This window comes from Lactiplantibacillus mudanjiangensis, from assembly GCF_005405385.1.
Taxonomy (GTDB): Bacteria; Bacillota; Bacilli; order Lactobacillales; family Lactobacillaceae; genus Lactiplantibacillus; species Lactiplantibacillus mudanjiangensis.
This window is the reverse complement of sequence record NZ_BJDY01000002.1, coordinates 688,418-746,088: the sequence shown is the minus strand read 5'-3', so window position 1 is coordinate 746,088 and position 57,671 is coordinate 688,418. Positions and strand designations below refer to the sequence as shown.

Sequence of the window (57,671 nt, the reverse complement as noted above, 5' to 3'; positions counted from 1 at the left end):
CGCCGATGCATCGAGTGATACGAGTGGTAAAGCTGATGATCATGGTATTGTAACAATTACTGGGACCGTTAATGGGATCAGTGATCATGTCGATATTATGGTTGGCTCATTACAAGATGAGACTGTGATGGAAGGCACACCGGCGACATTTCAGTTACCGACTTTACCGGCCGATGTCACTGTAAGTAATTGGTATCGAGTTAAAGATGGTAAAAGTACGGCGCTGAATTCGCAAGCAACGAGTTATACGATTAAATCGCCAACTAATGCCGATGATGATGGCACGGGGTATTATGCGACTTTGACGTATACAGTCAATGGCAAACCACAAACCGTGACGACTAATGCAGCGTTGTTGACCGTGACTAAAGGTGGCAGCTTGACCTTAAGGGCGGTGCCAAATTTTAATTTTGGCAGCGTGTCACTAAAAGCGCTTGCCAGCGGGACACAGCTAAAGACAACGTCCGCAACGACTGATGGCACAGCCGTTGATGGTAACGATCAGTATCAATTGGCTGTGAGCGATCAACGGACGGTTGGAAATGCCTGGACGTTGTCGGCGAGCCTGGCCCCGTTTGGTACCTCAGCCTATGGTGGTGCGTCAATAACTAATGCACAATTAACTTTAGTAGATACAAGTCAAAATCTGTCAGTAACGTTACCGGCTGATAACCAACAACAGACGATAGCGAGTCAAAATGGTTATCACAGTCAAAGTTACGATGTGACGGCTAGCTATTTAACAGTGGGCCATAATCCGCTAGTTAGTGCTGGTACGTACCAAAGCATCATAAATTGGACTTTAGGGGTGGTGCCTAATCAATAAATGACAATCAATAAGTTGTGACCACTAATCATGGTGTTATCGATGATTAGTGGCCTTTTTGGTGAAAAGGAGGTTTTGAAAATGATCGCTAAAACTGGCATAATAGAAGATACGATTATGGGTCTTTGCGACCAAGATGAGGAAGTAATGTTTTGACAAAATTGTTATTTATTCGCCATGGTAAAACGGCGTGGAATTTAGAAGGACGCTACCAAGGGTCACAAGGTGACTCGCCGTTATTGCCAGCAAGTTATACTGAGATTCATCAACTGGCCGCGGCATTGCAAGCCATTCAGTTTAAGCATATTTATGCGAGTCCCTTAAAACGTGCCCGGGACACGGCGACGACGTTACAACAAGATTTAGCTCACCCAGATTTACCGTTAACAATTTTGAGTCGATTACGCGAGTTTAATTTAGGTAAAATGGAAGGCATGAAATTTACCGATGTTGAAGCACAATACCCAACTGAGTTCCAGGCTTTTCGTGAACATCCTGATCAATATGATCCAACGGCGATTAATGGGGAGAGTTTTCAACAATTAATCAAACGGATGACGCCAGCTATTAAACAAATTGTTGCTGCCAATCCACGCCGTGAAGACAATGTCTTAATCGTTAGTCACGGTGCGGCGCTAAATGCATTGGTGAATACGTTACTTGGCACTGATTTAGCCCACTTACGCGATCGTGGGGGCTTGTCTAATACCAGCACAACGATGCTTGAAACTCACGATCGGGGCAAGACATTCAAGCTATTACTATGGAATGATACGTCTTACTTGTCACGTGAACCGGATGCAACGGATACAATTTAGGAGGTAGCCGGGATGACAAAACCAACCAAAGCCGAACAACAAGCGTTAGTTCATCAGCTGGTGACCAAGATTGATGCGGAGCCAGCTAACTATCAGGCCTACTATGAATTGGCTGTGTTACTCACAGCTGGACAAGATTTTGAACAGGCTGAAGAGCTACTGATGAAAGCATTGGGACAATTTGATCAAAACGTCAAAGCACGTGACTTACTCACTTATGCCTTGGGCAATGTGTATTATCAAGCTGGTGAATATGATCGGGCCTTGCCGTATTATCAACAAATTACTGATGTGAAATTAAAAACCGATGCTTATTTAATGATGGCGCAATCGCTAATGGCTAAAAAGGATTATCAACATGCCTTGGTTTGGGCGATTACTGCTAAAGATCAGCAGCCACAAGCCGTTGATGCTAATTTGTTAGTAGCAGATATCTTACTTGCGTTAGGCAATAATCAGCAGGCATACGATTTTTATCAAGACGTGATCCAGCTAGATCACAAAAATGGTCATGCTTATTTCAATGCTGGATTAACGGCGATGGTCCTTGGACAACCGTATGCAGCGTTGTTTGCCCAAGCTGAAAAATTAGATTCAACTTATTTTAACCAGCATCAACAACAACTAAGTGATATTGAGAAGATGCTGGCCGCGCAAAAGGGCGACCAGTCATCGAACTAATGAGGAGGTGGTCCCATGACGGAAGCGGATCAAAATTTATTCCCCGATGATGCTGCCGGTCAAACGACCACACCATATGTCGTCGGCAAAGTTGCAGCTGTCTTTTTTAGCAGTGCCGACAGTTTTTATAAGGTCTTACTTGTTAAAGTAACGGAACAAAATATTGATTGGGCAGAAGATGAAATTGTTGTCACTGGAAGTTTTGCTGATATTCAAGAAGAGGCGACTTATCGTTTCACGGGCAAAGCAGTCCGCCATCCCAAATATGGCACCCAATTTCAAGCGGATAATTATCAAAATGAAACGCCAACATCGCGTAGTGGCTTGATCGCCTATTTAGCGGGTGATGATTTTCCGGGTCTAGGAAAACGAACCGCCGAACGAATTGTGGATACGTTAGGTAATCAAGCGATTGATCGAATTTTAGAAGATCCCAAAGTGCTCACGCCAATCGGACTACGGGCCAGTGTGCAACAGACGTTGATCGAAACGTTACGAGCTAATAATGGTCTAGAACAAACCATCATTGGCCTCAATGCCTATGGTTTTGGGAGTCGGTTAGCGGCGGCTATTTATGCTAAATATCAAGGCGATACCTTGAGCACGATTGAAGAAAATCCGTATCGATTAGTTGAAGACATCAAAGGGGTCGGGTTCAAGAAAGCCGATCAAATTGCTGCTCAGCTGAATATTGATCCCCAAGCTGATAGTCGACTGCGGGCCGGACTATTAACGGAAATCAACGAACTATGTGCACAAAATGGTGATACGTATACCACGGCCAAACCCCTATTGAATACGACCTTGCAGCTTTTAGAAAATTCGCGCAATGTCGCCGTTGACCCGCAAAAATTAGCGGATCAACTCGTGGCTTTAGCTCAAGATAATCTGATTGTGGGTGACGAAAACCGGATTTATTTACGGGCGCTATATGAGGCTGAATGGGGGATTGCTGAGCATTTAAAGCGACTCCATGACGCTGATAATGCCGATGATTTAAATGAAAAACGGGTTGATCGTGCAATTGAGCATGTCGCCAAAGCCAGCAACTTAACTTACGACGCGTCACAAACCCAAGCCTTGAAGTCGGCTATTAGTAGCCACTTGTTCTTGCTAACGGGGGGGCCAGGGACTGGTAAAACCACGATCATTCGTGGTTTAGTGTCGTTATTTGCCGAATTACATGATGTGTCGCTAGATATTAATCAATACAAGGACAAGACGTTCCCGATCTTGCTAGCGGCGCCGACTGGGCGAGCAGCCAAACGGATGGCGGAAACAACCGGTTTGCCGGCTAGTACGATTCACCGGTTGCTTGGGTTAACCGGTCGCGAAGACGGCCCAGAGATGCCAACGAAGGATTTGGAAGGCGGTATTTTAATCATTGATGAAATGTCGATGGTCGATACGAGCTTGTTCCAATTGTTGTTGCAAGCAGTTCCGAGTCACATGCAAGTGATTTTAGTGGGTGATAAGGATCAGTTGCCATCGGTTGGTGCTGGTCAAGTCTTCCACGACTTGCTAGCGAGTCCATGGTTGCCACAAATTGAGTTGACTAAGATTTATCGACAAGATGGTGATTCTAGCATCATTCCATTGGCGCATGCGATTAAGGATGGGCGGTTACCAGATGATTTTACCGTGAATCAAAAAGACCGCTCCTTTATTGCCTGTGGCGCGTATCAGGTCAATCATCTGGTTGAGCAAATTGTGGCTAAAGCCAAAGCCCGTGGTTTTAGTTCGGATGACGTACAGATTTTAGCCCCCATGTATCGTGGTGCCGCTGGTATTGATCAGCTAAATAAAACGGTTCAAAATATTTTCAATCCGGTTAAGTCGGCGCGTCAAAAACAATTAACGTATAATGATCAGACGTTTAGAGTTGGGGATAAAGTCTTGCATTTGGTTAATTCGCCCGAGGATAATGTCTTTAATGGAGATATTGGCAAGATCGTCGGGATTGATTTAGCTAAGGATCCCCATAACAAGAGTAAAAAGGATCAAATCACGATTGCCTTTGAGCAAAATGAAGTGACCTATCAGCGTAGTGAGTGGAATCGATTAACCTTGGCGTACAGTATGTCGATTCATAAATCGCAAGGGAGCCAGTTTAAGATGGTGATTTTGCCGATGGTGCCACAGTTTTCACGGATGCTTCAGCGTAACTTATTGTATACGGCAGTGACCCGGGCTGAACAAATGCTTATTTTGCTTGGTGATCAGCAGTCATTTTTACGGAGTGTCACGAATGAATCAGTGAACCGTTTGACCACGTTGACTAAACGATTGCAACAAGTCTTTGGCGATGATCAAGCTGATGTGACGCCATTAAGTGCCGCTGAAACGCAGACAAGTCAAGTAGCATCGTCCGAATCAACAGCTGCGATAGCAACTAGCAGTACTAGTGAGCCAGCGGTTGAAGGCGCAAGCGCGTCATCACCTAAGACTTATCGATTAACGCCCGCCTTAGTTCGCAGTGGTGGGATTGATCCGATGATTGGCATGCATGATAGTCGGCCAACGGATTTTATGCCAGCTGCCAACTAGTTGGATAAAAATCATAAAATTATGCGTCTTTACTGCTTTTTGACCAACGATACTGCTATAATTAACTTATATGTCATGAAACTAATTTCTTGGAGGTTGCTATGTCAGCAGACGAATCATATGCCAAACTAAAATTGTTTGCGCTCAATTCTAATATGCCGTTGGCGCAAAAGATTTCAGATCGAGTGGGCATTCCACTTGGGAAGAGCTCAGTCAAACGGTTTAGTGATGGTGAAATTCAGATTAATATTGAAGAAAGCATTCGGGGTGCCGAAGTCTTTGTTGTTCAATCCATTTCTGATCCAGTTAATGATACGATTTTAGAGTTATTGATTATGATTGATGCCTTACGTCGGGCCAGTGCTAGCGAGATTAATGTCGTGATTCCTTACTATGGTTATTCACGTCAAGATCGTAAAGCCCGGTCACGGGAACCAATTACGGCGAAGTTAATTGCGACACTCTTGGAAAAAGATCGGGCAGACCGAATCTTAACGATCGATTTGCATGCCGCACAAATCCAAGGCTTCTTCGATATTCCAGTTGATCACTTGTTGGCAGCACCACTACTTGCGAGCTACTTTAAGGATCGTGGGATTACCGATAACTTAGTTGTCGTTTCACCAGATCATGCCGGGGTGTCCCGTGCTCGAAAGATGGCCGAATTATTGGGTGCACCGATTGCGATTATTGATAATCGTCATCCTGATGATGATAATATTGTGCCAGATAGTATTATCGGGCAAGTCGAAGGTCGAATTGCCATCGTGATCGATGACATGATCGATACTGGGACTCGGTTTGATGTTTCGGCGGCGGCTTTGAAGGCCGCTGGGGCCGCCAAGATTTATGGTTGTGCCACGCATGCGATTTTCTCTCAAGATGCACCAGAAAAATTACAAAATTCCGCTTTGGAAAAAGTGATCGTCACGGATACGATTGCAATTCCAGCGGCTAAACAATTTGAAAAGTTAGAACAACTTTCGGTTGGACCGTTACTAGGTGATGCCATTAAGTTAGTTCACGCTCAACAACCGGTCGATAGTTTATTTACACCTGAAATCTAATTTCGACTAAATTAGACGCGCTCACGCTATTAGTGGGGGCGTTTTTTGTTTGGGAAACTTTAAATTATCTTAAATTAGTCGTATCTCGTCTAAACCGGTTACAGACAACGGTTTCAGCGCTTCTGACAGCCCTTGAACTATCGAGTTGTTAGTTAATGACTTGATTGGTTAACCCTTGCTAGGTCAAGGTTTGTTGACTGAACAAGCTAACTTTAATCGCTGGATAGTTAACAAGTTGTTTTATAAAAAAATAAGTGATTGTGGTTTGCATTTTTTTAAAGTGTGCTACAATAAAGTTATAATTTGTAAAAGGTGTTAAGCTTTTCTTAAAAATTATGAATTTCAATGTCATTCAGGCAAATATATTCGGTTAATGCCAAAGGAGTGGAGTTAATGTCACAAGCACATACAACGGGCAAGGTCCTAGCCGGTACGGTTGGTGCCGTTGGTTTGCTGTTTGCTACAGCTCAAGCTGCCAATGCTGCGACGGTTACTGTTAAACAAAACGATACCGTTTGGAGCCTCGCTCAGCAACATGGTGTTTCCGTCAAGAGCATCGAAACTTTAAATAAGGTGAAAGCCCTTGACGCGAATACTGATTTAATCTATGTCGGTCAGAAATTACAAGTCAATGCAACTTCAGCCAAAACGTCAGATCAGGGTACATATACTGTGAAAGCTGGCGATACGCTTTGGGATTTAGCGGATAAGTATGGGACTTCGGTGCATACGTTACAAACGTTAAATAACTTAAGCGGAGACGTTATTGTGACAGGTCAACAATTGATCTTGCCAAGTGACGCTAAGGCCACTAAGTCAACAACGACTAGCAACACAACTAGTGCTGCAAAATCATCGTCGACAACAACGAGTCAAAAAGCGGCTGCTACTGATGCTGCTGAAAATACGGTGACAGCTGCGTCTTCAACTAAGGCAGCTACGACTAGTTCAACTAGTGCTGCATCAACAACGCCAGCTAGTGCAAGTAGTACAAGTCAAGCTAGTCAGTCAAGTAAGGTAAGCAGCTCAACGAGTCAAGCGTCAACGACAACGCCTAGTTCAGCAAGTAGTAGTAGCACCACCACCACCACGACTGAGAAGAGTCACATTGTGGCAGCTACTGCGACAAGTGCTAGTGCGAGCCAAGCTAGCTCAACTGCAGCTGCTAGTTCAACCACAACGTCAGCCAGTGATGATCAATCAACGACAACGCCAAGTGCTGCTAGCAGCACGACGACTAGTAGCAGTAGCACTTCAAGTGCATCTACTAGTCAAGCACCAGCTAAAGCTGCGTCAACGTCACAAGCTACTAGCAGTGTCGCTAAAAAAACGACAAAGACAGCTACTAGTGCTAGTTCAACCAGTAGCCAAGCTAGTGCGGCTAGTCAAACGACACCAAGCGCCACTAGTGCTAGTGTGACGAGTGTTGCTAAGAAGACAACGCGCAAAGCCACGGTTAAAAAGGTTGCTACTAAAGCCACTAGTGCAGCTAGTTCAACCACGAGTACTAGTCAAAGCACGAGTAGCAGTGCAAGCCAAGCATCAACGGCAACGCAACAAAGTAGTAGTACAAGTACGGCTGCCACGACTGCAAGTAGCTCAACCAAGACGACCAGCAATGCTAATTTAACAACTGGTTCGGTAACGGGCTTAGCGTTGAAGTTGGCTAGCGCCAATATTCCTTATGTTTATGGTGGGAGTAGTTTATCTGGGATGGATTGTTCTGGGTTAGTTGCTTATGTCTTCCAGCATGCAGCTGGCATTTCATTACCACATAACACGGTTGCGCAAGAAGCATATGTTTCTGTGCATTCTGTTAAAGATGCACAACCAGGAGATATTTTATTCTGGGGTTCACGTGGATCAACGTATCATGATGCCATCTACTTAGGAAACAATCAATATGTAGCGGCACCTGAAAGTGGTCAAAACGTGCAAGTTCAAACGATTAGTTCATATTTCAAACCTAGCTTTGCTGGGACAGTTAAGTAAGCAACGTTTAAGACGAATTTTCGCCAAACGTGACGGTCAGCCCTTGAAGGCTGGCTGTCTTTTTGCTTTTTAGCGTTCACAAACCTAGTTGAAAGTGTTATATTAGTCTTGCATTTTGGTCGTCGGGGGCCAATCACTATTGTTTTAAGGGAGTGTTAAAGTGAGTAACAGATTTGAGATCCTGGAAGAGTATCAAGAAGCTAACTCAGAGTTAGATCGATTAAAAGGGATGGCGGCACAACAACAGGATCGCTCACGGGTAGTGACTATTTACCCGCATTTACGTGAACGGGTTAGTCATTTATCACAAAAATGTGAACAGCTTGACATGCTTCTGGAAGCAATTAACGCTTCGGAAGATTAATAAAAACGATCTAATCGCGACGAAACGTCGACAGATTAGATCGTTTTTTAGCTTAATTGACAAATTAATGTTGATGATGGAAAACTTACCAGTACTGGCTTGCATGATGCTAAATTGGTCACCTACGTTAGCCAGTTGATTCTGCTGGACCTTACGATGTCACCACGGCCAGCGCCATCATTGGCTGACTCTGGTTATCATGTGGATTCTAATTAGTGATGAGTCATCAGGATCATAGTTGAGAGTGAGTCCAGATTTCCAGATTGAGCCCAGCCGTGGAAACTCTTAGCGATTTATCGCTTAGAGTTCGGCGCTTTTGAAACACGGGCTTGGTGGTTCAAAACGACGGTTCAGACCGTTCTTTGGCTGAACCGGTCCGACCACAGCGTTCCGGCTCAATCTAAACGAACGGTAGGCGGCAAAGTAAACCTAATGTTGACCCTGGACACTAGTATCAATCCAAAATGGATATGAGATCGTCGAGAAGTACAGATCGTAATTACGATTCCCGATTGTTTGACCATCCATTTGACCGATTTCCACTGAATTAACCAGTAAGTGAAGCTGTTTAGCTCGGTAGTGATGGACGAAGCGTGACTTTAAATGCCGACCGCCCATGAGGAGTAACATAAATAACCATAAAACTGTCCACCAATGGGGTTCTTCGATGACGATTAATTCTAGCTGGTCATCGTAAACATCAGCGGTGGGTAAGATCTTAACGCCACCGCCGAAATAGGGGTGGTTGGAGACGGTACATAGAAACGCATGCCGATAACTATCACGTTGCCGGCCTTCATGAACGGCTAGGTCAAAACCTTCTTGTTGATTGAAGGCCTTTAAAGCATTGCTCAAGTATGACCAACGGCCCAAGCGGCCTTTTTGTTTACTGCGATTAGTATCGTCAACGATTTGGGCATCAAAGCCGATCCCGACATTGTTGACGAAGTATTTCCGCTCATGACGTAAGGTTTCTTGATAACACCCGACGGTTAAAGGGCGTGGTCGCATGTTATTCAAAATTTGTGATAAGGCTAATGTCGGATCAGTCGCCATTCCTAAACCACGGGCAAAATCATTGCCGGAGCCGCCAGGCAAGTAGGCAAGGGGCATTGGCGTGGTCAAATGGGCTTGCATCAAGCCATTAATTGCTTCATTAAGTGTGCCATCACCACCGATAACCATTAAGACGGTGGTCGTTTCAGGAGTTTTTGCTTGTTGTTGTGCGAATTGGGTGGCTAAAGTGGTCGTATGACCCGCGTATTTAGAAACGCGAGCTTCAAAGGCGATTTGGCGTTGTTCAAGTAACGGTTTAACCGTTTCCCAAACGACCTTGCCTTGGCCGGACCCAGCCAATTCGTTAATAATAATGTTGTATTCCGCCATTGAAAAGACACCTCACAAAGTTTCTGTCAGTGATTTAGCGACCCTGACACCACAAAAAGCCGGAACGTCGCCGTTCCGGCTAGTGGCTAATTCATAATAAGCATTGGCAAAATCATTGGATGCCGTTCGGTCTTATCAAATAAGAAGCTTTGTAAGTCATCAATAATCGCATTGCGAATGGTGGCTTCACTAACTTTATCGCTCTTCATCTTCCGGCGAATCGTCCGGAAGACATGCTTGCGAGCTTCATTGATTAAGTCGCCAGATTCACGCATATAAACAAATCCACGTGATAAAATATCTGGACCGGCTTGGATTTCCTTCTTATTCAAGTTAATTGTGGCAACAACCACGACTAAACCTTCTTCGGAAAGAACTTGGCGATCACGTAACACAACGTTACCGATATCGCCAATACCAGAACCGTCAACATAAACATCACCGGCGCCGAAATGACCAGCTACTCGAGCAGAATCCTTAGTTAAGGCTAAAACATCACCGTTTTCAAGGATAAAGCTATGATCGAGTGGGACGCCACATTGTTCAGCCAGTTCAGTATGGATTTTCAACATCCGGTATTCACCATGAATTGGCATAAAGAACTTCGGCTTCATTAAGCGAAGCATGAGCTTTTGTTCTTCTTGACCACCATGACCAGAAGTATGAATATTGTTGACTTTACCATGAATGACATGCGCGCCAGCTTCTTCAAGTTCATTAATGACGTGGTTGACACTTAACGTGTTCCCAGGAATTGGTGAACTAGAGAAAATGACGGTGTCGCCAGGCTGAATGGTAATTTGCCGGTGGGTTCCATTGGCAATTCGTGAAAGAGCTGCCATAGGTTCACCTTGAGAACCAGTACATAAAATCATGACTTTATTCGCTGGTAGGGATTTGATGTCATTTGCATCAACAATCGCTTCATCTGGGATGTTTAAGTACCCGAGTTCGCGACCATTAACAATGGCGGCTTCCATACTGCGACCAAAAACGGCGATTTTACGGTGATGTTCTAACGCAACTTGAGCTGCTTCTTGAATCCGTGAGATGTTTGAGGCGAAGGTGGCGAAAATAATGCGGCCTTCAACTTGTTCAAAGATCTTACGGATAGATTGAGCAACCCAACGTTCGGACTTCGTAAAGATTGGACGTTCGGCATTAGTACTATCAGAAAGTAACGCTAATACGCCACGTTCACCTAAATGGGCCATCTTTTGGAGATTAGGTGGCTGGTTGGTGATTGGTGTCAGATCGAACTTATAATCCCCGGTTTCCACAATCGTACCAGGTGGTGTTTGGACCGCGATGCCCATAGTATCTGGAATCGAGTGGGTCGTTCTAAAGAATGAGACCCGCGTTTTGCGGAATTTTAAGACGGTGTCCTCATTAATTTCATGTAATTCAGTCGTTTTAAGTAGTCCGTGTTCTTCCAGTTTGCCCTTAATCAATGCCAAGGCGAGGGGCCCAGCATAAATTGGAACGTTGATCTGTTTCAGTAGGAAAGGAATCCCACCAATGTGATCTTCATGCCCATGGGTAATCACGAGTGCTTTTATTTTTTGCTGGTTTGCAACTAGATAAGAATAATCTGGAATGACGTAATCAATCCCCAATAATTCATCTTCGGGGAATTTGATTCCGGCATCGATCAAAATAATCTCATCTTGAAATTGGATACCATAAGTATTTTTCCCAATTTCACCCAAACCGCCGATTGCAAAGACGGCGGTTTCGTTATTTTTGACGTTTAACCGTTTCATTTATTAAACTCCGTTAGTTGAAACTCTGGATTTTCTTTTTCGTAATCCAAGAAGTTACCTTCTAACGGTTCGATAAACTCAATATTGTATTCGGTATTATCTTCCACTAAGACCCGTGCGTCGACTTCCGTATCTGCTTCCAGATACAATGACTTCGTCGTTTCACGTTGTGGGTTCCGTTTTTTGGTTTCTTGGTAATAAACTTTGTAAATCATTAACAAAACTCCCTATATAAAAAGATTTATTTAGAACCTGAAATTCTAAATAGTAGCAAAAATAAAAGTTTGATCCGTACACCAGGTTGTGTAAACACAACAATTATCTTTCATTTTAGCATAATTTAGGGGAGGTGTATACAATGTTAACTTTCTTCAAAAACAAGCGTTCAAACTCGAAAAAAAATAAAAAAACATGCTATGCTAATTGATGAAGAATTTGTCATAAAAACATGATATTGTGAATAAAATTACAAAAAAGGAGCGCTAGGCGATGCAAAAATGGCTGATTGTCTTAGGCGGGATACTGATCGCGATAGTCGTTTATGAAGTGTTGCGGCGTCAAGTTTTAAAGCGAACGGCACTTAAAATTCGACTGACTGGACAACGAACAACCGATGCGGCGATGCTGACGGTGCTAACGGCTTTAAGTAGTGCGAAAACGGCGCAACAAGTCAGTGGACAATTACATTCGACACCGGTAGCAGCGGTGTGGGGGCGTGGCGTCATGGCTTTTGAATATGTCCTCGACATGCCAGGAATGGTCCCTGAAGATTTGCCTGAAATTCGGAAACTACTCAATAACCATCTGCAAGCTTATGCCACCGATGAGGGGTTAACGGCGTTTCGGGATGCAGGTCCTGTTTTGCGGGTGACAGATACGTGGTTGCGTGATCAGCAGTTGCATGTTGATGTTGCTTACTTGATGAATGAAGCAACGCTTGAGTATTTGGAGGATTTACGTCGACTGAATCGCGATTAAGCAAAAAGCACCGAGGCGCAATTAATTGCGTCTCGGTGCTTTTTAGTAGCTCTAAGTTGATTTACGAAAGTAAAACTAAATCATCGTCTGCGGTAAATGGATTGTCCGCATTGATGTGATCGTAGAACAAAATACCATGTAGATGGTCAATTTCGTGTTGGCAAACGATCGCTGGATAATTCTTTAAGCGGATCTTCTTTTGTTCACCCGCAGTGTTGTAATACCGTAACGTAATCCGATCATGTCGAATGACATAGCCCGGAACATCACGATCAACGGATAAACAACCTTCGCCTTCAGTCAAGGCACCAGGTTGGATGGAGTGACTGATGATGACGGGGTTAATAATAACGTCCTTAAATACTGGTTCCGCATTTTCGTCTTCGCCAGGGACTAAGACGGCGGCCATTTGCTTGGAAACGTCGACTTGGGGCGCTGCTAACCCAACGCCAGCCCGCAACCCATATTTTTTAGCCAATTCAGGATCTTGGCTATTTTCTAAGTAATCCATCATGTCGACCGCCAATTTTTGGTCTTCGGCACTTAATGGAAACTGGACTTGTTTGGCTTCCGCACGTAACGTGTCGTTACCCTCGCGGATGATATCTCGCATTTTGATCAACCCAAATTACCTCCAAAATGATACTGTCTATTGGAACTGAGCGAGCAGTTCACACATTAAAAATAGTTTAGCATATCTAAAATTGAAAATGTAGGGCGTTTAACGAAAAAGTCATGAAAGCGAGCAAAATTGGCTAATGAAAAGGTTCACAATCATTTTGGCCAAATAACTGTTATTTCGGTATTTGAAAGGGCTTGCAAAAAATGAAAGTGAATGGTAAATTAAACATGTAATTATGAAAACGATTACGAGCAAAGGTATCGTACCTCTAGCTCGTACGTTCATGAAAGGGATGTGTCATTTATGGACAACGAACAACCAATTGTCGATTTTAGTGCGATCCGTGATGCGCTAGGTAACGATTTTAAACCAGTGCAAGTTATTGATGGGCAAGCCAAGGTCGTCAAACCAGAAATTGTCTCTAAATATTCAAACGATCAATTAGTAGACTTCTTAAAATTAATGATTTGGGAACGGACGTTACACCAACGTTCAAATGCCTTAACGCGGCAAGGTCGCTTAGGCTTCTACGCGCCAACTGAAGGTCAAGAAGCTAGTGAAATGGGTAGTAACGCGGCAATGAAGGACACCGATGTCTTGATGCCAGCTTATCGTGATATCCCACAATTAATTCAACATGGGTTACCTGTTTACAAAGCATTCCTTTGGTCACGTGGACATGTCTTGGGTAATGAATATCCTGAAAGTTTAAATGCAATGCCACCACAAATCATCATCGGGGCACAATACATTCAAGCTGCTGGGGTTGCCTTAGGAATTAAGAAGAATGGTACCGAAGATAAGGTTGCCTACACCTATACTGGTGATGGTGGGACGTCGCAAGGGGACTTCTATGAAGGCATGAACTTTGCTGGCGCCTTCCAAGCACCCGCAGTCTTCATCGTTCAAAATAATGGTTATGCCATTTCAGTGCCACGTCGTAAACAAACAGCGGCCAAGACTTTGGCTCAAAAAGCAGTTGCCGCAGGGATTCCAAGCATCCAAGTTGATGGGATGGATTTCTTAGCTGTTTATGAAGTCACGAAAGCTGCTCGTGAATATGCCGCTGCTGGTAATGGTCCAGTCATGATCGAAACATTAACTTATCGTTTCGGACCACATACCAACGCTGGGGATGATCCTAAACGTTATCGGACTAAAGATGAAGAACAACCTTGGTTCGACAATGATCCATTAATTCGTTATCGCAAGTACCTCACTGATCAAGGTGTTTGGTCAGAAGATCTTGAAAACGAATACGTTGAACAAGTTAAAGCTGATATTAAAGCTGCTGTTAAACAAGCAGATGATGCACCTAAGCAAAAAATGACCGAATTTTTGAAGAATGTCTTTGAAGAACAACCACAAAACATTCAACAACAAATTACGGAATATCAAGCAAAGGAGTCGAAGTAACATGTCAAAGAAAACGTATATTCAAGCGATTACCGATGCACTTCGATTAGAACTAGGGTCCGATGAAAAGACGTTAGTTTTCGGTGAAGACGTTGGTAAAAACGGTGGGGTTTTCCGTGCCACGGATGGTCTCCAAGCTGAATTTGGTGAAGACCGGGTTTTCGATACTCCTTTAGCTGAATCAGGGATCGGTGGTTTATCCATTGGGTTAGCCTTAGAAGGCTTCCGGCCAGTTCCTGAAATTCAATTTTTAGGCTTTATCTTTGAAACTTTAGACTCAATTGCCGGTCAAATGTCACGGGAACGTTTCCGGACAGGCGGTACTCGGCATATGCCAATTACCATCCGGTCACCATATGGTGGTGGGACACATACGCCAGAAATGCATGCTGATTCACTCGAAGGTTACTTAGCACAAATTCCTGGATTACGTGTGGTTACGCCATCTAATCCATACGATGCCAAAGGGTTACTTATTTCATCAATTCGGAACAATGATCCGGTCTTCTTCTTGGAAAACTTGAAGTTATACCGGTCAATGAAAGCCGATATTCCAGATGAAGCTTATACGGTACCGTTAGATAAAGCAGCGATTGTTCGTGAAGGGACCGATATTTCATTAATCGCGTACAGTGCCCAAGTCAACCAATCACTTAAAGTTGCTGAAAAGCTTGAAAAAGAGGGTATTTCAGTTGAAGTGGTCGATTTACGGACATTGTCACCATTAGATGAAACGACGATCTTGAATTCCGTTAAAAAGACTGGTCGCGCGGTTGCGATTCAAGAAGCTCAACGTCAAGCCGGTATTGCGGCTAACGTAGCCTCATTAATTGCTGAAAAGGGTGCCTTATACTTGAGTGCCCCAGTTGGCCGTGTTTACGCACCAGATACGGTTTATCCATTTGGGTTGGCTGAAGACGATTGGCTCCCAGCGGAAGACGAAATCGAAGCAAAGACCCGTGAAATTCTTAATTACTAAGGACCAAACGGTATTGAAAAACAACCCTAGACGGTTGTACTGAAAGGAAGTTATCCAATGGCTTACGAGTTTAAGTTACCAGAGCTTGGTGAAGGTCTTGAAGAAGGCGAAATTGCATCATGGCTCGTAAAACCTGGTGATGAAGTCAAGGAAGACGATTCATTAGTTGAAATTCAAAATGATAAATCAGTTGAAGAATTACCATCACCTGTTGATGGCAAGATTATTGAAATTTTAATCCCTGAAGGGGAAACGGCTAAAATTGGTGATGTAATTGTGACTATCGATGATGGCTCTGGCGAAAACGCGGCCCCAGCCGCTGCGCCAGTTGAAAATGCAACCGCTGACAAACCAGCTGATACGCCAGCCCCAGCTGCACCAAGTGCGCCAGCTGAAAGTGCGCCAGTAACGCCAGCCGATTCAAATAAACGGATTTTGGCTATGCCTTCAGTTCGGCAATATGCACGGGACAAAGATATTGACATTAGCTTAGTGACCCCAAGTGGGGCTCATGGTCAAATTACCAAGCAAGATATTGATAACTATACCGGTGCCCCAGCTGCTACGGGTAGTCAAGCACCTGTTGCTGCAGCACCTGCTGAAAAAGCTGCACCAGCTGAAGCTGCACCAACCCCAGTTAAACCATATGTTTCAGATACGCCAGAACTTGAAACCCGCGAAAAGATGACCCCTATTCGGAAGGCCATTTCTAAAGCGATGGTTAACAGTAAACATACTGCGCCACATGTCACTTTGTTTGATGAAGTGGAAGTTAGTGCGTTGATGGATCACCGTAAGAAGTACAAGCAAATTGCGTTAGATCGTGATATTCATTTGACGTTCTTGCCATACTTCGTCAAGGCCTTGGTTGCGGTCCTACAACAATTCCCAGAATTCAATGCGTCAATTGACGATGCGAATAAAGAAATTGTTTACAAACACTACTACAACATTGGCGTGGCAACTGATACCGATCGCGGTTTGTTAGTACCAAATATCAAACATGCCGAAGGTAAAGGGTTATTTGCCATTGCCAAGGAAATTACTGACAATACTCAAAAAGCTTATGATGGTAAGTTAAAAGCCAACGAAATGAGTGGCGGCTCGATTACCATTAGTAACATTGGTTCAATCGGTGGTGGCTGGTTTACACCAGTGATCAACCAACCAGAAGTGGCCATTTTAGGTGTTGGCCGCATTGGTAAGGAACCATATGTGAACGAAGATGGTGAAATTGTCGTAGGTAAGATGCAAAAATTGTCCTTAAGTTTCGATCATCGTTTAATCGATGGGGCGACCGCTCAAAAAGCGATGAACTTATTGAAACAATTGTTGCATGATCCAGAATTATTGTTGATGGAAGGATGAGGTCAGAATGGTTGTAGGAGATTTTGCTGAAGAACGCGATACGATTATCGTTGGCGCGGGCCCTGGTGGCTACGTGGCCGCAATCCGGGCCGCTGAACTCGGTCAAAAAGTGATGATCGTGGAAAAGGAACATATCGGTGGGGTTTGTTTAAACGTCGGTTGTATCCCTTCAAAAGCGTTAATTAGCGCTGGTCATCGGTTACAAGAAGCTAAAGATAGTACGATCTTTGGCATTAAAAATATTCAAGAACCAGTCTTAGACTTCAAAGTCACACAAGATTGGAAAGATCATCAAGTGGTCGATCGCTTAACTGGCGGGGTTGCCATGTTGTTGAAGAAGCACAAGGTGGAAGTCGTTTCTGGTGAAGCTTACATGCATGATAACCATACGTTACGGGTCATGAATGGCGATCATACTGGTCAAACGTACAAATTCCAACATTTAATTCTGGCAACTGGTTCACGGCCAGTTGAAATTCCTGGGTTTAAGTTTGAAGGTCGCGTGGTTGATTCAACCGGTGGCTTGAACTTGCCAGAAGTGCCTAAAGAGTTAGTTGTTATTGGTGGCGGTTACATTGGCTCTGAATTGGCTGGTGCTTACGCCAACTTGGGTGCCCATGTCACGATTTTGGAAGGAACACCACAAATCTTACCTAACTTCGAAAAAGACATGGTGCAACTTGTACTGAAGAACTTCAAGTCTAAAGGTGTCGATGTCGTGACTAACGCCATGGCTAAGAACTCAGAACAAGATGACCAAGGTGTCACGGTAACTTACGAAGTTGATGGGAAAGAACAATCCGTTCATGCGGACTACGTCATGGTGACGGTTGGTCGTCGTCCTAATACGGATGACATGGGCTTAGAATACACCGATGTTAAATTAACTGATCGTGGGTTAGTCGAAGTCGATGCACAAGGCCGGACTGCTGCTGAAGATATTTTCGCAATTGGGGATATCGTGGCTGGCCCTGCCTTAGCTCACAAGGCCTTTGCAGAAGGTAAAGTTGCTGCCGGTGCCATTAGTGGCAAAAAGACAGCTAACGATTACGTTTCGGTTCCAGCCGTTTGCTTTACCGATCCAGAATTAGCGACGGTCGGGATGACTAAGGCTGAAGCTGAAAAAGCTGGACTCAAAGTTAGTGCTGCGAAGTTCCCATTCGCTGGGAATGGTCGGGCCATTTCTTTGAACACCATGGATGGCTTCTTCCGTTTGGTTACGACTAAAGACGAAGGCACGATTGTCGGTGCTCAAATTGCCGGTCCTGGTGCCAGTGACTTAATCTCAGAATTAAGTGTTGCTGTTAATGGTGGCTTAAATGCTGAAGATTTAGCCTTGACCATCCATCCACATCCAACCTTGGGCGAAGTCGTCCAAGAAGCTGCTGATGTGGCGATGGGTTACCCAACACATATTTAACAAGTGGGTTTAATCATGATGAAAAAGTTTGGGTCGATCATGCGACTCAAACTTTTTTGTTTTACCTAAACTTAAGAATTGTGTAACCGACTGTGAACCGGTGCTTATGTTACAAAAGCTTAAGCTTTTTCTTAACATTCACTTGAATTCCTTGACAGCTTCGGTACAATTATTAGCGAAGGTTGGGAGGAATTTCATGAACAACACTGTTATTATTCGTGGATTATTCGAATTCGTACAACAACTTATTTTAATTGCCATGGCTAAAGATTTGCCATTGACCTTGATCGTCGCGACCGATGCTGATGAAACACCGCGGTACCAATCATTAGTGACCGCTAGTATCGCTTGTCGCCAATTCTCATTACTCGCAACAGCCAAACCAGATTATTCGCAAGCCGATACGTTAATTATCGGTAATCTCGTACCGTTAGCGGCTGATGGTGATCCCGACGCTGACTTACGCGCCACTTTGCCGTTGTTCCGCCAGTTTGTCAATGCCGCAATGGCGGCTGGATTTAAAGGAAAACTCTTATTAGCTGGTAGCAATGATGCGATTTTAAGTGTGTTAGCCGCTCGGTTTAGTGGGATTGATCATCAACGGGTCCTAGGACTGGGGACATTACCACAAAGTCGTTTATTGGAACGGTTATTACAAAAACAATTGAACGTCGGGGCTAACGATGTCCATGCCTTCGTGGTTGGCGTTACCAAAGATCATTTAATTTCATGGAGTCGCTCTTATATTGGCCCAGCGCCGGTATTAACCTACGTGGCTAATCAAGATACTAGTTTTGGCGCTGATGAGATGGCAGCGGATCAAGAACAAGTGGATGATCCGGCAATTGTTACCAATCAAACGATGAGTGTGTTAGCATTAGTACAAGTTCTCAGTGCGTTTTATCAACATCAACCGTTTATTGGTACCGTTACCAATGTACAACCAGGTGCTGATGGACAACCAGTCGGTTTGGCGTCACCAGTGCTGATTAGTGCCAATGGGATTAAACGGCTCACTGACGTGGTATTATCGGATGAAGAACAAAAAGAATATGCTGTCATTGCGGCTCAGGTGCGTCAAGACTTGGATCGCGTGGCCGCAGGGGAGTTTGACCAAGATGACGACCAATCATGAAAATTATCAATATCCACTCGATGAAACTTGGAGTACAGCTGAGATTATTACGGTATCCAAGTTTTATCAATTAATTGAAACGGCCAATGAAAGTTCGGTCGCCAAAGATGACTTGATGGCTGCTTATCGTGAATTTAAAACGATTGTGCCAGCTAAGTCAGTTGAAAAACAACTATCACGGGAATTTGAAGCCGCTTCAGGGTACAGTATTTATTTAACGATGAAAGCAGCGCAAACAACGACTAAAGCGCGGGTGCGCTATCGGGGTTAGGTGACCAAGATGGAAAAACAAGCATTACAACAATTAAATCAAGCCGTGATTGCTATTTTGAAGACCGCGCGGACGCATGTTTTGTCGGCGATGGGTCAAACGTTAACAGTCGCTGAAAAAACGAGTCGTAAAGACCTGGTGACCAATGTTGATCGTAGTAATGAAAATTTCTTAGTTCAACAGATTCGTCAACTTGATCCGCAAGCACAGATTTTAGCTGAAGAGGGTCTGGGCGATCAGGTGACCTCGATGGCTGGCCACGTTTGGATTGTTGATCCAATTGATGGCACGATGAATTTTGTTCATCAACGGAATCATTTTGCCATGATGATTGGGTTTTATAATGATGGTATCCCAACTTTGGGTTATATTTACGATGTGATGGCCGATAAGCTTTATGCTGGTGGCCCAACGCTTGGGGTAATGTTAAATGACCAACTATTACCAAAACCGGCGGATACCCCATTAAGTGGTGGTTTGTTTGGGGCGAGTGGACCGTTGTTGATCCAAGATCGCTATCACATGCAAACCATCGCGCAAGAAAGTTTGGGACCACGGATTTTAGGTAGTGCCGGGGTTCAAATTAGTCAAGTGCTGGCCGGAGAACTGGTTGGTTACTTATCATACTTACGGCCATGGGATTTTGCGGCTGGTCGCGTCTTGGCTGAGAGTCTAGGGCTAGTCGTGTCACAAGTTGACGGCACGCCCGTAAATATGTTATCATCTGGTGCTGTACTAGTAGCGACTAAGAGTGCGCAACGTGCTATATTGACAATTGTCAAGTAAACGGTGTGACTGTGACCCATCCGTCACAGTTTTTTTATGCCAACGCATGAAAACCAATGAAAACCGCGTTACGAGTTAATTGTTGCGCTCAATAACTTGATAGTAGCGCCGGTTTGTATTAATATATGTAAGATTTCTGCCGTAAAAAAGTGACGGTTAGAATTTTGGAAGAATGAAAGGAAGATCAATTTTGAAATTTAGAGATGATATCCGCAACATTGCCATTATTGCCCATGTTGACCACGGTAAAACAACGTTAGTTAACGAAATGCTTAAGCAATCGGATACCCTTGATGAACACGTCCAGCTTGATGATCGGGCCATGGACACTAATGCAATTGAAAAGGAACGCGGTATCACGATCCTTTCTAAGAACACGGCCGTTCGTTACGGCGACAAACAAATCAACATCTTGGATACACCAGGACATGCTGACTTCGGTGGTGAAGTTGAACGAATCATGCGCATGGTTGATGGTGTCTTGTTAGTTGTTGATGCTTTGGAAGGAACGATGCCACAAACGCGGTTCGTTTTGAAGAAAGCTTTGGAACAACATTTAACCCCAATCGTGGTTATTAACAAGATTGACCGCCCAGGCTCACGTCCTGAAGAAGTTGTGGACGAAGTCTTAGACTTGTTCATCGAATTGGGTGCGGACGAATCTCAATTGGACTTCCCAGTTGTTTACGCTTCTGCGTTAAACGGGACATCTAGTTATGATTCAGATCCTGCAAAACAAGAACACACAATGGTGCCTGTTTTTGACACGATCTTAAAGACGATCCCATCACCAATTGACAACTCTGACGAACCATTACAATTCCAAGTTGCCATGCTCGATTACAACGATTATGTTGGTCGTGTTGGTATTGGTCGGGTCTTCCGTGGGACGATCAAAGTTGGTGACAGTGTTTCTGTCATGAAGCTTGATGGGACTAAGAAAAACTACCGGGTTACCAAGTTATTTGGGTTCTTCGGTTTACAACGTTTGGAAATCAATGAAGCCAAAGCCGGTGACTTGGTTGCCGTTTCTGGGATGGAAGACATCAACGTTGGTGAAACAGTTGCTGATTCAACGACACCAGAAGCCTTACCAATCTTACGGATTGACAAACCAACCTTACAAATGACCTTTGGGACCAACACATCACCATTTGCTGGTCAAGATGGGAAGTTTGTGACGGCCCGTCAATTGGAACTTCGTTTGAAGTCTGAATTGGAAACTGATGTGTCATTACGTGTTGATGATACTGATTTACCTGGATCATGGGTTGTTTCTGGTCGTGGGGAATTGCATTTGTCAATCTTAATCGAAACGTTACGGCGTGAAGGTTATGAATTACAAGCATCTCGTCCAGAAGTTATCTATCGTGATGTTGATGGCGAACGCTGCGAACCATTCGAATCAGTTCAAATCGATACACCTGAAGAATATACTGGTTCAATTATCGATACGTTGTCACAACGTAAAGGTGAAATGACCAACATGGAAAGTACTGGGAATAACCAAACTCGGTTAACTTTCATTGCGCCTTCACGTGGTTTAATCGGTTACTCAACTGAATTCTTATCCTTAACACGTGGTTACGGAATCATGAACCATACCTTCTCTAAGTACATGCCAGTTATCAAGAACTGGAACCCAGGTCGTCACAAGGGGACTTTGGTTTCAATCAATGCTGGTAAGGTTACAACGTATGCTATCATGGCCGTGCAAGATCGTGGGACTATCTTTACTGATGCCGGTACTGAAGTTTACGAAGGGATGATCATTGGTGAAAATAGCCGTGAAAATGATATCTCAGTAAACATTACGCGTGGACGTAATCAAACTAACGTTCGGGCTGCTGGTTCTGAAGATATTGCCAAGGTTAAGAGCCCTCGGAAGATGTCACTAGAAGAATCATTGGAATTCATCAACGAAGATGAATACTGTGAAATCACGCCAGAACATGTTCGTTTACGGAAGCAAATCTTGAACACAGGTCTCCGTGAAAAAGAAGCAAAGAAACGTAAGCGTAACTAAGCGTTAATAAAAAAGTTACTCAAGAAAAGCTCGGCCATTCAATTGGTCGAACTTTTTTTGCGTTAATTGAGACCGAAATTGAATGTTAATTCACGAAGTGCCAATTGACTTAGTAGCAATCAAGAAAATCATCACTAATATATCATTGTAAATGAGAGCGAGATCAAACGACGGAAATGAAACTACCTTAGTGATAGCCAGAAAACTCGATGATATAAGTGCTGATAGTGATGAAACTGAAATTTAATATGATTAAAAACTAATCGCAAATTAATAATTTCACATGATAGAACAAATTGGACTATGCTATAATTATTGCAAGCAAGTTTTATTAAGACCATTAATTAATGGTGCACCACATGTGCAATGGTTAATGCTGGATGGAGGGATTTACAGGTCATGTTTAAGGCCATTTATCGGCAAGCCCGTTACCTAGATTATGGTATTTTTATACCGTATTTAGTTTTAAGTGGAATTGGAATCGTCATGGTATATTCGGCGAGTTCCTATGTGGCAACTAGTAATGGGTCATCTCCAACTGGTTACCTAATTCGGCAGCTTGTCTGGGTCGTGGTCGGTTTGATGATCACATTATTTGTACTAGCCATCAACTTACAGTTCTTTAAGCAGCTTGGTTTTTGGAGCATGCTCGGCGTGCTAATGCTCGGTGTGCTCACCTTGCTAAGGCTCTTTGGACAGTCCATTAATGGGGCAGCTGGTTGGATTGTGTTGGGACCGGTATCGATTCAACCGGCGGAGTTCTGTAAGGTTTTCTTGATTGTTTACTTAGCTGCGATCGTTGAACGACGCGAGCAACAGTTAGGGGTTGTTAAGTTGAGAGATTTAAACTCACAATTGGTTTTAGTGGGTGTTATGATTCTCTTAATCGTGATCCAACCGGATATCGGTGGCGCGACGATTAACTTGGTCATTGCGGCAGTGGTTCTATTTGCCAGCGGGATGTCTTATCTTGTTGGTGTTGGGTCATTTGCAGCCGCAGTCGTTGGCTTTGAATGGGTGTTAGTTCCCTTGATTAGTCATTTGCCAAAAAATATCCTATCGCATTATTATCAGTTACGTCGTTTTGTGGGATTTTTGAATCCATTTACAACGGCTTCAGGGGATGGGACCCAGTTGGTAAATTCCTACTATGCGATCTCTAATGGCGGTTTGATGGGCGTTGGTATTGGTAATAGTATCCAGAAACGGGGCTATTTACCAGAACCAAATACCGATTTTATTATGTCGATTACGGCCGAAGAACTCGGTTTAATTGGCGTTTTACTGATTATGGTGTTGCTAGCCGTGATTGTGATTCGGGTGATCTATATTGGCGTTCGGTCACAAAGCACGTTTAATACATTGGTTTGTTACGGAGTAGCCGCTTATTTGACTATTCAGGCATTTATTAATATTGGTGGGGTTGTTGGGTTGATTCCAATTACCGGGGTTACTTTCCCATTTATCAGTTATGGGGGCTCCAGTATGATGGTTTTAACGCTATCTCTAGGGTTAGTGTTGAATGTTGCTGCTCGTGAAAAACGGCAACGTTTAACCGCTGTACGGCAAGAAAGTTAAGCGAGTCTAATGAGGAAATGAGGGAATTCTGGTGAAAAAAGTATTAATTGCTAACCGTGGTGAAATTGCAACGCGGGTGATCCGGGCTTGTCATGAACTTGGCATGCAGACCGTGGCGATTTATGCCAAAGAAGATGAATTTTCTGTGCACCGGTTTAAGGCCGATGAAGCTTATTTAGTTGGTGAAGGCCGAGCACCGATTGCCGCGTACTTAGATATTGAAGATATTATTCGTATTGCCAAAGAAAATCAGGTTGATGCGATCCATCCTGGTTATGGATTTTTAGCTGAAAATGCAACGTTTGCACGTCGTTGTGCCGAAGAAGGGTTAACCTTTGTTGGGCCAACGCCAGAACATCTGGAGATGTTTGGTGATAAGATTACGGCCAAAAAAGTGGCTCAAGATGCTGGTGTGCAAACGATTCCTAGTACCTTGCATCCGGTTAAGAGCCTTAATGAAGCACTAGACTTCACCAAAAAATATGGTTTCCCAATTATGATCAAAGCAGCCATGGGTGGTGGCGGTCGTGGGATGCGAATTGTTCGCGAAGCGTCCGAACTGCAAGAAGCTTTTGATCGGGCTCGGTCGGAAGCCATGCAATCATTTGGTGATGACGAAATTTACTTAGAAAAATTTATTGCCCATCCAAAGCATATTGAAGTTCAAATTTTAGGGGACACCCACGGCAACGTCATGCACTTATTTGAACGTGATTGTTCAGTGCAGCGGCGGAACCAAAAAGTCATTGAATTTGCGCCGGCTGTCTCGTTGCCAATTGAATTACGGGAAAAAATTTGTAATGCAGCGGTCGATCTCATGAAGAGTGTACATTATGTGAATGCCGCTACGGTCGAATTCTTGGTCGAAGGCGATCAATTCTACTTCATGGAAGTCAATCCACGGGTTCAAGTGGAACATACTGTGACCGAAATGATTACTGAAATTGATATTGTGCATGCCCAGTTGAAGATCGCTCAAGGTGGCGACTTATTTGAAGACTTGCACTTGCCACATCAAGACGCGCTCACTTATAAAGGTGCGGCGATTCAATGCCGGGTGACGACAGAAGATCCGGCTAATGACTTTATGCCAGATACTGGTCGAATTGAAACGTACCGGTCTCCAGGTGGTAATGGTGTGCGGCTTGATGCCGGTAACACGTATTCTGGTGCGATTGTCACGCCATACTTTGACTCGTTATTAGTTAAAGCGTGTGTTGTAGCCCGGAATTTCAAGGCTGCGGTGCACAAAATGCGGCGGGTATTGACGGAATTTGATATTCGTGGCGTTAAAACCAACATCCCATTTATGTTGAACGTGATTGATGACCCAACGTTCCAAGCGGGGGCTGCCAGCACGCGTTTTATCGATCAAAATCCAGCACTCTTTAAGTTCCCAGATGATACGCAACAAGAAGACAAGATGTTGAAGTACATTGGGAATGTCACCGTCAATGGTTTTGCGGACGTGGCCCAACATTCTAAGAAATATTATCCAGATGTTGAATTTCACGATACGTTTAAAACAATTGATAAAAAGATTGTGACCGCTAAAGATGTTTTAGATCATGATGGTGTGGCTGGCTTACAAAGTTGGCTATTGGCGCGCAAAGATGTTTTGCTTACTGATACCACTATGCGTGATGCGCATCAAAGCTTATTTGCGACCCGGATGCGGACTAAGGATATGTTGGCTGTAGCCGAGGCCTCACAAAAGGCTTTACCACAATTGTTCTCCTACGAAATGTGGGGCGGGGCGACCTTTGACGTGGCCTATCGATTCTTAAACGAAAACCCTTGGGATCGGTTGAAGAAATTACGTGAAGCAATGCCACGGACCTTATTCCAAATGTTATTCCGTGGGAGTAATGCGGTTGGTTATCAAAATTATCCCGATAATGTGATTCGTGAGTTTATCTTGGAAGCCGCCCAAAGTGGGATTGATGTTTTCCGGATCTTTGATAGCTTAAACTGGGTCCCACAAATGGAAAAGAGCATCCAAGCCGTTAAGGAAACCGGTAAGATTGCTGAAGGGACCATTTGTTATACTGGCGATATTATGGACCCAAGTCGACAAAAATATGACTTGGCTTACTATAAACAATTGGCCTTAGACTTGCAGTCGACTGGTGCCGATATTATTGCGATTAAGGATATGGCTGGGGTCTTGAAACCAGAAGGCGCTTATGAGCTCGTGTCAACTTTAAAAGACGCTTTAGATGTGCCAGTACATTTGCATACACATGATACGACTGGTAACGGGATCTTTACGTATGCCCGCGCGGTTGCAGCTGGAGTTGACGTGGTGGATGTGGCCGCAAGTGCCTTGTCTGGGACAACGAGTCAACCATCGATGAGTTCATTGTATTATGCCTTGGCACATAATGAACGTCAGCCACAAGTTGATATTAATAACGTTGAAGCGATTAATCGCTATTGGCAAGGTGTTCGTCCTTATTACCAAGACTTTTCAAATGGGATGACTGGGCCACAAACGGATATTTATCAAACCCAAATGCCGGGTGGACAATATTCGAACTTGCAACAACAAGCAAAAGCGGTTGGTTTAGGTGATCGTTGGGAAGATGTTAAAGACATGTACGCGACGGTGAACGATTTATTTGGCGATATCATTAAGGTAACGCCAAGTTCTAAAGTTGTGGGTGATATGGCTTTATTCATGATGGAAAATAAATTAACGCCAGAAGCTGTCTTAGATCATGGCGCTAAGCTTGATTTCCCTGAATCAGTCATTAATTTCTTTGCCGGTAATATTGGACAACCCGTTGGTGGTTTCCCGAAGAAGTTACAAAAGATTATTTTGAAGGATCGCAAACCATTAACGGTCCGGCCAGGGAGTTTGGCTAAGCCGGCTGACTTTGAAGCGACTAAGGCCGAATTAGCTAAGTTAATTGGGCATGAACCTAATCATCAAGAAGTCTTGAGCTATCTGCTTTATCCAAAAGTTTTCTTGGACTATCAAGCTCAACACAAACAATATGGTCACGTGTCGTTGCTAGATACCCCAACATTCTTCCAAGGGATGCGGTTAGGTGAAACAGTCAATATTGAATTGGCTAAAGGCAAGACCATGATTGTGAAGTTGAACCAATTGAGTGATCCTGATGTTGATGGGATTCGGACGTTGTACTTCAGCATTAACGGTCAAAATCAAGAAATTACGATTAAAGATAATGCCGTCCATCAAACGGCTTCTAGTACTCGTAAAGCGGAACCAACGAACGAAAATGAAGTTGGTGCAACGATGAGTGGCTCTGTTTTGAAGCTGTTAGTTAAGAAGGGTGACACGGTTAAGAAGGGGCAACCATTGATTGTCACGGAAGCGATGAAGATGGAAACCACGATTCAAGCACCGACGGCTGGACTCGTTGAACATATTTATGTGAGTGGCGGCGATGTTATTCAAACGGATGACTTGTTAATCGAAATTACACCACAGTAGTGATTTGAGAAGCTTAGGGATAACCCTAGGCTTCTTTTTTGTTGAAACGTGTGACCAACGGCTGCGACTTCCGCTTCGCTACGAAAGACAACTGATTGAAAATGCACAATCAATTGTCTTTCTAGGCGATGCTCAGTCGCAACCCACCGTTGGTCACACTCTTTTTTTAGTTGACGAATTTACCAATCTAGCCTAACATTTAAAAGATAGTAGAAAGAGGTGGCAGTCCGATGGAATTTACCGTCAAACCACGCCGCGCCCTGATTGTTTATTTACATTCGATGAAGCAGGTACGCCAATTAAAACGCTTTGGGTCGATTCAATATCAATCGCGCAAAGGACGCTATGTTGTGTTATACATGGATGAGAATCAAGTGAACACAGCGACGGCTAAGTTAAAAAGATTAGGTTTTGTCCGCCGAGTTGAACCATCTTATCGGCCGGATGTTGATATGAACTTTGGTGAACGGGTTGATCGGGGCTTCTTTAAACCAGAAGACGGAATCAATGACGAAGATGATGATGATTAAAGTTGGTGACTAAGAGATGCGAATTGTAGCAGGTGATTTTGGTGGTCGTCGTTTAAAAGCGGTACCAGGGATGCAGACGCGACCTACCACGGATAAAGTTAAAGAAGCCTTATTTAATATTATTGGCCCTTATTTTGATGGTGGCCAGTCATTGGATATGTTTGCTGGTAGTGGTGGTTTAAGTATTGAAGCCGTTTCTCGCGGTGTGGATCATGCTGTGTTGATTGACCGGCAATATCAAGCGATTAAAACCATTAATGATAATATCGTGGTGACCAAGGCGGCCGATCGGTTTACGGTTATTAAGGGTGACGCCGAACGGACATTAGATCGGTTAGCGAGTCAAAAACAGCGATTTGACTTGTTGTTTTTAGATCCACCATATGCGAAACAAAAAATTGTGGCTGATATTTTAAAATGCCAAGAATTAGGATTACTGAATCCAGACTGTCGGGTGATCTGTGAAACGGATACCAATGCTCAATTAGCGGATGATATTCCTGGTTTTAAAATGACCCGACAACAAGATTATGGGATTACCGTGATTACGGTTTATCAAAAACAGGAAACGGAGGCGTTGGCATGACAACGGCGGTTTTTCCAGGCAGTTTTGATCCGATCACACGTGGTCACCTAGATTTAATTAAGCGTGCTAGCCGGTTATTTGATCACCTGATTGTGGCTGTAATGGTTAATACGAGTAAACAACCGTTGTTTACCACGTCAGAAAAAGTGGCGATGATTCAGGCTGAAGTGGCTCAGTTAAGCAACGTTGAAGTTAAGGCGGCCACGGGGTTGACGGTTGATTTTATGAGTCAAGTTGGCGCAACGGCGTTAGTACGTGGTTTGCGAAATGAACAAGATTTTGGCTACGAACGAGATATCGCTTGGATGAATCAGTCTTTAAACGCTGATGTTGAAACCGTGTGTTTATTGGCTCGACCGCCATATGCCTATTTCTCGTCTAGTCTCATCAAAGAAGTGGCTAAAATGGGTGCGGATATCACAACGTATGTGCCTACAGCGGTTGCTGAGAAATTATTGACAAGATTGCAGGAACAGTCAAATGGTTAGTCGGATAACCAAGCTATTACGACATTACTGGTTGGCTGTTGTGGCAGTTATTGTGGTATTGGCGTTGTTTTTGGTGCCATTGCCTTATTATATCGAGGGACCTGGCGGCGCAAACAACTTGAAATCGTTTGTGACCATTAAGGGTCATCCAGATAAACGTTCGGGTAAATTCATGTTGACGTCGGTTCTGATGGCGCCTGCACGACCGATTACGTGGTTGTATGCGCAGCTGAATCCACATTATTCAGTGGTCTCAGCGCAGTCAGTGACGGGCGGTCAAGACGATGCAACCTATAACAAAGTGCAAACTTTTTATATGCGTAGCGCGACGAATGAGGCGATTGCAACTGCTTATCAAGCGGCGCACGCCCAGTATCATAAGATTTATCAAGGTATCTATGTGTTAGAAGTTAGTAGCAAATCGAAATTTAAGTCGGCCATCAAAGTCGGCGATACGGTGACCAAAATTAATGGTCATCATTTTAAGAGCGCCCAAGGGTATCAACGGTACTTGGCTAAGCAAGGCATCGGTAAGGTGGTTAAAGTGACCTATCGGCGCAATGGCCGGACCTATACGAAAACGGCACCACTGATCAAGATAACCAAAAAACGAGCGGGAATCGGAGTCACTTTAACGGATAATGTCAAAGTAACCACTAAAATTCCAGTGAAAGTTGATCCGGGTGACATCGGCGGCCCATCGGCAGGATTGATGTTTAGTCTACAAATTTATCAGCAGCTGACTAATCAAAACTTGCGTCGTGGCCGTAAGATTGCCGGTACTGGCACCATTGATGCGACTGGTGCAGTTGGTGAAATCGGTGGGATTGATAAAAAGATCATCGCTGCCAAAAAGGCCGGTGCTACGATTTTCTTTGCGCCATATGTGAAACCGACCAAAGCGTTGTTGGCTTTAGAAGTGGATCATCAGACCAATTATCAATTAGCGAAAGCAACCGCTAAAAAATATGCACCCAAAATGAAAGTGGTCCCGGTGACTACTTTTAAGCAAGCCGTTCATTATTTGAAAACCCATTAAAGATTTAAGCCGATTGGTTTAAATCTTTTTTGTTGAGATGGATGTCAAACTGCGTAGTTAACGAGTGAAAGGGTGGTTAAAATTAATGGAAACCAATCTATTAGCTTGGCTTAAAACGCACCAACGTTGGGCGTTGATCATCGGTGGCAGTGGGTTATTGCTAGTCGGTGTAGTGGTTGTTATCGGTTTATTAAAAAAGCCTGTCAGTGACCCAGCAGTGCCAGCAATTGCGACAAGTCAAACGATGACTAGTGGCCGGCAATCGTACAGTGGTACGCAAACCAGTGGGAGTCGTCAGCAGGTCAGTCATACGCAGGCAGCTAGCACGTCTGGACCGATGTATGTCGATGTGAAAGGGGCGGTTAAACAACCGGGAATTTATCAAGTTAAAGCCCAAATGCGAGTGGCTGACGTCATCGCTTTGGCGAAAGGCTTACGACCTAAAGCTGATCGCTTGCAAGTGAATTTAGCTGAAAAAGTGACTGATCAACAAGTAATCTATGTGCCTGAAAAAGGGGAGACCAAAAAGCCAGTTGCTAGTCAATCGGCCGCCAGTAGTACCGGTGGTTCAACTGGCGGCACTAAATCGACTGGTGGTGACAGTGGTGCCCAGATTAACTTAAATACTGCTGATGTCACGGAATTACAAAAGTTAGCCGGTGTTGGGCAAAAGAAGGCCGAAAAAATTATTGAATATCGTGATAGTCATGATGGTTTTAAAACGGTTGACGATTTGAAACAAGTGTCGGGAATTGGTGATAAGACGTTAGAAAAATTTCGAAGTCAGTTGACGGTCTAGTCGGACTACTGACAATTTGGTATACTACTGCTATTGAAAGCGAGGCAAAAATAATGAAAGATCAACGAATTCCATGGGATCAGTATTTTATGATGCAGGCGGTATTATTGTCCACGCGAAGTACTTGTGAACGGTTATCGGTAGGGGCCACGATTGTTCGTGACAAACGGATCATTGCCGGTGGTTATAATGGGTCGGTTTCTGGTGACGTCCATTGCATCGATGAAGGTTGTTATTTAGTTGATGGGCATTGCATGCGAACGATTCATGCTGAAATGAATGCCATTTTGCAATGTGCAAAGTTTGGCGCGGCTACGGACGGTGCTGAAATCTATGTCACAGATTTTCCATGTTTACAATGTACTAAGATGTTATTACAAGCTGGGATTACGAAGATTCATTATTTACGCAATTATCATAATGATGATTATGCAATGTCTTTGATTAAACGAAAAGCAGTTGCGCTACAACAAGTTGAATTTGATCAAGCCGATTTAAATGAATTAAGGCTAGATCAAATTTTACTGAACCGAAACTAGGTGTCGCGCGGCTTTTTTGCGGCGATTAGCTGTGGCCTGTTAAGCAGTTGGTTGATTGGTCAACAGTGGCTTGCTGCTGGATTATTGTGTTTGTGGCTGTTACGGGTATGGTTATTAAGTGATCGACTGACATGGTACTTAGTTTTTGGTCTCACCTTGGTCATGGCAGGTTGGTTAAGCTGGCAGCAGTGGCAATTTCAACAGGTGACCCGTACCGTGCCAATTCGTACCGCAATGACGATGACGGTTCAGCCAGATGAAATTAACGTCAAAGGTAGCCAGTATCAACTTGTTGGTCATAGTGAGCAGGGGCGGGTGATCGGTTATGGGCGCTTGCAATCTGCCATCGAAAAGCAACAATTGGCCACGTTAACACACCGAACTCGTTGGCAAGTCCAAGGCGAATTATCACCAGTACCACCGCCAACGAATCCGGGACAATTTGATGCACCAGCTTATTATCGTAGCCAAGGAATCCAACGACAAGTCATGATTAGCTCGGTGACTAAATTGCAATTGGCCCCACGGCATGGCTGGGGTTGGCTGATCGATTGGCTACATCATCAACGTCAACAGTTTATAGTGACCATGAATCAATTACCGGCAACATTGAGGTTGTATGCGATTAGTTTATTAGTTGGTGGGCGTCCTAATGAATTTCGGACGGAAATGACGGCGGTACAACAACTCGGTTTATTACACTTATTCAGCTTGTCAGGTATGCATGTCATTTTATTAATGGGGATGCTCAAATGGGTTTTAATTCGTGCTCATTTGAGCCAAATGGCGATTAATTATTGGCTGCTGGGACTATTGCCGCTGTACCTCGTGCTCGGTGGAGGAGCGGACAGCTTACAACGAGCTGTTTTAACGGCCTGGTTACCACTGTTATGGCAATGGCTGACTGGTCGTCGAAGTCTTACCTTGACTGGTTGGAGTGTTGCGTTAATGGTGGGCATTACGTTGAATCCGCTAGTTTTACTGTCATTAGGTGGACAATTAAGTTATGGTCTAGCCTTACTGTTGATTTTGGTGCCAGCCATGCCAACTTGGCGACTGAGCTTGTGGGTGCAATTAATCGGATTACCGGTGATTTTAGTCGCAACTGCGCAGTGGCATTTGCTAACAATTGTCGTGAACTTAGCGATTGGCCACATTTTTAGCTGGATTTTGTTGCCACTCACAATGTTGGGTGCAGCGGTTGGACCGTTTTTACCGGCAGTTGCCCAATTTTGTGATTGGGGCCTAGCTCATTTTCAGGCTGGTCTCAACTGGGTTGGCCAATTGCCAGGGTTGATGACAGTTGGTCAGCCGCCAGCTTGGTTGGCGTGGAGCTTAGCCTTGATTACGTTGTGGTTGCTAAAGCAGCCCACTACATGGCTGTGGCGAAGTTTAATTCTAGGTTACACAGGGCTCATCTTAGGTCGACGCTGGCCGCTACAAGGCGCGGTTCAGTTTATTGATATCGGCCAAGGAGATTCCATCTTAATTCGTGAACCGTTTAATCGCACCGTTAGCTTAATTGATACGGGTGGCCGATTACACTTGCCAACACCGGCTTGGGCGGCTGACAATCAACCGCGTCCTCGGGTAGCCACGATTACGGTTAATTATTTACATCGCTTGGGCATTAGCCAAATCGACACCGTTTATTTATCACATAAAGATGTTGATCATATTGGTGATTTTGGCGACTTGTTGACGTTGATCCGAGTTAAGCAAGTGGTTGTGCCAGCAGGAATGGCGGCGTTACCGAAATTTCAGAAATTATTACAAGCAACGTCGCGACCAGTTAAAGTCGTCGAGGCCCTTGCTGGACAGCAATTTCCGGCTGGATTGACAGCAATTCATCCATTTCAGCCCGGTGCTGCAGAAAATGGTGATTCACTAGTTTTAACCGGACACTTTGGTCAACATCAATTTATGTTTACTGGTGATTTGGATCGCGCGGGCGAACGGGCGATTGGGAAACGGTATCCGGATTTGAAGGCTGATGTGTTAAAATTAGGCCATCATGGCAGCAAAACATCCTCTGATCCTCAAATGTTAAAACAATGGGGCGTTCAACGAGGCATCATTTCTGCCGGTCGTCACAATCGCTATGGTCACCCAAATCTAGAAACGCTGCAAACATTACAGCAACAGGGAATTTTAAATTATTCAACGGCGTTACAAGGCATGATTTCGTACCATTATGGTTGGGGGACTGCCGGCTATTGGGAGACTTTTTTGAAGGAAGGTAATTTTTATCAACGCGCAGCAAGCGATGCAGGAACTGCAAGCCGATAAAGTGAAATCAGTTTATGTGGTTTTAGGAACGGTAGATTACTTAGCCGATCAATTGAAACAACAATTTTTAAAATTAATTCCGACTGAAGAACAGACGATGAATGTTGGGAGTTATGATATGGAAACAACACCGGTGGCGGTGGCTTTAGATGATGCGATGTCGGCACCATTTTTTGGGGAGCGTCGGTTAGTTTTTATTAATCATCCTTATTTTTTAACGGGAGATAATCAAAAAAATAAGATCGATCATGATTTAGAGGCACTACAACGTTATTTTGAGCAACCAGAACCGGCGACTATTTTAGTGTTGATGGCACCGTATGAAAAGTTGGATGCGCGAAAAAAATTAGTTAAAACGTTAAAGAAACAGGCCGCGATGATTGAAGTCAATCAAGTGACTGAACGTGAGACTCAAGAATACGTGCAGGCCGCTTTACAAAAACAACAATTATCCATTGAACCGGCTGCTTTTCAAGAACTCATGAGTCGGACAGATGGTCAGTTAGGGTTGATTATGACACAATTGCCCAAACTAATGATTTATGCCGCTCAATCCCGCCGAATTGATTTGGCGGCGGTTGATGCGTTGGTAACAAAGTCATTGACCCAAAATGTTTTTGACTTGGTTAATGACGTTTTACGTTATCAAACTCAAGCGGCAGTGGAATTGTATCATGAGTTAGTGACGGCCCAAGAAGCGCCTCTGAAAATCAATGCGATTTTATTGGGTCAGTTCCGATTATTATTGCAGGTGAAAATTCTAGAACGTGCCGGTTATAGTCAAGGCAGTCTAGCTAGCACGTTAAAGGTGCATCCATATCGGGTGAAGCTGGCGATGCAAACTGTACGGCAATTTAATCAGGCAGCTTTACGAGCGGCTTATTTAGGCCTGTTACAAACTGAGGTTCAAATGAAAACGACGCAACGTGATCCAGAATTGTTATTCGAGTTATTCATGGTCCAATTTGTAAATGACCGACGAGCAGCTAAAGTTCGTTAATGACAAAAAAGAAGCTTGGCAAGTCCTCAAGGGTTGCCAAGCTTCTTTTTTGTATTAAAAAACTCCTAAGCAGATGCTCGGGAGTCGCAATGCACATTACTTAGCGTAACGAGCAGCCATCCGTGACTTGTCACGGGAAGCCTTGTTACGTTTGATAAGCCCTTTAGAAGCAGCTTTGTCAACAGCACTTACAGCTGCTAAGTATAAAGCATCGACGTCTTCGGCGCCGGTAGTTTTAGCATTTTCGAATTTTTTAACAGCAGTCCGCATTGCACTCATTTGTGCAGTGTTCCGGGCATTTGCTTTATTGTTTGTTTTCACGCGTTCAATAGCGGATTTGATAATTGGCATTAAGTTTCACCTCCATCAAGGACCAACTTTTTTTCAACAAATGCTATTATACATAAGCCCCGGTCTGATTGCAACCGTTATGTGTAAAGTGATTTATCTTGATATGGTCTCAAGCTTGCTTTTTAAAAGGGAGTTTGCTAAACTATATCAAGTGTTCAGCAACCCTTTACTTAGTTTATCGAGCACCACCAACGATTTACTCAGTTTAGGGCAATTAATTGAAAGGTGGTTGATACACATGGCAATTTCACGCGAAAAGAAGACGGAACTTATTAATAAGTATGCCCGTCACGAAGGCGATACTGGTTCAGTTGAAGTTCAAGTTGCAGTTTTAACTGAAGACATCAACGAATTAAACGAACATTTACGTGTTCACAAGAAGGATTTTCATTCACAACGTGGGTTGATGAAGAAAATTGGTCATCGTCGTAACTTGTTAGCTTACTTACGTAAAGAAGACGTTAACCGTTACCGTGACTTAATCCAAAGTCTTGGTCTTCGTCGTTAATATTGATTTTCAAAAGCTGCCAGTTGGCGGCTTTTTTTATACCCAAATATAAATTACGAAAACTATACATACTATTTACATGATACAAACAGTCGTTCGCTATCCTAGACTTATTAGTTTAAAGGAGCGATTGATATGTTAGTGACAACACCATTAACACGGAATTTTCGTGTGCTGTGGGTCGGCAGTTTAATTACGGAATTGGGTAATGCGATGACGTTACCGTTTATTGTGCTTTATATTAATACGTTGGGACATTTTACGACTAGCCAGCTAAATAGTTTAGGCGCATTCGCGTTTGCCATTACTTATGCATGTAAGGCCATTGCGGCGCCATTGTGGGGCCGACTGGCTGATCGCAAAGGCCGTAAATTGATGTGTTTACGAGCATCGGGAATCATGACGCTAACCATTATTGGGGTTGGCCTAGCGCCCAATGTTGGTGTTTTGTTGTTGATGCGAGCGTTGCAAGGGGCCTTTTCTGGATACATCAATAATGCCAACGCCTTGATTTCATTGACAGCTCCGGCTGATAGCCGTGGACAATGGTTAAGTAAATTAGTCACCGGTAGTATTATTGGTACGTTGTTAGGGCCGCTGATTGGTAGCGGCCTGGCTAGCACCGTTGGGTATCGGGGGGCTTTTTTGATTACGGGTCTTTTAATGAGTGGTGTCTTTGGTCTAACTTGGTGGGGCGTTCAAGAAACGGTGACACCGATTACTCGTCAAGCGTTACCGCCGTTACGTCCAGTGCTAGAGCAAATTGGCTGGCCATTTTTCGGGGCCTTGTTAACTTCTTTACTGGTGATTCAAGCAACGACAAATGCGAGTACGCCTATTTTGAGCTTGTTTGTTCGGCAACTAGGGTCGAACGGCTCACCGCAAGATTTAATTATACTCACGGGGTTAGTTGCGGCTGCACCGGGACTAGCCACCATTTTAATGGCACGCTGGGTTGGCCGATTACTAGACAAGTGGGGAGCAACGACGTGTTTAGGGTGGTTTTTCAGTTTAGCCATTATTAATTTGTTTTTGACAAGCCAAGTGACGCAAATCTGGCAATTGATGAGCTTACGATTTGTGTTGGGGATTGCGGATGCAGCGTTATTGCCAGCTTTACAAATGTTAACGGTGCAAAAAATTCCCCGAGCTGTTTTTGGTCGGGTATTTAGTTACAATCAATCAGCCCAAGCTTTGGGAAATGTTGTTGGACCAGGACTAGCGGCCATAATCGCCAATCGTTGGGGGTACCCACCGATCTTTTTGGTAACAGCTGGTTTAGAACTGGTGGCATTTAGCTTATGGGGTGGTTATTTTTGGTCGAAACGGCACCCCGGCTAGCCGATAGATGAGAACTGTGGTCTAGCTATGGCTTTCGCATAAAATGTGGTAAACTGAGGAGAGTTACTTATTCGGCACAAATACAATGGTATTTGTAAAATTTGATAATAAGGAGTTTTAATACATGAACTTTGAAAATGTAGATTTAATGACGGCTATGGTGACGCCCTTTGACGATCAACAACAAATTGATGATGCTCGCTTAAGCAGTTTAATCGAACATTTGTTGGCGCATGGGACCCAAGGCTTAATTGTGGGTGGCACTACCGGTGAAGCCCCAACGTTGTCGGAAACAGAAAAATTACATTTAATTACGAAGACCGCTGAAATTGTTGCTGGTCGGGTGCCAATTGTCGCAGGTACTGGATCAAACAATACTGCAGCAACGATTGACTTTACGAAAAAGGTTAGTGAAATTAAGGGGATCGATGCGGCTTTAGTCGTCGTCCCTTACTATAATAAACCTAATCAAGCTGGGATGATTGCGCATTTTACCGCGATTGCTGATCAAGGCGGTTTACCAGTGATTATTTATAATATTCCTGGACGAGTGGTAGTCAAGATGGCGGTTAATACTGTCCTTGAACTAGCTAAAAATCCGAATATTATTGGGATCAAGCAATGTGCATCGATGGAAGAATTTGGTGCGCTGGTTGAAAATGCGCCGGCTGATTTTCTCGTTTACACTGGTGAAGATGCCCAAAGCTTAGCCGCTAAAGAAATTGGTGGCGCGGGTGTCATCTCAGTTGCCAGTCACGTATATGGTGATGAAATGACGGCGATGTTTCAAGCGGTCGCAACGGGTGACGTTGCAACGGCTGCCAAATATCAACGCGATTTAACGCCTAAGATGAGTGCGCTATTCAGCTACCCATCACCATCCCCAGTTAAGGCGGCCTTGAACCATCTTGGTCAACCCGTGGGTGAACCTCGGTTACCAATCTTGCCGCTAACGGTCGAACAAGAACGTCAACTTTATCAAACATTAAATATTAAATGAATCAAGGTGAAATAATTGAGTAGTAATGTTCAAATAACCCCCTTTGGTGGGGTTCGCGAAAATGGCAAAAATATGTATGCTGTCGAAGTCGATGAAGACATCTATATCTTAGACTGTGGGCTAAAATACCCGGAAAATGAATTACTTGGAATTGACATTGTGATTCCAGATTTCAGTTATTTACGGGAAAATACTGACCGCATTGTTGGGGTCTTCTTGACACACGGCCATGCTGATGCGATTGGCGCGTTACCATATTTTTTAAATGAATTTAACGTCCCAGTTTTTGGTTCTGAATTAACGATTGAATTGGCTAAAATTCAATTGCAAAAAGATCCTAAAGCTAAGAAATTTGATGATTTTCATGTTGTTGATGAAAAAACAGAAATTGATTTTGGTAGTGTGACCGTTTCTTTCTTCCGGACAACACATTCAATTCCAGATTCTATGGGAATTGTGTTACAAACAGATGCTGGTCAAGTCGTTTATACTGGCGATTTTAAGTTCGATCAGACGGCGATGCCAGGCTATCAAACGGATTTTGCACGTTTAGCTGAAATCGGCTCTAAAGGCGTTTTAGCCTTATTGAGTGATTCGGCGAGTGCTGAAAATTTTGATCAACCGGTTAGTGAACATGAAATTGCGTCATACGTTTTAGAAGCGTTCAAATATCATAATGGTCGTATTATTGTGGCTTCGGTTGCATCCAATATTTTACGTGTGCAACAAGTCTTAGATGCAGCTGAACAATCAGGTCGCAAGGTGGCTTTAATGCCTGGCGATGTTGAGAGTATTGTTAAGACGGCAGTGAAACTCGGTAAATTACGGATGCCTGAAAATGTTGTCGTGCCATTGGAATCGATTGGTAAACTCAAACCAACTGAAACAGTGATCCTACAAACGGGTCGAATGGGTGAACCAATCAAAGCGTTGCAACGCATGTCCAACAAGCAAGAAGGCAAGGTGAATATCGAAGCTGGCGATTTAGTCTTCATTACGACCACACCATCACATTCGATGGAAACGGTGGTTGCCAAGACGCGGGACATGATTTACCGAGCTGGCGCCGATGTTAAGGCGATTGCTGATGATTTGAATTCATCAGGTCATGCGACTAAGCGTGATTTACAGTTAATGATGAACTTTATGAAGCCAAAATACTTTATTCCAATTCAAGGTGAATATCGTTTATTGGATTCACATGCTGAATTCGCCAAAGAAGTTGGTATTCCAGCGGATCATATTTTTATTGCCGCTAAAGGTGATCAATTACGCTATGATGGCGATGATATGCACCTGGCTGGTTCAATTGAGATTGGCGATACGATGATTGACGGGATCGGTGTGGGCGACATTGGTAACATTGTGTTGCGCGACCGGAAGATCTTATCAGAAGACGGGATTTTTGTGGCAGTAGTCACGATTGACCGGAAGAAGAAAAAGATTATTTCAACACCAAAGATTACGTCACGCGGATTTGTGTACGTCAAAACGAGCAAAGATTTGATGCAAGAAAGTGCTGAATTGGTCAAAGAGACCGTACAATCTAACTTAGATAATAAGGAGTTTGATTGGGGTCATTTGAAGCAAGCCGTGCGTGAGAAGTTGAACCATTATTTATGGGATCAAACGAAGCGTCATCCGGTTATCTTACCTGTTATTATGGAAGTTAATCAGCATCATCGACGTCACAAGAAGGCTAAACCAGCGGATAGTACAGCTGAAACGCCGGAAACTGAAGCATAGAAGCACGTTTAGCCGGGGATTAACCCCCGGCTTTTTTGCTAAGTTTAAGTTTTTAGGAGGATAAGTCATCATGGCAACAATTAGTGCGCTACTTACCCAAGCGCAAACAGCGGCAAATGCCGGTCATTGGTCACAGGCAGCTAGCCTATTTGAAACGGCGTATCAAACTGAGCAATCATTTGCGATCAATCAACAATTAGTGCCGGCTTTAGCTAAGACTCAAAAATATACAGCTGCTAGTACGTATGCGGCCGAATTTGAGGCAACGTACTTGACGACTGCCACTAATTTTAACCTTTATTTAACGATTCTTTTAGCCAGTCATCAATTTATTAAGGCCCACATCATTGTCGTTGCCGCTCAACAGGCCGAATCTTCATGGGCAAGCGATGCTAAGCAACAGGTAGTCACTGCTGAAGCGCAAGCTGAACAGTCGATGGCCCAAACATTAACGGTGACGATGCGACAATTTATGCATTTAGCAGATCAACCAGTGGCTGAGCAAACCGCACGCTTAGCTGCTGCGCAACATTTGACACTAACTAAGTATTTGACAGCAGCCAAGTTCTTATTGGTTGATCCGTTCTTATCGCAATTGGTGCGTGTTGAAGTGTTATATACGTTACGAGCGGTTGGCATCGACACGTCAGTACAATTTCGATGGTTCGATCAGACTGAACTGACGATAGTGCCAATAACACTACCAGCGATTGGTCAAGATGCGACGAGTCAGCAACTTGATCAGACGTTGCAATCAACAATCGGTCAGACGGATGCTGGTCAATATGAAAACTTGCAAGCCGTTTTGCCATTACAATTAATGTATTTATATCCACAACCAGAAAAGATTATTACGGATGCCGATGTTTGGATAAAATTATTAATTGCGCGACAACAGGGGGTAACACCACAAAATTTGACGGTTGCAGGTGAAAAAATGTTGGCTAATCAGCTCAAAATTCAAGAAATGACGGCAGAATTGGGTTAAAAATTGAAAGCAATAAGGATTTACTTACAAAAATTCAATTTTTTGAATAATATCTGTTTACAAATGAGATGGCACTATATATAATATTTAAGGATTCTTAGTGATGGGTGCGACATTTGGCCTTTTCACTAGGATGTAGTATAATATTAACTAAAGAATTGTCAGGGCATTGCTTGTGCTGACATTATTCTTGCGAAAATCACAGGAGGTTTCATTAATGGCAAAAGAACATTATGAAAGAACAAAACCCCATGTAAACATTGGTACTATCGGCCACGTTGACCATGGGAAAACGACTTTAACTGCAGCAATCACTAAGGTATTGGCATCAAAAGGCTTGGCAAAAGAACAAGACTTCGCTTCTATCGATGCTGCTCCTGAAGAACGTGAACGTGGTATTACTATCAACACTGCCCACGTTGAATACGAAACTGAAAAGCGTCATTACGCGCATATTGATGCCCCAGGACATGCTGATTACGTTAAGAACATGATCACTGGTGCCGCTCAAATGGATGGTGCTATCTTAGTTGTTGCCGCAACTGATGGTCCTATGCCACAAACGCGTGAACACATCCTTTTGGCTCGCCAAGTTGGTGTTGACTACATCGTTGTTTTCTTGAACAAGACTGATCTTGTTGATGATGACGAATTAGTTGACTTAGTTGAAATGGAAGTTCGTGAATTACTTTCAGAATACGATTTCCCTGGTGACGATATTCCTGTTATTCGTGGTTCAGCGCTTAAAGCACTTGAAGGCGACGAAGAACAAGAAAAGGTTATCTTACACTTGATGGATGTTGTTGATGAATATATCCCAACTCCAGTTCGTGATACTGAAAAGCCATTCTTGATGCCTGTTGAAGACGTCTTCTCAATCACTGGTCGTGGTACTGTTGCTTCAGGCCGTATCGACCGTGGGGTTGTTAAAGTCGGTGACGAAGTTGAAATCGTTGGTTTACATGACGACGTTTTGAAGACAACTGTTACTGGTCTTGAAATGTTCCGTAAGACGCTTGACTTAGGTGAAGCCGGCGATAACGTTGGTGCGTTATTACGTGGTGTTAACCGTGAACAAGTTGTTCGTGGCCAAGTGCTTGCACAACCAGGTTCAATCCAAACTCACAAGAAGTTCAAGGGTGAAGTTTATATCTTGAGTAAAGAAGAAGGTGGCCGTCATACGCCATTCTTCTCAAACTATCGTCCACAATTCTACTTCCACACCACTGATATCACTGGTGTTATCGAATTGCCAGACGGTGTTGAAATGGTTATGCCTGGTGACAACGTCACATTTACTGTTGAATTAATTCAACCAGCTGCCATCGAAAAGGGTACCAAGTTCACGGTTCGTGAAGGTGGTCATACTGTCGGTGCCGGTGTCGTTTCTGAAATTGATGACTAATCTCTAACTGATTTTCATTGTTTCAAATAAGAGAGACTTGGGAGTTTTCTTCCAAGTCTCTTTTTTTAGGAAAACTAACAATAGAACGAGTGATCTAGCGCTTTTTTAGTTGATTTGGTTTACTTTATAGAAGTGATAGGTTAAACTTAACAAGTATGCAATTGACTTGAATTGTAGAAAAATTAATGTTTCGGAGGGAATACAATGGCTGCAAAGTGGGAAAAGAAAGAAGGCAACCAAGGCGAATTAACATTCGAAATTGGTGCTGACAAGATCCAAGAAGGAATCGAAAAAGCTTTCCAACAAACTAAAAAGAATTTAAACGTACCTGGTTTCCGTAAAGGTAAGGTTCCACGTCAAATCTTCAATCAAATGTATGGTGAAGAAGCACTCTATCAAGATGCTTTGAACATCGTGCTTCCAGAAGCTTACGAACAAGCGATTAAAGATACTGAAATCGAACCAGTTGATCAACCTCAAATCGATGTTGACAGCATGGAAAAAGGTCAAGCTTGGGTATTAAAAGCCGTTGTGACGGTTAAACCTGATGTTAAATTAGGCGACTACAAAGAACTTAGTGTCACTCGTCAAAACACGCGTGTTTACGCTAAAGACGTTGATGCTGAATTAGAATCACGTCGTGAAAAGCAAGCTGAATTAGTCTTGAAAGAAGACCAACCAGCTGCTAAGGGCGACACGGTTGTTATCGACTTCAAGGGCTTTGTTGATGGCGAAACTTTTGAAGGTGGCGAATCTGAAAACTATTCTCTTGAATTAGGTTCAAATTCATTCATCCCTGGTTTTGAAGACCAATTAGTTGGTGTTAAAGCTGGTGACGAAACCGAAGTTAAGGTAACTTTCCCTAAAGATTATCAAGCAGAAGATTTGCAAGATAAGGAAGCTACTTTCAAGGTTACAGTTCACGAAGTTAAGACTAAGGAACTCCCTGAATTAGACGACGAATTCGCAAAGGACGTTGACGAAGATGTTGACACCCTTGAAGAATTAAAAGCTAAGATCAAGGAAGAACTTAAAGAACAAAAGGACCAAGCTGCTCATGATGCAATTGAAGACGAAGCTTTAAACCAAGCCGTTGACAATGCTGAAATCGAAGCTATTCCTGATGCTATGAAGGAAGACGATATTCATCGTCAAATGGATCAATACTTGGCTAACATGCAACAACAAGGTATCGATCCTAAGACTTACTATCAATTAACTGGTACGACTGAAGACGATTTGCACAAGCAATTTGCTGCAGATGCTGAACGTCGGGTTAAGACTAACTTGGTCTTAGAAGCCATCGTTGAAGCAGAAGACATCAAGCCTTCTAAAGATGAAATTGATGCAGAAGTTAAAGACTTAGCTGGTCAATACAACATGGAAGAAAGCGCTGTTCGTGGGGCTTTAACTGATGACATGTTGTCACATGACATTGCGATTCGCCAAGCTGTTGACATGATTGCCAACACGGCTAAGCAAAATGCTAAAGCTGATGACAAAAAAGACGACAACGAATAATTAAATTTGTTACCGTGTTGATAAGCGACCTTGGAGGGGTGACCTTCCAAGGTCGCTTTTTTAGACAAATAATTTTTGAATTTAATCCTTGCGTGGTATAGTATTGGACGGAGATAAGCAGGGCCTTAGCTAGTTTTAGTGAGGCTTTTCTGTTATGATTAAGACACGTAAATACATCGATGAGGTGAGAGTGAATGTTTGAAAATACCGAGACGAACGGCCCAGTTAACTGCTCATTTTGTGGAAAGTCACAAGATCAAGTTAAAAAAATTGTCGCCGGCCCCGGCGTTTATATCTGTAATGAATGTATCGATTTATGTAAAGAAATTATCGATGAAGAGTTCAGCGAAGAACGCTCAAGTGAATTAACAGATATCCCAACGCCGAAGGAAATTGTTGACGAATTGGACCAATATGTAATCGGTCAAAATGAAGCCAAACGGACGTTATCCGTAGCGGTCTACAACCACTACAAGCGCGTTAAAGCCATGGCTGACCAGGGTGATGCGGATACTGATGGCCCTGAATTACAAAAAAGTAATATTAGTTTAGTTGGACCTACTGGTTCTGGGAAAACGTTCTTAGCCCAAAGTTTAGCTCGCATTTTGGATGTGCCATTTGCCATTGCGGATGCCACGACTTTAACCGAAGCTGGTTATGTTGGTGAAGACGTTGAAAATATCCTGTTGAAGTTGTTGCAAAACGCCGATTATGACGTTGAACGCGCTGAAAAAGGGATCATCTATATTGATGAAATTGATAAGATTGCCAAGAAGAGTGAAAATGTCTCCATTACACGGGATGTTTCTGGTGAAGGGGTCCAACAAGCGCTGTTAAAGATCTTGGAAGGCACCATTGCCAATGTGCCACCACAGGGTGGTCGTAAGCATCCTCAACAAGAGTTCATTCAAATTGATACAACCAACATCTTATTCATCGTTGGTGGGGCTTTTGATGGCATTGAAGACATCGTTAAACGTCGCTTAGGTGATAAGACGATTGGTTTTGGTTCAGATACAGACGGTAAGAATGCGGTCTTAGATGATACTAAGAGTTTAATGCAACAAGTTGTGCCGGAAGATCTCTTACAATTCGGATTAATTCCAGAATTTATTGGACGATTACCAATTTTGACGGCCTTAGAACGGTTAACTGAAGATGACTTAGTTCGGATCTTGACAGAACCTAAGAACGCTTTGGTTAAACAATATCAACGTCTACTATCCTTAGATGGTGTTGAATTACAATTTGATGATGATGCGTTAATGGCGATTGCAGAAGAAGCCTTAGCTCGTAACACCGGTGCTCGTGGCTTGCGGTCAATCATTGAAGATACGATGCGTGATATCATGTTTGATATTCCAAGTCGTGAAGATGTTAAAAAAGTCATTATTAAACAAGCAACGGTGGCTGATCATGCCGAACCGGAATTGGTTTTGGAAGATCAAAAAGCCTCATAAAGTAAAACTAGCAATAAAGTTAGGTTGACTAACTGGCAATTAATCGGGACCGCAATAACCCACGTTATTGCGGTCCCGACTGCTGTTTAAGCTGATCGTCAAGGCGTTATTAATTCTGAGCGCTAGCGACGGCGGTCACTTAAAAATGTGTTAGAATGGAAAAAGACTATTTAGGTAGAGGAGTTATTTAAGATGGAAGTGCATAACGTAGAACTAGTGATGAGCGCGGTGGCGCCTAGCCAATATCCCACAACGGGGTTTCCAGAAATTGCGTTAGCGGGTCGTTCCAATGTTGGTAAATCGTCCTTGATTAATGTGTTGATCAACCGTAATAGCTATGCGCGGACATCTAGCCAACCAGGAAAAACGCAAACGTTGAACTTTTATAAAGTTGAGGAACAGCTTTATTTTGTCGATGTGCCTGGTTATGGCTATGCGAAGGTGTCAAAAAAAGCGCGGGAACAATTTGGTCAAATGATTGAGACTTATTTGACTAATCGAGAAACGTTACGCGGTGTGATTATTTTAGTGGATGCGCGGCATGCACCAACCAAAGACGATGTGGCGATGTACGAGTGGTTGCGGTATTACAAGATGCCGTTACTCGTAGTGGCGACAAAGAGTGATAAAATTCCACGTGGTAAGTGGAATAAACAGGAAAGTCTTATTAAAAAAACGTTGAATTTTCAGCCTAATGACGACTTTATTGCGTTTTCAGCGAAAACTAAAACGGGTAAAGACGCGGTTTGGCAATGGATTGAATCACACACAGTAGGGGGCAAGTAAGTTGGAATTTAATGACTATCAAGCTTTAGCAAATCGAACACTTTACGGCAATGAACAAGTTTTGACGAACTTATCGTTAGGATTGGCATCAGAAACCGGTCAAGTAGTTGATTTAGTAAAAAAATACACCTTCCACGGTGAAAGTTTGAATAAAGACCAATTAACGAAACAAATGGGCGATGTCTTATGGTATCTCTCACAAGTTGCCGAATGGGCAGATATTCCTTTTGATGAAGTGGCGCAACAAAATATCGCCAAGTTGAATCAAAAGTATCCCAATGAAAAAAGTTCAAAATAGCCAAGCTGAGCAACATGCCTAATCGATTAGGTGTGTTGCTTTTTTTGTTAGTGAGCAAGTTAATTGCATTCGAGAAGGGGGTAAGGTAGTATAGAGAAGTAATAAAAGGTTGTGCACGACCTAAAATTTGTCATAGGATTGAAAGGGTGTTGACTTATGAAAATTAATATTAAAGATGACGCACAAGCATATTTGGCCGACAAGCTGCCAAAGGATAGTCCAATTATCTTAACGGTAGATGATGGTTCTAACAAATACTCCAGTTTAGGCGGGAGTTGTGCGATTGGGAATAAGTTCCAATTAGTCATTTTAAAGGCTGCTGATGCTGCGTACACCACGCCCTTAGAAAATAACGCGGGTTATCAATTAACCACGTCACCAGCCGATGAAACCTTCTTAGGCAACGGTCTCAATATTGATCGCTGGCACAGTGGGTTAGCGTTGAAAGACGATAGTGGTATCTTGGATGGTGCTTTATCTATTGTCGATTGGCGTGACGTTTCACCAGAAACCGAAGCCGAACGGCGTGAAAAGATGCAAACGATCGGTACTAAGATTTGCTAATTAAAGGTTAAACACGAAGCCCCCGTTAACGTTATGACGTTAGCGGGGGCCTTTGAGTGCCAATTATTTGGTTTCTTTAGGTTTATCGGTCGCTTTGGCTTGATCAGCTTGACGTTTTGAATGTTCATCAATCGTTGCTTGAATCGCCTTTGTCGTCAACTTATCTTTGTCATCAGGACCAATCGCAAACTTATCAAATAGTTTATCTAAGTTATCTTGGCGTTGGACTTTTAAGCTCATGCAATCATTCCTTTCGATTACCGCTAATGATAGCAAATTTTGACGATTTTGTCAGCTATCAGTCGTTTATGCACTTTATAACTGCATAAATGGTGTATTTATGCATAAAATAAAGAAATTTTCAAAAATACTTGCATAAATAATCATAAGCGGCTATACTTTATTCTTGTAAAACGAAAACAAGGAGCGCGCTTATGAAAAAAAGAGTCGGATTATTATTAGCAATCATGACAGCGTTCGTGATGTTGGTCATGCCATTGGGGAATACCACGCATGCCCAAGCCGCGGATAATTCATTAGAAAAGATTCAGAAAAAAGGGGTTCTCGTCATGGGGACGTCACCTGATTACCCACCATATGAATTCCAAGCAACGGTTAACGGTAAGAGTACCGTTGTCGGGATGGATGTGCAAATTGGGAAGAAAGTCGCCAAGGATTTAGGTGTTAAATTAAAGATTAAATCAATGTCTTTTGACTCCTTACTAGTGGCGTTACAAACTGGTAAGGTTGACATGATTATTTCTGGGATGAACCCAACGCCTGCTCGTCGGAAAAACGTGTCCTTTACCCATACGTATTATCAAGGTGGCTATGACATCGTCATTAATAAGACGGATAAAGCCAAGTATAAGAACAAAGATTCCTTTGGTGGTGGCACATTAGGCGCCCAAACGGGGACAACCCAATACAACGCTGCTAAGAGCCAAACGAAGAATACGACCGTTAAAGGGATGACCTCTCAATCCGATTTGATTTTGGCCTTACAAAGCCATAAATTGGATGGGGTCGCGATGGAAAAACCATCCGCTGAAGCTTACGTTTCAAATAATAAACAACTAGCGGCCATTCCAAGTGACTTCAATATGAGCTCATCGGCCACCAGTTCAGCGATCGCTTTCCGGAAGGGCTCAACAAGCTTAGTCAACAAGGTTAACAAGACAGTTGATCAAATTAAGAAAGAAAACTTGGTTAAAAAGGACTACTTGCCAGCTGCTGGGAAGTACTTGAAGACCAACACTGTGAATACGTCAATGACGCATTACTGGAAAGCCTTCTTAACTGGGATTGAATACACGTTAATTATTACCGTTTGTTCAGTCTTCTTTGGATTCATTATTGGGATCATCTTAGCCTTAGCGCGGATGGCTAGAGGGAACTTCTTCAAGAACTTATTACGTTGGGTTGCCACAGCTTACGTTGAATTTATTCGGGGCACACCAATGATGGTTCAAGTCATGTTCGTTTACTTTGGATTAGGGTTATTCGTGAACTTACCAGCATTAACGTCTGGGATTATCGCGATTTCCTTGAACTCAGGGGCCTATGTAGCTGAATACATTCGTGGTGGGATTAACTCGGTTGATGTTGGTCAAACTGAAGCTGCTCGGAGCTTAGGGATGTCTAATGGTAAGACAATGCGTTATGTGATCTTACCACAAGCGTTGAAGAACATCTGGCCATCATTGGGGAACGAGTTTATTACCTTGATCAAGGATAGTTCAATTGTTTCGATTATCGGGGTTACTGAATTGATCTATCAAAGTAATATTGTCCGTTCTGACACGTATCGTGGGGTAGCGCCAATTGTGGTTATCATGGTCTTATACTTCATCTTGACCTTTACTGCGTCACGGATTTTGAACTACTTCGAAAGGAAGATGCAACATGCCTAAACCAGTCATTGAAGTTGAAAAACTCGCCAAAAGTTTTGGTGACAACCAAGTGTTAAAAGATATTACTGAACAAGTTAATCCTGGTGAAGTGATTGTCGTCATCGGTCCTTCCGGTGGTGGGAAAAGTACCTTCTTGCGGTGCTTGAATTTACTTGAAACGCCGACGAGTGGTAAGGTAGCCTTTGAAGGCCATGATTTAACCACGTTGGATACGAAGAGTGTGAATTCTTTACGGGAAAAAATGGGCATGGTGTTCCAAGGGTTCAATTTGTTCCCTAACATGACTGTCTTGGAAAATATCAAGTTAGCGCCAATGAAAGTTAAAAACACCGATGATGCCAGTGCCACTAAACGGGCCCACGAATTGTTACAACGGGTTGGCTTAGATGACCATGCCGATGCTTTCCCAGATAGTTTATCTGGGGGGCAAGCACAACGGGTAGCCATTGCGCGTGCTTTAGCGATGGACCCAGAAGTGCTATTGTTTGATGAACCAACGTCAGCGTTGGATCCTGAAATGGTTGGCGAAGTCTTGAACGTTATGCAAGAACTTGCCAAAGAAGGCATGACAATGGTCGTCGTCACTCATGAAATGGGCTTTGCGAAGTCCGTTGGTGATCGGATCTGGTTTATGGCTGATGGGTATATTCAAGAAAACAATACGCCAGAAGCTTTCTTCGCGAATCCAGAAACGGATCGGGCCAAAGACTTCTTATCTAAAATTTTAATGTAATCATTTCAAAAACGTGATGTCGTCAGCGGCATCACGTTTTTTGTTAGCGACAGCGGGCCGATTGCTTGTCACCATAGGCTCAGGGCGGTATACTAATAGCGCTAAATTACCGTGAAGGAGGACGCGCCATGGCTTCGGCTCATATTGAACATAAATTAGCGTTGTTACCAGATTTACCTGGCTGTTATTTAATGAAAAACTTAAACAGTCAGATTATTTATGTGGGTAAAGCGAAAAACTTAAAAAATCGCGTCCGTTCGTATTTTAAAAGTAGCCATACTGGAAAAACCGCGCGACTAGTCTCAGAGATTAAGGATTTTGAATTCATCGTAACGTCTACTGATAAGGAAGCGTTCCTGTTAGAAATTACGTTAATTCAAAAGCACCAACCTTATTTCAATATTAAGTTGAAAAAAGGGACGGGCTATCCTTATATCAAGATTACCAGTGAACGTGATCCGCGAATTTTAATTGTGAGTGACGTCCGGAAAGACGGTGGCTATTACTTTGGACCGTATCCAAATGTTTATGCGGCGCAAGAGACGGTTAACTTTATTCAAAAAGTCTATCCATTACGACGTTGCAATGGCTTTCAGCATCGGCCATGTTTGTATTATCATATGGGCCAATGTTTAGGTGCTTGTTTTAAAACTGTCCCGACCGAAGAATACGATGCGCAGATCAAACGAATCAAGTCGTTCTTAAATGGTCACGTTGCGACGGTAAAGCAACAACTAACCAAACGGATGGAAACGGCCGCAGCCGATTTAGAATTCGAACGTGCGGCTGAATTGCGTGATCAGCTGACTTATATTGAAATGACGGTTGAAAAGCAAAAGATTATTTCTAATGACAATACGCCTCGTGATTTGTTCAATTTTTATTTGGATAAAGGTTGGTTGTCGATTCAAGTCTTCTTCATTCGTCAAGCACGCTTGATGAAACGTGAAAAACGTTTATTCCCAGTGGTTTCAACGGCAAATGAAGAAATGACTAGTTTTATTTTACAGTTTTATAATCGAAAAAATAATGTCTTGCCGCGAGAAGTCTTGGTACCTGATGGGTTAGACAAAAAAGTCTTAAGCGATATTTTGGGGATTCCGGTACGGACACCGCAACGTGGTCAAAAGAAGGACTTATTAGATATGGCGCACAAGAATGCGCGGATTGTCTTAGAAGAAAAATTCCGGTTGTTGGAACTTGATGAACGGAAGACAACTGGAGCGATGCAAGAATTAACGGATGCCTTAGGATTACCACCGGGTCACAAAATTGAAGCATTTGACCACTCGCACATTCAAGGGACTGATCTCGTCTCAGCGATGGTTGTCTTTACAGACGGTCAACCGAACAAGAAGTTGTATCGGAAGTATAAGCTCAGGACGGTTGATCATGCGGATGAAGCAGCTTCGACCCGGGAAGTTATTCGCCGACGGTATACACGTTTGCTTAAAGAGCATGCGGCCTTGCCAGATTTGATTTTAATGGATGGTGGGGACATTCAGTTGGATGCAGCTAAAGATGTCTTAGAAAACGAATTAGGCCTAGATACGCCGGTTGCTGCGATGGTTAAAAATGATCATCATAAGACAGCCGATTTGTTGATGGCGGCTGGTGATCAACATTTAAATCTTGATCCTAAAAGCCAAGGCTTTTATTTATTACAACGAATTCAAGATGAAGTCCATCGTTTTGCAATTACATTCCACCGTCAAGTTCATACCAAGCATTCGTTGAGTTCTCGTTTGGATGAAATTCCCGGTGTGGGTCCGAAGACGCGCAACAAGTTATTACGTAAATTTGGGTCAATGACCAAGATTGCTGCGGCACCTGTAGAAGACATTCAAAAACTTGGGATAGCCAAGAATGTGGCCCAAACGATTAAATTTTCATTAGCTGGTGCTGGTGTGACCCCCAAACATTACCAAAAGGGGGCAACTTAAAGTGTTCGTGGTCATTTTGTAATCTGTTTGTAACTCAACTAATAACCAATAGCAATATTCCTATCGTATACTCTAGTTGTTATATAAGTTTTGCACAAAAAGATACTGATAAGGATCGTTTTGTTTTAACGGATATAACCACAACGTAACCACTGTTTGAGAAGACTTCGGTCGACTTAGATGGTGGCTTTTTATTTATCAAAAATTTACTTGGTAGTTGCAATTAAAAATCCCGTTCGTCAGCTTTAAAGCTCAGCTGGCGAACAGGATTAATTGTATTTAACAAAATTTGATTCTATCGGGTTTGACCTTGCCAATCAAGGTTACCACTTAAAGACTTTGTATGGAGGATAAATTGCCGTAAACGGGTGTTTTTCGGCATCTTTTCCCAGGCACGAATACTAGCACTATCTTTAACGGGAGTTCCGCGGAACATCGCGATGTTGGCTACTCCCATACCACTTGCGAGCAGTTTCATCTTACGCATGGAGTAGTGTGTCTCATCGCGATCCTCATACAGATTACTTAAAGCCGCATTGTAACCAGCAGCGTAGAGGACGTCGTGATTGTATTTTTGATAAGCTTGGGCGGCTTTTTCCCCAGATTGCTTTTTGAGGTAGGCACTCACATTTAATGGTCTTGCCTGATAGCTAGCATGACCGGTTTTTTGATCGATTTTGAGGGTACCATAATAATGTTCACCTAAAATTAAGGCGCCACTGGCAATTTCGGTCAAATTGGTGTCGCCGACTTGCTTATGTGTGATACTTTGTGCGTGAATGTGCCCACTTAAGGTGAGCTTTAAATTAGCTTTGCTGAAAACATTGCGAACTTGATCGGCATAGCCAATCGTGTAGTTTTGATGAATCATCGTGTGATTCATAATATTATGATGGAGTACTGGAATAACGATGGCGTGCTGATTTTTAGCTGCGCGACCGATTTTGGCAATCCAATCTAAGGTGCCATCGGTGAAGCCACCACCAACGGTTGAACTGCCTTGGGCATAATTACCACGGTAAATGGCCGAGTCGAGCATCAGAAACCACGTCTTGGCGCTTGGTTTTACCAGATAACTCAAAGAGCTACTGTCGTGTTGCACGGCGGCCTGATAACCGTCTTGCCGATAAATGGTCTTAAATTCGGTTGGTGAGACCGCATCGGTTGAATATTGCTTTTTACCTTTAAAACGCCGTGTCAGTGGATTATTGATATCGTGATTACCTGGAACCACATAAACCCGAATATGCGCCTGAGTGAGGCGCTTTAATTGCTTGGCAACGTACTGGTGACTAGCTTTTTCGCCATTGTTGGTAATATCGCCACTCATGAGCACGACGTCAGGTTTTTGTTGGAGGGCCTTTGCAATAAAAGCTTTGAAAATCGTTGCGCTGTATTTTAAGTTAGCGCCGGCATCACTGGCCGCATAACTTGTAAAAGCGCTGCCATTATCGTGTAAACTAGGGGCAATCACATGGTCGTCGCTAATTACCATTGCGGTTAGTTGGCGTGTCTTCACGGGCGTCGTCTTTTGGGTTGCTGTTTGCTGACAACCGGCCAGTAAGAGGGTGCTTCCCAAAGCGAGCCAGCTAGCGAGGTGTCGGAAGGTCATTTTCATCAGTATCGTCTCATTTCTACCAAAGTCATACTGTTATTATACGCGTTTCTAGCGGGGATCGGTTGGTTAGTTTAGCGATCATAAAAAGTCTATTAAAAAGACTAAATTAACATGGCATGTTTGTTAAAGTGCCATGATGGCATAAAAGTACTAATACTGATTTTGAGTTTTAATGGCTACTTAGAGCGGGTTTTTAAACGCCGCTTTTTTATTAATGTTCAACCATAAAATGCCTGATTTTATATTTAAGCAGTAGTTGCTTTTAGTCTGACAGTATCTTTATACTGTTTTTATTCGTAATAGATTAAAACGTAATGGGGGATTGTTTTGAAAAAATGGCTGGGGTTAATCTTAATTATCAGTGTTTTAATTTTTGGGGGTGTTCGTCTTTATACAGCGAAATCGCGTCCAGTAAAAATCACGACCAATAAAGTTTCGGGTCACTATGGACAGGCGACTAGTGGACTGATACAAGTGATATTGAGTAAGCCGCAAGTTGAAAAGACACCACTTAAAACTGGAACAATCTACAACATGAAGATTGCCTACAAGGCTAGGTTGGCTAAAAATGAACACGCCAAACAGTCGATTAATCTATCTAAGGCTATTCGAGTTCAGACTGCCGATAAGATTCAGTTAGCTGATGAAATGCATCCAACTATGTTGTCTGATAAGCACCGAAGTGCAACGGGGGTCGTCACCATACCGCTAACGATACAATCAGGATATACCGAGGCGGATGTGCTCGATTTTAAAGTGAGTTTAGTCACACGACCTAGTCGCAACGTTAAAACAATCGTTAATTATTAAGTGATCGATGGTCACCTGTTAAGCATAAATTTTGCCATAAAAAAATGACCATCATCACTGATAGTCATTTTTGAACTTACCTATTAAGCTTTTTTAGCAGGTTTCCAGAGACCTAAGATCACACCGGCAATAACGGCACCAATGACCGTAGCGGCAACGTAACCCCAGATGTTGGTTGCTAAGAGGGCAACCCATAATCCACCATGAGGTGCTGGAACTGAAACGTTCCAAAGTTGTGTTAAACCACCGGCAATAGCAGCACCAATGACACTTGATCCAATGACATGCAATGGATCAGCGGTAGCGAATGGAATAGCGCCTTCAGTGATGAAGGAAATCCCAAGTAACCAGTTAGAAATCCCAGCTTTACGCTCGTCATCCGTAAATTTCTTTGGCCAGAAGGCAGTAGCGATGGCAGTTGCCAATGGTGGCACCATCCCACCAGCCATAACAGCGGCCATTAAGTTCCCGTCTTGAGTGGCGGTAAAGGAAGCTGTGGCGAAGACGTAAGCGGCCTTGTTGAAAGGACCACCCATATCGATAGACATCATCCCACCGAGGACTAACCCTAATAGAATGGCATTCCCAGTACCCATTGAGTTCAAGAAATGGGTAATCCATTGGTTAATAACTGAGAAGATTGGGTTAACAATGAAGAACATCAAAGCAGCAACGATCAATAATCCCAAGATAGGGTAGATCAGCATTGGCTTCATCCCTTCAAGGGATTGTGGCATGTTCTTGGTCCATTTCTTCATCCAAACAGTAATATAACCTGCTAAGAACCCAGCGACTAACCCACCTAAGAAACCAGCAGGACTCTTAGCGTTAGCAACGATTGAAGCGGTATAAGCACCACCATAAGCACCGGTATAAACCGTCGCCATAAACCCACCAACGAACCCAGGCATCAAGGCTGGACGATCACCAATTGATTCGGCAATGTAAGCGGCTAAGACAGGGACCATAAAGGCAAAGGCCATATTCCCAGCTTGGTTGAAGAAGGTGAAAGCTAAGCTCTTACCACCGGTGAATTGTTCGATCACGAAGGAGAGGGCCATTAAAATCCCACCACCAACAACGAAAGGTAACATGTGAGAAATCCCGTTCATAAGATCCTTATAAACTTCGCCCCAAACACTACCATTAGCGCTACCACTGTCATCAGCATCGGCGTCGCCACCATCAGCATCATGATAAACAGGGGCTTTGCCACTTAACGCAGCCGTTAAAAGCTCTTCAGACTTGTTAATCCCATCAGTAACAGGGCGATTAACCAAGTGTTTGCCATCAAAACGGGCCATTTTAACTTTTTTATCAGCGGCAATGACCACACCATCGGCCCGGGCAATTTCATCAGCGGTTAATAAATGTTTAACCCCTTCAGAGCCATTGGTTTCAATTTTAATATCGACACCCATGGCTTCGGCTTGCTTGATTAAAGCGGCTTCGGCCATGTACGTATGCGCAATCCCATTAGGACAAGCGGTGACCCCAACGATGTAAGGGCGTTTTTCGTCAGCTGGGGCACTGGCTTGAGCAGCAGCTTTTTCAGCGCGAGCAGCTTCGTCTTTAGCGTCTTTGGCTTCTTTAGCAGCTTGCGCATCAGCGAAGAGTTGTTGAACTTCGTCTGGAGTTTGCGCGTTCTTTAATTTACCGACCAATTCAGGATCAATCAGTAAACTTGAGAGGGCAGCAAGGGCGGCCAAGTGGGTGTTATTAGCACCTTCGGGAGCAGCAATCATAAAGAATAAATGCACTGGTTGACCATCTAAAGCATTGAAATCAACCCCAGCTTGACTCTTAGCAAACATAACGGTTGCCCGTTGAACGGCTTTATCTTTAGCGTGAGGCATGGCAATACCATCACCAATCCCCGTGGTTGATTCGGCTTCACGCTTGATAATATCTTGTTTGTATAAGGCTTCATCATTAATAACGCCTTGTTCGGCATATTTATGAACTAATTCGTCAATTGCTTCGTCTTTGGTCGTGGCTTTCATATCCATGATCATGACGTCTTTTAGTAACAGTTCGCGGATATCCATGTGTGTGTACAGTCCTTCCTGAAATGGTTAGTTAGTTAAATCTTCAATCTTAATCAGTGGCAAAATTTCGTCAATTTTAGCCCGGGTAGCAATGTCTTCGGAGAAAGCCGTGGCTGACCCACAAGCCAAGCCATAACGGAAACTTTCAACGGCATCGTGTGTTTTAGCAAAGGTTCCAACGAAACCACCGATCATGGAATCACCAGCGCCAACCGAGTTAATGACGTGACCCTTAGGTGCGGGGCTAAAGTAAACGTGGTCTGGTGTAATCAAGAGACCACCGTCACCAGCCATTGAGATTAAAACATGTTGGGCGCCTTCAGCGAGCATCTTTTGACCAGCGGCAATAATGTCGGCCTGACTGTTAAAGGTGGTGTTGTAGTAGGCGGCCAATTCATGATTATTTGGTTTAACAACTAGTGGTTGACTAGGTAACGTTTTCTTTAAGGCTTCACCGGTCGTATCAATCACGAAGTTGGCGCCGGCTGCTTTGACTTTTTGAATAATGTCATAGTAGAAGCTATCAGGCAGGCTAGGGGTTAAACTCCCAGACATGACCACGACATCGTCTGGTGTTAAGTTAGCGAGTTCTTGGTAGAAGGCGTCAACTTCAACATCAGTAATTTCGGGACCAGCACCATTTAATTCGGTTTCTTGTTCCGCATGAATCTTCACGTTGATCCGCGTATCGTCAGCGATAGTCGTAAATTGGCAATTTAGTCCTTTAGCCTTTAATGAATCGGTGACAAACGCCCCGGTGAAACCGCCAACGAAGCCTAAAGCAACGTTGGGTTGTTCGAGATCGTTTAAGATTTGGGAAACGTTAATGCCTTTACCACCAGGCAATTTAGCCGTGTGGGCGAGGCGGTTGACGCTACCTAAAGTCATTTCTGGTAGTTGAACCACATAGTCAATCGCTGGATTGACGGTGATGGTGTAAATCATGAGTTGGTTACCTCCTGAATAGTTGTTAACGGTTGATATTGCGCGGCCACACTTGGTGTTAGTTGATCGGTGACGATGGTCGCACTACTTAAATCACCGACTCTTGCAAACGAAACATGGTCGAACTTCGTATTATCAGCCAAAATGAAGCTTTCTTCACTTTGGTCAATCGCGGTTTTTTTCACGATCGCTTCATCAGGATCGGGGGTGGTCAACCCAAATTTTGGATGAACCCCGTTAATCCCAAGAAAGACTTTATTGAACCGGTATTCCTGTAACGACTTGACGGCTTCAGGACCAATGACCGCTTTGGTCGTGTCTTTCAAATTGCCACCAAGCAAGTAGGTTTTAATGCCCATGTCAGCTAATGCTGAGGCATGGACGACCCCATTAGTCACGACACGCAAGTTATAGCCGGGATTAAGATGATGAATCATCGCGAGTGTGGAAGTCCCAGCATCGAGATAAATAACATCGTCCACCTGGATATTGGCTACCGCTTGTTGGGCAATGTGGTCTTTAGCATCCACATTGCGCGTCACCTTATCGTTCATGGCCGGTTCCTCTTGGAGTGAATTCATATACTTAGCGCCACCGTGGACGCGCAGCAATTCACCTTGTTCTTCCAACTGTTGCAAATCCCGTCGAGCGGTCGATTCGGAACAATTAGTTTTAGAACAAATATCCTTGATTTTAATAATGCCTTTGAAACGGATCGTATTTAAAATGTATTGTTGGCGTTCTTCTGTAAGCACTTTCAAATCCCTCCGAAGAATAATATACACGCTCAGTGATCAAAACGCAACAAAAACCTTCAAAAAACGTCAAAAAAGTTCAAAACCCGTCATTGACCGATCAGTGACGGGGCAGATCGGCTTAAATGGCGGATACTTTGACGTGGTCGCCGAAGATTTGTATACTAGGTCAGGTATCTAAT

General features: G+C 43.4%; 51 protein-coding genes (1 of these 51 cut by a window edge). 41 read left to right on the top strand and 10 right to left on the bottom strand.

What is annotated here, in order from left to right:
• From FFM84_RS04540 to FFM84_RS04510, 7 genes are all read left to right on the top strand, one after another.
• On the top strand, window positions 1–826 hold the 3' portion of the coding sequence (locus FFM84_RS04540; protein ID WP_130843186.1) for a WxL domain-containing protein. The gene continues 632 nt to the left of window position 1, outside the view; only the last 826 of its 1,458 coding nucleotides appear in the window; its start codon lies off the left edge, out of view; the stop codon is at window positions 824–826.
• 152 nt (window positions 827–978) lie between these two features.
• On the top strand, window positions 979–1,644 hold the full coding sequence (locus FFM84_RS04535) for a histidine phosphatase family protein (RefSeq protein ID WP_130843187.1): 666 nt from the start codon (window positions 979–981) through the stop codon (window positions 1,642–1,644).
• Window positions 1,645–1,656: 12 nt separating this feature from the next.
• Window positions 1,657–2,325, top strand: coding sequence for a tetratricopeptide repeat protein (locus tag FFM84_RS04530; protein ID WP_130843188.1), 669 nt, complete (start codon window positions 1,657–1,659; stop codon window positions 2,323–2,325).
• A gap of 15 nt (window positions 2,326–2,340) precedes the next feature.
• Window positions 2,341–4,872 carry an SF1B family DNA helicase RecD2 gene (recD2, locus tag FFM84_RS04525; RefSeq protein ID WP_130843189.1) on the top strand — a complete coding sequence of 844 codons (2,532 nt, stop codon included), beginning with the start codon at window positions 2,341–2,343 and terminating at the stop codon, window positions 4,870–4,872.
• Between the two features lie 101 nt (window positions 4,873–4,973).
• Window positions 4,974–5,939, top strand: coding sequence for a ribose-phosphate diphosphokinase (locus tag FFM84_RS04520; protein WP_130843190.1), 966 nt, complete (start codon window positions 4,974–4,976; stop codon window positions 5,937–5,939).
• Between the two features lie 393 nt (window positions 5,940–6,332).
• Window positions 6,333–7,931: a LysM peptidoglycan-binding domain-containing C40 family peptidase gene (locus FFM84_RS04515; RefSeq protein ID WP_130843191.1), complete on the top strand. Its 1,599-nt coding sequence runs from the start codon at window positions 6,333–6,335 to the stop codon at window positions 7,929–7,931.
• 160 nt (window positions 7,932–8,091) lie between these two features.
• Window positions 8,092–8,295 carry a hypothetical protein gene (locus FFM84_RS04510; RefSeq protein ID WP_130843192.1) on the top strand — a complete coding sequence of 68 codons (204 nt, stop codon included), beginning with the start codon at window positions 8,092–8,094 and terminating at the stop codon, window positions 8,293–8,295.
• 429 nt (window positions 8,296–8,724) lie between these two features.
• Here the strand turns inward: FFM84_RS04510 and FFM84_RS04505 are convergent, their stop codons facing one another.
• The 3 genes from FFM84_RS04505 to FFM84_RS04495 form a co-directional block, all read right to left on the bottom strand.
• Window positions 8,725–9,681 (bottom strand): diacylglycerol/lipid kinase family protein, encoded by a 957-nt coding sequence (locus FFM84_RS04505; RefSeq protein ID WP_130843193.1) that lies wholly within the window; start codon window positions 9,679–9,681, stop codon window positions 8,725–8,727.
• Window positions 9,682–9,767: 86 nt separating this feature from the next.
• On the bottom strand, window positions 9,768–11,444 hold the full coding sequence (gene rnjA, locus FFM84_RS04500; protein ID WP_130843194.1) for a ribonuclease J1: 1,677 nt from the start codon (window positions 11,442–11,444) through the stop codon (window positions 9,768–9,770).
• Entirely contained in the window at window positions 11,441–11,659 is a 219-nt protein-coding gene (locus FFM84_RS04495; protein WP_130843195.1) for a DNA-directed RNA polymerase subunit epsilon, read from the bottom strand. The genes rnjA and FFM84_RS04495 overlap by 4 nt, the downstream gene beginning before the upstream one ends.
• A gap of 274 nt (window positions 11,660–11,933) precedes the next feature.
• Between FFM84_RS04495 and FFM84_RS04490 the strand changes: the two genes are divergently transcribed.
• Window positions 11,934–12,422, top strand: coding sequence for a hypothetical protein (locus tag FFM84_RS04490; protein ID WP_130843196.1), 489 nt, complete (start codon window positions 11,934–11,936; stop codon window positions 12,420–12,422).
• Window positions 12,423–12,483: 61 nt separating this feature from the next.
• Here the strand turns inward: FFM84_RS04490 and def are convergent, their stop codons facing one another.
• A complete protein-coding gene (gene def / locus FFM84_RS04485) occupies window positions 12,484–13,044 on the bottom strand; it encodes a peptide deformylase (protein WP_130843197.1) in 561 nt (186 codons plus the stop codon).
• A 303-nt stretch (window positions 13,045–13,347) separates the two neighbouring features.
• Here def and pdhA point away from each other — a divergent pair, with 303 nt between their 5' ends.
• The 18 genes from pdhA to holA all read left to right on the top strand — a co-directional run bounded on the left by pdhA (window position 13,348) and on the right by holA (window position 34,756).
• A complete protein-coding gene (pdhA, locus tag FFM84_RS04480; RefSeq protein ID WP_130843198.1) occupies window positions 13,348–14,460 on the top strand; it encodes a pyruvate dehydrogenase (acetyl-transferring) E1 component subunit alpha in 1,113 nt (370 codons plus the stop codon).
• A 1-nt stretch (window position 14,461) separates the two neighbouring features.
• Window positions 14,462–15,439, top strand: coding sequence for an alpha-ketoacid dehydrogenase subunit beta (locus FFM84_RS04475; protein WP_130843199.1), 978 nt, complete (start codon window positions 14,462–14,464; stop codon window positions 15,437–15,439).
• Window positions 15,440–15,496: 57 nt separating this feature from the next.
• On the top strand, window positions 15,497–16,807 hold the full coding sequence (locus FFM84_RS04470) for a 2-oxo acid dehydrogenase subunit E2 (RefSeq protein WP_130843200.1): 1,311 nt from the start codon (window positions 15,497–15,499) through the stop codon (window positions 16,805–16,807).
• Between the two features lie 7 nt (window positions 16,808–16,814).
• Window positions 16,815–18,227 (top strand): dihydrolipoyl dehydrogenase, encoded by a 1,413-nt coding sequence (lpdA, locus tag FFM84_RS04465; RefSeq protein WP_130843201.1) that lies wholly within the window; start codon window positions 16,815–16,817, stop codon window positions 18,225–18,227.
• 196 nt (window positions 18,228–18,423) lie between these two features.
• Window positions 18,424–19,362 (top strand): Rossmann-fold NAD(P)-binding domain-containing protein, encoded by a 939-nt coding sequence (locus FFM84_RS04460; RefSeq protein WP_130843202.1) that lies wholly within the window; start codon window positions 18,424–18,426, stop codon window positions 19,360–19,362.
• Window positions 19,346–19,633, top strand: a complete 288-nt coding sequence (locus FFM84_RS04455; protein WP_130843203.1) for a UPF0223 family protein — start codon at window positions 19,346–19,348, stop codon at window positions 19,631–19,633. The genes FFM84_RS04460 and FFM84_RS04455 overlap by 17 nt, the downstream gene beginning before the upstream one ends.
• Window positions 19,634–19,642: 9 nt before the next feature.
• Window positions 19,643–20,419 (top strand): inositol monophosphatase family protein, encoded by a 777-nt coding sequence (locus FFM84_RS04450; RefSeq protein ID WP_130843204.1) that lies wholly within the window; start codon window positions 19,643–19,645, stop codon window positions 20,417–20,419.
• Window positions 20,420–20,609: 190 nt separating this feature from the next.
• Window positions 20,610–22,445 carry a translational GTPase TypA gene (typA, locus tag FFM84_RS04445; RefSeq protein ID WP_137643804.1) on the top strand — a complete coding sequence of 612 codons (1,836 nt, stop codon included), beginning with the start codon at window positions 20,610–20,612 and terminating at the stop codon, window positions 22,443–22,445.
• A gap of 411 nt (window positions 22,446–22,856) precedes the next feature.
• Window positions 22,857–24,023, top strand: coding sequence for an FtsW/RodA/SpoVE family cell cycle protein (locus tag FFM84_RS04440; protein WP_130843884.1), 1,167 nt, complete (start codon window positions 22,857–22,859; stop codon window positions 24,021–24,023).
• A 31-nt stretch (window positions 24,024–24,054) separates the two neighbouring features.
• Window positions 24,055–27,486 carry a pyruvate carboxylase gene (locus FFM84_RS04435; protein WP_130843206.1) on the top strand — a complete coding sequence of 1,144 codons (3,432 nt, stop codon included), beginning with the start codon at window positions 24,055–24,057 and terminating at the stop codon, window positions 27,484–27,486.
• A 230-nt stretch (window positions 27,487–27,716) separates the two neighbouring features.
• Entirely contained in the window at window positions 27,717–28,016 is a 300-nt protein-coding gene (locus FFM84_RS04430) for a YlbG family protein (protein ID WP_130843207.1), read from the top strand.
• A gap of 16 nt (window positions 28,017–28,032) precedes the next feature.
• A complete protein-coding gene (rsmD, locus tag FFM84_RS04425; protein ID WP_130843208.1) occupies window positions 28,033–28,602 on the top strand; it encodes a 16S rRNA (guanine(966)-N(2))-methyltransferase RsmD in 570 nt (189 codons plus the stop codon).
• The gene (gene coaD, locus FFM84_RS04420; RefSeq protein WP_130843209.1) at window positions 28,599–29,090 is read left to right on the top strand and encodes a pantetheine-phosphate adenylyltransferase; all 492 of its coding nucleotides are present in this window, start codon (window positions 28,599–28,601) and stop codon (window positions 29,088–29,090) included. The genes rsmD and coaD overlap by 4 nt, the downstream gene beginning before the upstream one ends.
• Window positions 29,083–30,129 (top strand): SepM family pheromone-processing serine protease, encoded by a 1,047-nt coding sequence (locus FFM84_RS04415; RefSeq protein WP_130843210.1) that lies wholly within the window; start codon window positions 29,083–29,085, stop codon window positions 30,127–30,129. Before coaD ends, FFM84_RS04415 begins: the two co-directional genes overlap by 8 nt.
• A gap of 85 nt (window positions 30,130–30,214) precedes the next feature.
• Entirely contained in the window at window positions 30,215–30,928 is a 714-nt protein-coding gene (locus FFM84_RS04410) for a helix-hairpin-helix domain-containing protein (RefSeq protein WP_130843211.1), read from the top strand.
• A gap of 53 nt (window positions 30,929–30,981) precedes the next feature.
• The gene (locus FFM84_RS04405; RefSeq protein WP_130843212.1) at window positions 30,982–31,467 is read left to right on the top strand and encodes a ComE operon protein 2; all 486 of its coding nucleotides are present in this window, start codon (window positions 30,982–30,984) and stop codon (window positions 31,465–31,467) included.
• Window positions 31,468–33,756, top strand: a complete 2,289-nt coding sequence (locus FFM84_RS04400; RefSeq protein ID WP_130843213.1) for a DNA internalization-related competence protein ComEC/Rec2 — start codon at window positions 31,468–31,470, stop codon at window positions 33,754–33,756.
• The gene (holA, locus tag FFM84_RS04395) at window positions 33,734–34,756 is read left to right on the top strand and encodes a DNA polymerase III subunit delta (protein WP_130843214.1); all 1,023 of its coding nucleotides are present in this window, start codon (window positions 33,734–33,736) and stop codon (window positions 34,754–34,756) included. The genes FFM84_RS04400 and holA overlap by 23 nt, the downstream gene beginning before the upstream one ends.
• A 96-nt stretch (window positions 34,757–34,852) precedes the next feature.
• Here holA and rpsT read toward each other — a convergent pair whose 3' ends face one another.
• Entirely contained in the window at window positions 34,853–35,107 is a 255-nt protein-coding gene (rpsT, locus tag FFM84_RS04390) for a 30S ribosomal protein S20 (protein WP_130843215.1), read from the bottom strand.
• A 238-nt stretch (window positions 35,108–35,345) separates the two neighbouring features.
• Between rpsT and rpsO the strand changes: the two genes are divergently transcribed.
• The 11 genes from rpsO to FFM84_RS04335 all read left to right on the top strand — a co-directional run bounded on the left by rpsO (window position 35,346) and on the right by FFM84_RS04335 (window position 46,724).
• Window positions 35,346–35,615, top strand: a complete 270-nt coding sequence (gene rpsO / locus FFM84_RS04385; RefSeq protein WP_003639022.1) for a 30S ribosomal protein S15 — start codon at window positions 35,346–35,348, stop codon at window positions 35,613–35,615.
• 135 nt (window positions 35,616–35,750) lie between these two features.
• Window positions 35,751–36,956 (top strand): MFS transporter, encoded by a 1,206-nt coding sequence (locus FFM84_RS04380; protein ID WP_130843216.1) that lies wholly within the window; start codon window positions 35,751–35,753, stop codon window positions 36,954–36,956.
• 124 nt (window positions 36,957–37,080) lie between these two features.
• Window positions 37,081–37,956: a 4-hydroxy-tetrahydrodipicolinate synthase gene (dapA, locus tag FFM84_RS04375; protein WP_130843217.1), complete on the top strand. Its 876-nt coding sequence runs from the start codon at window positions 37,081–37,083 to the stop codon at window positions 37,954–37,956.
• A gap of 15 nt (window positions 37,957–37,971) precedes the next feature.
• Window positions 37,972–39,702, top strand: coding sequence for a ribonuclease J (locus FFM84_RS04370; RefSeq protein WP_130843218.1), 1,731 nt, complete (start codon window positions 37,972–37,974; stop codon window positions 39,700–39,702).
• A gap of 70 nt (window positions 39,703–39,772) precedes the next feature.
• A complete protein-coding gene (locus FFM84_RS04365) occupies window positions 39,773–40,690 on the top strand; it encodes a hypothetical protein (protein WP_130843219.1) in 918 nt (305 codons plus the stop codon).
• A 217-nt stretch (window positions 40,691–40,907) separates the two neighbouring features.
• Window positions 40,908–42,095, top strand: a complete 1,188-nt coding sequence (gene tuf / locus FFM84_RS04360) for an elongation factor Tu (RefSeq protein WP_130843220.1) — start codon at window positions 40,908–40,910, stop codon at window positions 42,093–42,095.
• Between the two features lie 204 nt (window positions 42,096–42,299).
• Complete coding sequence (gene tig, locus FFM84_RS04355) at window positions 42,300–43,616, top strand: trigger factor (RefSeq protein ID WP_130843221.1); 1,317 nt, start codon at window positions 42,300–42,302, stop codon at window positions 43,614–43,616.
• Between the two features lie 194 nt (window positions 43,617–43,810).
• On the top strand, window positions 43,811–45,076 hold the full coding sequence (gene clpX / locus FFM84_RS04350) for an ATP-dependent Clp protease ATP-binding subunit ClpX (protein WP_130843222.1): 1,266 nt from the start codon (window positions 43,811–43,813) through the stop codon (window positions 45,074–45,076).
• A 192-nt stretch (window positions 45,077–45,268) separates the two neighbouring features.
• Window positions 45,269–45,862, top strand: coding sequence for a ribosome biogenesis GTP-binding protein YihA/YsxC (yihA, locus tag FFM84_RS04345; protein ID WP_130843223.1), 594 nt, complete (start codon window positions 45,269–45,271; stop codon window positions 45,860–45,862).
• A 1-nt stretch (window position 45,863) separates the two neighbouring features.
• The gene (locus FFM84_RS04340) at window positions 45,864–46,160 is read left to right on the top strand and encodes a nucleoside triphosphate pyrophosphohydrolase family protein (RefSeq protein ID WP_130843224.1); all 297 of its coding nucleotides are present in this window, start codon (window positions 45,864–45,866) and stop codon (window positions 46,158–46,160) included.
• A 156-nt stretch (window positions 46,161–46,316) separates the two neighbouring features.
• Window positions 46,317–46,724, top strand: a complete 408-nt coding sequence (locus tag FFM84_RS04335) for an iron-sulfur cluster biosynthesis family protein (RefSeq protein WP_130843225.1) — start codon at window positions 46,317–46,319, stop codon at window positions 46,722–46,724.
• Between the two features lie 63 nt (window positions 46,725–46,787).
• Here FFM84_RS04335 and FFM84_RS04330 read toward each other — a convergent pair whose 3' ends face one another.
• Window positions 46,788–46,964, bottom strand: coding sequence for an SPJ_0845 family protein (locus tag FFM84_RS04330; protein ID WP_130843226.1), 177 nt, complete (start codon window positions 46,962–46,964; stop codon window positions 46,788–46,790).
• Between the two features lie 194 nt (window positions 46,965–47,158).
• Between FFM84_RS04330 and FFM84_RS04325 the strand changes: the two genes are divergently transcribed.
• The 3 genes from FFM84_RS04325 to uvrC all read left to right on the top strand — a co-directional run bounded on the left by FFM84_RS04325 (window position 47,159) and on the right by uvrC (window position 51,313).
• A complete protein-coding gene (locus FFM84_RS04325) occupies window positions 47,159–48,637 on the top strand; it encodes an ABC transporter substrate-binding protein/permease (RefSeq protein ID WP_130843227.1) in 1,479 nt (492 codons plus the stop codon).
• Entirely contained in the window at window positions 48,630–49,370 is a 741-nt protein-coding gene (locus FFM84_RS04320; RefSeq protein ID WP_130843228.1) for an amino acid ABC transporter ATP-binding protein, read from the top strand. The genes FFM84_RS04325 and FFM84_RS04320 overlap by 8 nt, the downstream gene beginning before the upstream one ends.
• 128 nt (window positions 49,371–49,498) lie before the next feature.
• Complete coding sequence (uvrC, locus tag FFM84_RS04315) at window positions 49,499–51,313, top strand: excinuclease ABC subunit UvrC (protein ID WP_130843229.1); 1,815 nt, start codon at window positions 49,499–49,501, stop codon at window positions 51,311–51,313.
• A 295-nt stretch (window positions 51,314–51,608) separates the two neighbouring features.
• Here uvrC and FFM84_RS04310 read toward each other — a convergent pair whose 3' ends face one another.
• Entirely contained in the window at window positions 51,609–52,931 is a 1,323-nt protein-coding gene (locus tag FFM84_RS04310) for a metallophosphoesterase family protein (RefSeq protein WP_130843230.1), read from the bottom strand.
• A gap of 327 nt (window positions 52,932–53,258) precedes the next feature.
• Here FFM84_RS04310 and FFM84_RS04305 point away from each other — a divergent pair, with 327 nt between their 5' ends.
• Window positions 53,259–53,741: a hypothetical protein gene (locus FFM84_RS04305; RefSeq protein WP_130843231.1), complete on the top strand. Its 483-nt coding sequence runs from the start codon at window positions 53,259–53,261 to the stop codon at window positions 53,739–53,741.
• An 83-nt stretch (window positions 53,742–53,824) separates the two neighbouring features.
• Here the strand turns inward: FFM84_RS04305 and FFM84_RS04300 are convergent, their stop codons facing one another.
• From FFM84_RS04300 to FFM84_RS04290, 3 genes are read right to left on the bottom strand one after another with little or no spacing between them, the layout of a single operon-like run.
• Window positions 53,825–55,789, bottom strand: a complete 1,965-nt coding sequence (locus tag FFM84_RS04300; protein WP_130843232.1) for a PTS fructose transporter subunit IIABC — start codon at window positions 55,787–55,789, stop codon at window positions 53,825–53,827.
• A gap of 27 nt (window positions 55,790–55,816) precedes the next feature.
• Window positions 55,817–56,734 carry a 1-phosphofructokinase gene (gene pfkB / locus FFM84_RS04295; protein WP_130843233.1) on the bottom strand — a complete coding sequence of 306 codons (918 nt, stop codon included), beginning with the start codon at window positions 56,732–56,734 and terminating at the stop codon, window positions 55,817–55,819.
• Window positions 56,731–57,489: a DeoR/GlpR family DNA-binding transcription regulator gene (locus FFM84_RS04290; protein ID WP_130843234.1), complete on the bottom strand. Its 759-nt coding sequence runs from the start codon at window positions 57,487–57,489 to the stop codon at window positions 56,731–56,733. Before FFM84_RS04290 ends, pfkB begins: the two co-directional genes overlap by 4 nt.
• Window positions 57,490–57,671: the final 182 nt, after the last annotated feature.

Bases quoted from the DNA above. Each gene is read 5' to 3' on its own strand.
- tuf (WP_130843220.1), top strand. From the start codon at position 40,908: ATGGCAAAAGAACATTATGAAAGAACAAAACCCCATGTAAACATTGGT.
- FFM84_RS04415 (WP_130843210.1), top strand. From the start codon at position 29,083: ATGGTTAGTCGGATAACCAAGCTATTACGACATTACTGGTTGGCTGTT.
- clpX (WP_130843222.1), top strand. From the start codon at position 43,811: ATGTTTGAAAATACCGAGACGAACGGCCCAGTTAACTGCTCATTTTGT.
- coaD (WP_130843209.1), top strand. From the start codon at position 28,599: ATGACAACGGCGGTTTTTCCAGGCAGTTTTGATCCGATCACACGTGGT.
- FFM84_RS04310 (WP_130843230.1), bottom strand. From the start codon at position 52,931: ATGAAAATGACCTTCCGACACCTCGCTAGCTGGCTCGCTTTGGGAAGC.
- FFM84_RS04450 (WP_130843204.1), top strand. From the start codon at position 19,643: ATGGAAAAACAAGCATTACAACAATTAAATCAAGCCGTGATTGCTATT.
- FFM84_RS04365 (WP_130843219.1), top strand. From the start codon at position 39,773: ATGGCAACAATTAGTGCGCTACTTACCCAAGCGCAAACAGCGGCAAAT.
- FFM84_RS04325 (WP_130843227.1), top strand. From the start codon at position 47,159: ATGAAAAAAAGAGTCGGATTATTATTAGCAATCATGACAGCGTTCGTG.
- FFM84_RS04495 (WP_130843195.1), bottom strand. From the start codon at position 11,659: ATGATTTACAAAGTTTATTACCAAGAAACCAAAAAACGGAACCCACAA.
- rnjA (WP_130843194.1), bottom strand. From the start codon at position 11,444: ATGAAACGGTTAAACGTCAAAAATAACGAAACCGCCGTCTTTGCAATC.
- pfkB (WP_130843233.1), bottom strand. From the start codon at position 56,734: ATGATTTACACCATCACCGTCAATCCAGCGATTGACTATGTGGTTCAA.
- FFM84_RS04380 (WP_130843216.1), top strand. From the start codon at position 35,751: ATGTTAGTGACAACACCATTAACACGGAATTTTCGTGTGCTGTGGGTC.
- tig (WP_130843221.1), top strand. From the start codon at position 42,300: ATGGCTGCAAAGTGGGAAAAGAAAGAAGGCAACCAAGGCGAATTAACA.
- recD2 (WP_130843189.1), top strand. From the start codon at position 2,341: ATGACGGAAGCGGATCAAAATTTATTCCCCGATGATGCTGCCGGTCAA.
- FFM84_RS04300 (WP_130843232.1), bottom strand. From the start codon at position 55,789: ATGGATATCCGCGAACTGTTACTAAAAGACGTCATGATCATGGATATG.
- yihA (WP_130843223.1), top strand. From the start codon at position 45,269: ATGGAAGTGCATAACGTAGAACTAGTGATGAGCGCGGTGGCGCCTAGC.
- FFM84_RS04430 (WP_130843207.1), top strand. From the start codon at position 27,717: ATGGAATTTACCGTCAAACCACGCCGCGCCCTGATTGTTTATTTACAT.
- FFM84_RS04320 (WP_130843228.1), top strand. From the start codon at position 48,630: ATGCCTAAACCAGTCATTGAAGTTGAAAAACTCGCCAAAAGTTTTGGT.
- FFM84_RS04520 (WP_130843190.1), top strand. From the start codon at position 4,974: ATGTCAGCAGACGAATCATATGCCAAACTAAAATTGTTTGCGCTCAAT.
- lpdA (WP_130843201.1), top strand. From the start codon at position 16,815: ATGGTTGTAGGAGATTTTGCTGAAGAACGCGATACGATTATCGTTGGC.
- FFM84_RS04460 (WP_130843202.1), top strand. From the start codon at position 18,424: ATGAACAACACTGTTATTATTCGTGGATTATTCGAATTCGTACAACAA.
- FFM84_RS04405 (WP_130843212.1), top strand. From the start codon at position 30,982: ATGAAAGATCAACGAATTCCATGGGATCAGTATTTTATGATGCAGGCG.
- FFM84_RS04335 (WP_130843225.1), top strand. From the start codon at position 46,317: ATGAAAATTAATATTAAAGATGACGCACAAGCATATTTGGCCGACAAG.
- dapA (WP_130843217.1), top strand. From the start codon at position 37,081: ATGAACTTTGAAAATGTAGATTTAATGACGGCTATGGTGACGCCCTTT.
- rpsT (WP_130843215.1), bottom strand. From the start codon at position 35,107: ATGCCAATTATCAAATCCGCTATTGAACGCGTGAAAACAAACAATAAA.
- FFM84_RS04410 (WP_130843211.1), top strand. From the start codon at position 30,215: ATGGAAACCAATCTATTAGCTTGGCTTAAAACGCACCAACGTTGGGCG.
- rsmD (WP_130843208.1), top strand. From the start codon at position 28,033: ATGCGAATTGTAGCAGGTGATTTTGGTGGTCGTCGTTTAAAAGCGGTA.
- FFM84_RS04490 (WP_130843196.1), top strand. From the start codon at position 11,934: ATGCAAAAATGGCTGATTGTCTTAGGCGGGATACTGATCGCGATAGTC.
- FFM84_RS04530 (WP_130843188.1), top strand. From the start codon at position 1,657: ATGACAAAACCAACCAAAGCCGAACAACAAGCGTTAGTTCATCAGCTG.
- holA (WP_130843214.1), top strand. From the start codon at position 33,734: ATGCAGGAACTGCAAGCCGATAAAGTGAAATCAGTTTATGTGGTTTTA.
- FFM84_RS04475 (WP_130843199.1), top strand. From the start codon at position 14,462: ATGTCAAAGAAAACGTATATTCAAGCGATTACCGATGCACTTCGATTA.
- FFM84_RS04330 (WP_130843226.1), bottom strand. From the start codon at position 46,964: ATGAGCTTAAAAGTCCAACGCCAAGATAACTTAGATAAACTATTTGAT.
- FFM84_RS04515 (WP_130843191.1), top strand. From the start codon at position 6,333: ATGTCACAAGCACATACAACGGGCAAGGTCCTAGCCGGTACGGTTGGT.
- rpsO (WP_003639022.1), top strand. From the start codon at position 35,346: ATGGCAATTTCACGCGAAAAGAAGACGGAACTTATTAATAAGTATGCC.
- pdhA (WP_130843198.1), top strand. From the start codon at position 13,348: ATGGACAACGAACAACCAATTGTCGATTTTAGTGCGATCCGTGATGCG.
- uvrC (WP_130843229.1), top strand. From the start codon at position 49,499: ATGGCTTCGGCTCATATTGAACATAAATTAGCGTTGTTACCAGATTTA.
- FFM84_RS04505 (WP_130843193.1), bottom strand. From the start codon at position 9,681: ATGGCGGAATACAACATTATTATTAACGAATTGGCTGGGTCCGGCCAA.
- FFM84_RS04470 (WP_130843200.1), top strand. From the start codon at position 15,497: ATGGCTTACGAGTTTAAGTTACCAGAGCTTGGTGAAGGTCTTGAAGAA.
- FFM84_RS04455 (WP_130843203.1), top strand. From the start codon at position 19,346: ATGACGACCAATCATGAAAATTATCAATATCCACTCGATGAAACTTGG.